Source organism: Vibrio sp. WZ-1 (assembly GCF_052037695.1).
GTDB lineage: Bacteria > Pseudomonadota > Gammaproteobacteria > Enterobacterales > Vibrionaceae > Vibrio.
Genome location: NZ_JBQEQR010000079.1, coordinates 1 through 57671 on the forward strand (window position 1 = coordinate 1; position 57671 = coordinate 57671).

Sequence of the window (57671 nt, forward strand, 5' to 3'; positions counted from 1 at the left end):
ATAGGTATAGACATCGTTATTTGTTTTCGCGACCAGTAAACCACCGATACCACCTAGCGCTGACTTGTCCCAAGCGTATTCTTGAACTACCTCCCCTTGAGCATTACGTTGTTGAAGCTCAACTAACCCATAACGAACAAACTGCTTCTCCTCGACCAGCGCTTTGTCTTTGTACAACTGGTATTGAGCCAACATATGGTCATGCGCGTAAGCAAATTGCTCACGATATTGAACGTTATCGCGCGTAAAGTTCAGCGTTGTTAATCGGTTTTCTGCATCGTACTTCGCTTCAAAAGGCACGCCATCAGCTAAAACACCTTTGGTAGGGTTACCGTCTTTGTCATAAACAAACGCGTTGGTCTCCCCATTCCACTCAGTAATCTGATTGAGCTCGTTATATCGAGCTGAGGCTGCCTGCTTAGGTAATATCCAAGCTGGCGTTCCCGTTTGCTCTGCCAATTGTCCCGCTTCATCAAATCGATATTGATAGTCAACCAGCGTGGTATCTTTACTCTTGTAAGTGATAGCACTCAAGTCACCCAACTCATCCAGCGTCATCTTTCTGGTAATGCCATTGGGTAAAATGACACTCGTAGAAAAGGCTAATGGTGAATGGTCATAGTGATAAGTAAATCGTTGCCCTAGCGCATTAATCTCAACCACTCGCCCTAATTCATCGTACTGATAAGCGGTATTTAATGTCTCACCAAGATACAGCTCAGATAACAGATCGAGACGGTTATACTGCAAGCGTATGGTGTCGCTGTCTCTTGGTCCATCAATTTCAGAAAGACGTCCATTTTTCTCATATTGGTAACGGGTAAATCCAATGGCATCTTTTACTTCGCTAAGCAGACCGAGCTCGTTGTAGCTGTATTCAACGCTTGGTGTTTCGTCACTGTAGTCAATCTTATAGAGTTGTTGTTTCTTATTGAAATGGAAGGTTTTCGTGATGCCCCTAGCATTCGTTACTTGCTTTATTCGCCCTTTATTGTATTTGTATTTTAAAACACTGCCATCGGGATAGATTTTCTTACTTAGCGCACCTGAGGTCGTGTATTCAAAAGATGTTTGGTTTTGATGTTGATCCGTCAATGAAGTGATCTGACCGCTTTTGGAGCGACCAATTTTGATACGTCCTTTTGCTGGGTTGATCACTTCCGTCAGTTGCTTTTGGGCATCATATCGATATTGGTAATCCCGACCGCCTGGTAATGTTTCTTTTTCGAGGACACGAGGACAACTGCCGAACTGTCGCTGGGTCGTTCGATTCGCAGCATCTCGGATCTGAATTAGGGTGTTGATCTTGTTGTATTGAAAATGCGTTTCGTAATCTGAAGCATCTTTGTTCGAGATCACTCGCCCTATCTCATCATATTCGTAACGACTGACGATCTCCGAACCAACGCGTATAGACGTAACTCGCCCTTTGTCATCGCGATCCAGTGCCGTTGTTACGCCATTCGCGTCTGTAGTCGAAATCAAGTTACCGTTTGAATCATAACCATACCCCGTACTTAACCCATCCACATCGGTGTACTGGATAACACGGTGCTTATCATCGTAGGTAAATCGTTCATCGCCAAATGGACTGGAGATCCGAACCATATCGAGCCCATTGTCCGCATAAGTCAATTGCGTTGAGTGCCCAAGTGAATCAACCTTTCGCGAGAGCTGACCAGTTTTAGTCCACGAGTACTCGACCTTTTGTCCAAAAGGGTCCGTTACCGATTTAAGCTTGTTGTTGCTGTAGTATTTATAAGCAACACTGGCACCATCTGGATAAGTAATTTTTGAAATTTCACCACTACGACCGTTTGGCACCACAAATTCATAAACTGTTTTCGGGGTTTTACTGTGCGAGTTGTTTTTTGAGCTGCCGTATTCTTGATAATGATCAGCATCTACATACCAAGACTTTTTGTGGTAACCATCGAAATAATATTCCTCTTTCCCTCCAGTCGGCAAGGTTACTGTAATTCGGTAGTTTTCCCACATCGCAGTACCCGGAGCATTGTAGGCATTAAAGTTGTTTTTTATACCGTCAGCAGGCTCTATATTGAACTGTGTTGTGCCTTTAGCGTCAGTCAACGACGTAACCAAGTGGTCTTCGCCATAGGTGAGGGCCGCGCGATAGCCTTCCATGTCAGTCAGAGCAACTAAATTACGTGCTTCATCATATTCAAATAACGCATAACGACCGAAAGGGTCATCGACTCTTTCAATCAAACCCAATGAGTTGTAATGCAAGTGAGTAACACGCCCCAATGCATCCGTTACATGCGTCATCTTGGCATTTTCATCGTAACCAAACGACACTTGATGACCAGCGTTATCTACTTCCGCAAGCAAAAAGTTTTGCAGCGCTTTCGTGCCTTCAGGTACACCATAGATTCGTTGTGAGCCATCCGCATAAGTGAGTGACCATTTCCCGTGTTCATCATGAGTTAACGATGTCGATGAATAGCGGTCTGATTGGTATTCTCCTTTGCTGTTTTGTACAAATACACTTTCACTACCATCCGTTTCAAAAATGGTAACGGCACCACCGGGGTCAACAACTAAATAAGACGAGTAATTGAACATCCATCGATGTCCAAAGGGCTCATTTTGTGCGAGCACACTTTGCGTATTGTAACTCAGCTTTATCTCAACCCCCGGACCGATAGTGTTGTCATACCATAATGGCGTGTCTGTCATATAGAGGTTGAGGTTAACCATGTTGACAGACCAAGTAGGCGCGCCTCTGCCACGACAGCTTTTGTCTGCGTTACTGCCTTCCTTATTAGGAGCGTTATCATCAGGCTCTGAACCAGGTTCCCCTCCCTCACTCGGAGGACGCTGGATACCACAGCATCCCCCATGGGTCGATTTTGCGTCTTCAAGAGACAGTAATGTCCCCACTTGTGGTGTCGATATTTGGGACAATAAGATAACGTTACCTTGCCACTCCTTCTCTAGCTGCTCTGCTGAGAATTGGAAGCGTCGATTCATCTGCGGATCTACAATATGAAACTGCCCGGCTTCAACTCTCTCAAGCACCCAGTAATGCCCTTTGCCACCAGTGCTAGCTCGGCTAATTTGCAAGATAGCTGGCTCTGATAGCTCAGCTAACTCAGCAACAGTGGCTTTAACCGCTAGCGCATGATATCCATATTGGACAGCCAACTGCGTCAACTCTTCTATATTGAAGCCTTCTGCCTCATTAGCTGGCACATAAGCAAGCACCTTTTCAGACTCATTAAAATGCCCGTCACGATTGAGTAAGTAGGCAAGAGCACGGGTTCCACAGTCCAACAGACCGCCGGCATCTTGCTCAAGCAAAGATAACTTTCGAAGCCAAATGGAGGCATAGGTTCTTAAACGCCAGTCAGGGGCTTGCGTCGCAACATCAGCAAACAAGTTTTTTGCTTCTTCTGGGTTATTTTCCATTAGCCGAAGTACAGCCAAGCGGCTCTTCGCTTTGGCAACCATTTGCTGAGCCCCGGAATAGTCAGAATCTTGATTTGCTTGAATGACCTCATTAAACAGCTGGCTTGCTGTTGAATATTGCCCCGTAAAGCGCGCATTACATGCCATATGTAACGTTGCTTCCGACGCCCAAGCACTATTGGGATATTGTTTCCTAAAAACATCAAACTCAGACGATGCCGACGCATACTGGTGTTTGTTCCAATTCTGTATAGCTTGCCCAAAAGCTAAACGCTCTTCCTCATCATCATTACTTATTAGATCCATGAGATGAAAGGAATTTGGGTCGACTTTATCCTCAACAGGGTAAGTGGGAGATAAGACGCCACCTAGCTGTCCAGCCTCACTCAATTGTTGATGCGTTGGAGGCGTGGATAAGTCCATTTCTGTTAACGCAGGAGAAACTAACCTTGTGTCTAATGTCTGAGTCTCACTCCCACAGCCAACTAGACCGACTGAAATTGCTAACCCCAGCGCACTGATGCGGTAACTGTTCATTCCTAATACCCTATTCATTCGTTTTTGTTTTAATAATGTTCAATTCAGACAGCTTCATATCAAACTCACCTGTCGCCACGTTCTCTACCCACAACCCGCGGTAACGACTGAAATCGTAATACGCCAACAGCTCCGCCTCACCCGCTTGAGGTGGTGTCAACATGTAACTCTGTACATCAGCGTTATTGCTTGTTTACCTGAAGGGATGAAAACCATGTAGGCAAAGGCTTTCTTAAACTTCTGCTACATCAAAACCTTGTAAGTTCCAGCCCTGTGCGTACTCATACGCATCATCAATACCATCGCCATCTGAATTACATGGGTCACTTAGATAACATCCCGATTTGCCCCCCAGTTCAACACCATCCGACAAACCGTCTCCGTCAGAGTCTGCATTATTAGGGTCACTACATATCGATAACTCAACGTGATCAGGAAATTGATCTTCATCGCTATCGAGAGGAACGAGCTTCTTTATATTCGAAGTGAATTTTTGACCGTATTTGTTGCAAGCCACAACTTGAATAAAAAGTGAGGATACATTTGAAGATAAATCTAAAGACACAGAACCTGAATGCTCAAAGCTATTGTATAATAAAGGGGACAGGTCTTTTGATATATATAGATCATAAATAAAATCTGATTTATAGTTTTCAACACCAAATGTTATGACTGTATCGCTATGATTTTGAACAGGTTCAAAAAACAAATATAAATCAATATTATTGTATTTATTTTCTGTGTTGTTTTTAGATACTGAAGTTACGTTTGATGAGTTATCATGCACATAGAATACTGTTTTATCATTTGCAGAGTTGTTAAACTGGCTACTGGCTAAGCGCCCCATATCATCATAGCTAAATTGAATTGCATGTACTGGATTCAGAATGTTTATTGTTAAAATTACCAAAGCGAATCCAATAAACATTATGCAATCCTTTAAAATCATTAATAGATGTAGAAATATTAAACTCTGCTTTGAGAAAAATAGTCATTTTGGTATAGCACCCCCGACTATATACAATAATATTCATTAGTGGAAATAACGTTAATTCATACCATCATAAACATAACTTATACCATTATAGAATCATGTATATTAAACGTTAGCTTTAATAAAAGGTAATTGGAGTTTATAGAAATGCTATTGTGACTATTATGGTCTTCTTGCTCGCTGACCATGTGTGACAATATAAGAGTAACTCTGTGGTAGCCCGATAAAATCAAAAGAGTTCCATATCAGTAATTCAGTTAAATAGGTAGAAAATTCAGGAAAAATTAATAATTTCGAAGATTTATGTAAAGCGGTTAAAAGAGGTAAGTAAGCAAAAGTATGGAAGGCGTTAGTTAAAAAGAGTTCATGAGGTGATAAATATTACTCTCTTACAAAAAACTCCGAAAAACACTGTAGTTTTTCGGAGTTTTTAATTGGTACCAGAGTGGCGGAGGTAAAATTCTCCTAAGAGAACCTAGGGACTATTTTACCAGCTTTGCTCTACTCCCAATCAAGAATAACCTTGCCTGACATGCCACTGCGCATTACGTCGAAACCTTCTTGGAAGTCATCAATCTTGTAGTGGTGCGTGATGATTGGTGATAGATCCAAACCAGATTGGATTAATGAAGCCATCTTGTACCAGGTTTCGAACATTTCGCGGCCATAGATACCTTTGATAACCAAGCCCTTGAAGATAACTTGGTTCCAGTCGATACCCATGTCTGATGGTGGAATACCTAGTAGTGCAATGCGACCACCGTGGTTCATTGTTGTTAGCATTGAATTGAATGCCGCTGGGTTACCAGACATTTCTAGACCTACGTCGAAGCCCTCTGTCATGCCTAGCTCAGACATTACGTCTTCTAGCTTCTCTTCAGCAACGTTGACTGCGCGAGTTACGCCCATCTTACGAGCAAGCTCTAGACGGTATTCGTTTACGTCTGTGATAACCACATGGCGAGCACCCACGTGTTTCGCTACTGCTGCTGCCATGATGCCGATTGGACCAGCACCAGTAATAAGCACGTCTTCACCTACTAGGTCGAAAGAAAGCGCAGTGTGCACTGCGTTACCAAAAGGGTCAAATATAGACGCTAGATCGTCAGAGATGCCTTCAGGGATCTTGAACGCGTTGAACGCTGGGATCACTAGATATTCTGCGAATGCACCTTCACGGTTTACACCAACACCGATCGTGTTGCGACATAGGTGAGTACGACCGCCGCGACAGTTACGACAGTGACCACACGTGATATGACCTTCGCCAGATACGCGGTCGCCGATTTCAAAGCCACGAACTTCTTGACCAATCGCAACGACTTCGCCCACGTATTCGTGACCGACAACCATAGGTACTGGAATTGTCTTTTGTGACCATTCGTCCCAGTTGTAGATGTGTACGTCTGTACCACAGATAGCGGTTTTCTTAATTTTGATCAGAATGTCGTTATGACCCACTTCTGGTTTCTCAACCTGAGTCATCCAGATGCCTTCTTCAGGCTTTAGCTTTGATAGTGCTTTAATTTTCATAGTATTCACCAAATATTGCCCCGCTCTATGCGTGACAAAAAATCTTCTATCAATCGTGTTTAAAAAAGAAATAAAGGCTTTGCCCATGAGCCGACTCCGAAGAGTTGGGAAAGCCTTTTGTTTTTAAACTCTAGCTCTTTCCCCTTCTCTTTTTAATTCCTCCCCTCTGCGTTAGGAGGGGGCTGGGAAGGGGAAACGAAACTTAGATGATGCCCATGTCCTTACCAACTTGGATGAACGCGTCGATTGCACGGTCTAATTGCTCACGAGAGTGCGCCGCAGACATTTGAGTACGGATACGCGCTTGACCTTTTGGTACAACAGGGAATGAGAAGCCGATTACGTAAATGCCTTTCTCTAGAGCGCGCTCTGCGAATTCTGCTGCTACTTTTGCGTCGCCAAGCATGATTGGAATGATTGCGTGGTCAGCACCACCCATAGTAAAGCCAGCACCTTCCATACGAGCGCGGAAGTGTGCCGCGTTTTCCCATAGACGATCACGTAGATCACCACTTTCTTCTAGTAGGTCTAGAACGCGGATAGATGCGTTTACGATAGCAGGAGCAACTGAGTTAGAGAATAGGTATGGGCGAGAACGCTGACGTAGCCAGTCAATCACTTCCGCTTTGCCAGATGTGTAACCGCCTGATGCGCCGCCCATCGCTTTACCTAGCGTACCAGTGATGATGTCGATACGGTCAACCACGTTGTGGTATTCGTGTGTACCTGCGCCTGTTTTACCCATAAAGCCTACAGCATGTGAGTCATCAACCATGGTCAATGCGCCGTACTTCTCTGCTAGGTCACAGATAGCAGGAAGATTTGCCACTACACCGTCCATTGAGAACACGCCGTCAGTTACGATAAGAATGTGGCGAGCACCCGCTTCTTTCGCTGCGATCAGTTGTTGCTCTAGCTCTTCCATGTTGTTGTTTGAGTAGCGGAAACGCATCGCTTTACATAGACGAACACCGTCGATGATTGACGCGTGGTTTAGTGCGTCAGAGATGATTGCGTCTTCTTTGCCTAAGATAGTTTCAAATAGGCCCGCGTTTGCGTCGAAACATGATGTGTAAAGAATCGTGTCTTCTTTACCTAGGAACTTAGAAAGCTTCTGCTCAAGCTCCTTGTGGATGTCTTGAGTACCACAGATGAAACGTACTGAAGCCATACCAAAACCATGCTCGTCCATGCCTGCTTTACCCGCTTCGATAAGCGCTGGGTGGTTAGCAAGACCAAGGTAGTTGTTCGCACAAAAGTTTAGTACTTCTTCACCAGTAGAGATTTTAACAGCCGCTTGCTGTTGAGACGTGATGATACGCTCTGCTTTGTAAAGACCTTCCGCCTTCACTTCTTCAATTTGCTGTTCAATCTGTTGGTAAAATGCAGAAGACATTCGCAATTCCTTCCTGTTTATAGTGTCGAGTTTTTACTCGATTAGAATAAGGTTGAGCCTTTATGTGACAGGAGTCACAGCCGATTACTCATCAATTAAGTGTAGTGTAATTCAAGGAAGGAAAAACGATTATCCCTCAAGATGGAAAAGCATTAATGAACTCAGGGCACGAATCCAATTAATACTTTTCTATGAGGTTGTAATGAAAGGAATTATAGCCAAGTTGGCTTAGCTAAAAGTGCTTCAAACTCCTTTGCTGGCAGTGGTCGGCTATAGTGGAAACCTTGCCCAAACTCACAGTTTAGGTTTTTCAAGTAATCTACGTGGCGCTGTTCTTCGATGCCTTCTGCGACGATCTTCAGATTCAGCGCTTTAGCCATTGCAATAATAACGTTAACGAGTTCACGGTCAGATTCATTCTCAAACATGTTCTGCAAAAAACTACGATCGATCTTGAGGCGATCAAACGGGAATTTCTGCAAGTAACTTAACGCAGAATAACCGGTACCAAAGTCATCCATGGTGAGCTTCGCACCTAGTACTCGTAAGTTGTCTAGCATCACCACAAGTTCATTACTGTGGTTGAATAAAAGACTTTCTGTGACTTCAACATCAAACAGCTCAGCTGGCAGCCCCGACTCTTCAAGGTGAAGTTTGATTTGTTCAAAGAGGCGATCACAGTATCTAAACTGCACACTAGAGAAGTTGACCGACACGAACAAAGGCGAGTCCGCCTGCCACTTCGCGGCTTGGTGACACGCTTGGCGAATCGCAAAGTCACCCAGCTGGTGAATCAAACCATTCTTTTCTGCGATTGAGATAAACTCTTCTGGATTTACAAAGCCAAACTTCTCATCATTCCAACGCATCAAAGCTTCTGCGCCAACGATGACACCACTATTTAAATCGATGATAGGTTGGTAATACAGATCTAGAAGATCATGAGAAATCGCATGACGAAGACGGCTTTCTAACTCCAGGAATCGCTGCAAATCTTGGTTCATGTTGTGGCCATAGAAGCAGAATGCATTTCGGCCATCTTGCTTAACGCGGTACATAGCCATGTCCGCACAAGCTAATAGTTGCTCTGCGTTGTCGCTGTCTTCAGGGAACACCGACATACCGACACTCGCCGATAGGAAAAATTCGTGGTTTTGCCAAACGAACGGTTCATTGAATACAGACAATATTGTCGTCGCAAAGCGTTTAGCACTGTCGGTATCTTGCAAATCGGGTATAACGAGTAGGAACTCATCTCCGCCAATACGCGCCAACAAATCTGTTTTTCGCACCGCGTTGTGCAATCGTTCTGCCGCTAGTTTTAATACTTCATCACCAACAAAATGCCCCATCGAATCATTAATTTGCTTGAAGTGGTCGAGATCGATAAACATCACTAACACATTGGAGTCTATTCGCTCCGCGCGCGACAATTCCAAATCCAAACGTTCAGAGCCATAAACACGATTTGGTAAGCCAGTCAGAGCATCATGCTTTGCTTGGTAAGCCAATTCCATCTCTGACGATTTACGACGTTCAATTTCATTGGTTAATCGCTGGTTTTGTTGGGACAAGAATTCTTTGCGTTTCTTCTCTTCTTCCAGTTTGATTTTCAGTTCGACGCGAGTGTTGTTCAAGGTGAACGCATACAGCAATCCAATCACAATTAGGACTGCGAGAATACTCAATCCAGTAATGAAAATTCGCGAAGTATAGATATCGCGTTCACTTAACGACTCAAACCATGCCATCAGTTCAAAGTGGTGACGCTCTATCGGCACTTCAAAGTAAATCTTCTGCTTTAGTGCCTGGGAAAGTGCATCAGGATCGCTGATATTTTCTTGCTCCAGTTTACGACTAATCGAATCCCAAACTTCCATTTCAACGTCATTGATTTTTAGAATCATTCGACTGTAACTGTCTTCGTGCTCCTGATCGGTCAATTGGGAAATCACCACTTCTTTGTTGATGTCTGCAATCAGATAGCCGACGGGTTTACCAGAAAGCATGACCTGCTTGACGATTTGAATCTGCACTTTGCCGTCTTCACGAACCGCCCTCACCTCTTCGGAGTGGCCGTGATCATTGAGTAAACTGGACGTATCGACACTACGACCAGAGTTTTTTCCTGTCGTGGCGATGGTTATCCCATCCAAGCCGATGAGCGTCAGCTGTTTATAGATAACTTGATTGTTGATGATTTTAGTGTCGGATTTTTCTCGCAGCTTTCGCTTTAGATTGATCAAACTTGCGCCTAAACCGTACTCCATCGACATACCTGATGCTAGGTTGGCAAAAAAGGTTTGTACTGTTTTATCTGTCGATAAATGGTCTATGTCTTCGCTGGCAATCGTAAATAAATTATCAAGAGTACCGGCATAACTTTTCACCTTTAGATCCAGCTCTCGGTGCTGAGAGTCCTTTAATTTGTGTTGACCTAAACTTGTTACCGTAATAATCATAGCCAAGTAGAGCGACACTAAGATCGCACTAATTGTGATGATCTTCTTGCTTGATATTTTTTTTACAGACTTTCTCATATATCTTTCTTACTATCTTCTAAGAAGTAGTCATTATAGAAATAGTAAATAGATGGGTAATATTTCTCTACCAAGGCTTGGTATGTCCCATCTTGCTTAATTGAATTCAAATATTGGTTAAACGCGGCTCTTAATTCAGGAGAATCCTTGCGGAAGGCAACCGCCATTTTTTGGTTTTCTGATATAGGGCCAATGACTTTGATTTCTCCCGGCCATTTTTCTAATGCAATCAGTGTATCTGCAACATCCAGCAATGTGCTTTCAGCATCATTTTTCATAATTGCTGGTACCATTTCATTCAATCGACGTTGACCATCAGGCAAAATAACCTTGGCCCCTGTATCGTAGAGATTATAGAGGTTTGGATCCAAACATGAATGCTCCATTGCTAGCACTTCACGTCCGTTGATGAGCGCTTTTACTTTCTTGATATCATTTTCGACTAACCCAGTTGGCGTAATCGGCGTTAAGTCGGAATCCGTTCGCGCCACGAGCCATACTGCGGAAGGGAAATAGTCATTTGAAAAATCAATCACCTCTTTACGCCAATCAAGAATGGTAACGCCATTAGCAATAAGGTCACCTTGGATCGGCATTTTGTCTCCGACTAGCAATTGTGCGTCTCTGTACTCAACTTGTTGACCTGTCAGCCTACCAACCATATTGCTCCATTGCGCAGGGACATATTGGTAGCGAACTCCAATAGACTTAGCAAAACCTTTAACTATATCTACATCAAGGCCTGTTAAAGTTTGCATTTCCCCTTGGTCAATATAAGAGACAAAATTTGCGTAAGGCACACCGATATGACGTAAAACACCACTGTCTTTAATATCTTGCAAGTCACCAGCAGAGGCTTGAGCCGATAGCAATGTCACGACACCAATGGCAAGAGTGGTCATAGTTTGCTTAATAGTTTTCACTGACATGGTTAGTCCCTCTCTTTCATAAAGCGCCCAATTAAGGACGCTTTGATGCACAACAACAGCGTTAGAACGAGTAGTACAACTCTGAAATTGCCTTAACCAAACCTTCTACGTCTCTCTCATCATGGAATAAATGAGTCGAGATACGCAATGCGTGTGTGTCGAACGAATCATCCTTGTACAATTTGAAGCTTGTCGTACGAATAATGTAGCCATAATCTTCACGGAGACGATCACGGAACAGAGTTAGTCGCTCCCCATCAGTGACATCATCAAATGGGTTAAAGGTCGTTAGGCCGCTCGTTAACCCTTCTACATTAGGCGAATATATTTGCGCCTCAGGCAGTGACTCACTAAGCATTATCTTGCATATCTCACTTAATTGTAGAATGCGTTCTTGAATAAGATCACGGCCGATTTCATCCCACATTTTACAACTGTCAGCAAGTGCTTGTTTTGCCGGGTAGTTATCGTTACCAATGTATTGCATTTGTAACTGCTTACCTAGGTAATCAGCATGAGAAAGAGACGAGTTAATCAACCACAATGGATTTTGACGATCACTCCAGTACTCGTTCAAACGGTTACCATTATCACGTACATACAAGATACCTGTAGCGCCTGGACCACACTGCCATTTATGACCAGATCCTGCATAGAAATCACAATCCATATCGTGAAAATCTAAATCGAGCATACCAACAGTGTGCGCACCATCGACTAAGGTCGGAATGCTGTATTGTTTTGCTAGAGAGCAAATGGCTTTTGCAGGAAGGGCAGTACCCGTTTTGTAAGTAATATGAGAGAAAACAATCAGACGAACGTTTTGATGTGCTTCAATCGCATCACGGAACGCTTGAATGTAGTCTTCTTCCGTCACGTTTTCTGTACCAGTGAAAACTGGAAGTTGAATTTCTACAACATCCACGCCGAAACGATGTTTTGCCACGTTCATCGGAGAAGTAGCCGCAACATGTTCATGGTGAGTGGTTAGGATGACATCACCTGGCTCGAAATGAAGACCGTTGATGATAGAACATAAACCATCAGTAGTATTACGACTCAGAATGATTTCGTCTGTATTTGCACCAAAGCCCGGCGCAACATCAGCTACCATTTCAGCAACATAAGGCCATGCGCCAAATTTGTTCTTCATGTCCCACGGGTATTTCGCAACAAGCTTGTTGTTATGCTCATATCCTTCTAGAACATGCCTTGGCATTGACCCCGTAGTACCGATATTCATGTAAGTCGTTCGCTTATCCAATACGAACTGCTTTTGAACTTTACGCCAAAAGCCTTTATTGTTCTTTTTACCTAGCCTATTCCAGTCGATATTCTGTCCTTTGGCTTGGACAGCACCCGAAAACGCGGAAGCACTGACACCAGCTACAACTGCACCAGTTGCGCCTTTTAAGAAATTGCGGCGGCTGCGATTAGTCTGAATAGATTCCTTGTCGCTCATCTTTTCGATCCTTGTCGTTAGTTTAGCCATGTTATTAATTTTAAATCCGTAACTATCTGTTACTAAACCATTATTACTCATCCTCAAATAGTTTAGATTTCTCAACTACTGTTAAGTGACTTTAGTTCCACTTTTCATGCCATCTGATGATATAAACAACAGTTCTTTGAGATGAACTTAAACAACAAAGGACAAATTTTAATACTCACTAAAACACTTAACTCTAATATAGATAGAAAATGAATTTATAATGAGGGAGTAATGAAAAAGATTAAGATGTAATATTTTCTTCATAATTTAGATAACAAAGTTAATATCAAGGTCTAATCCGTCAAATATGTAACAGAACAAACTGAATTCGGCAGTTCTATCATTCGTTTATTGAAAGAAAAGCAGCGAATGATTAAACGATGACTCTATATTAGGCTACAGTTGCTCCCTTGATTAATAAATAGAAAGCTAAGTGGGAAATAGAAGGATGAAAGCACTTAGGAAGCAAGTTAGGATCTATATAGCCAAGTAGCTTTCAAATGCTTGGGATATACCCAAGTAACCTTGAGATACTTGGGTATATGTAAAGACTAAACAGCTCGCAACGTGAATTTTTGTTGGTACCGAGATGGGGTAGCACTGGTTTCTAGGTAGCTATGATGGAGCATCAAAATAGACTGTACGATCTTAGTGCCAATACCTAACGAACCGCCCTCTGCTTCTTTCTCGATATAATTGACGAAGGTGAAGTGGATACGCGATTTATCTTCACTCAAATGGGCTTGGCAATACACTTCAGAATCTATTGGACTATGGCGCAGCGCATTTTCAAGCAAGTTAAGCACCAACCGCTCCAATAAACCTTTGTCACCCACGGTTTGGATCTCGTTATCGATATCCACTTTCAACACCACTTCTTTACGAGAAAACTGACTCTGCATCGTATCGGCGCACTCTGCCAACAAGGCTCCAAGATCCACTGGTCGATACTCGTAATTCGGCATAGGCGCTTCTTTTCGAGCGGTGCCCAACAAAGAATGCAATTGCGTTGACAGCTTCTCACAATTTCGGAAAGCAACATCAATCAAAGGATCAGAATCGGGATGCTGCAGACGCCACGTTTCCAAATAACCAAGTACGCTTGATAATGGCGTTTTCAAATCATGGCTAAGTTGCAATAAGCTTTGACGACGATGAGACGATTGATACTCCAACTGCAAAAACTGTTGCTGGATATGCTTCGCCATCAGCTGATAGGAATTTGCTATCGGTACTAATTCCGGAACTTGGCGGGTAAAATCGGGTTGCAGGCGGAAATCATGTTCTGCTTGTTGTTGAAGTTGATTGGTCACACGCTCAATCGGGTTCAATAAACTGCGTTTCACCAACACATAAGCCCCTAATGCAAAGCCTAAAATAGACACTAAAACTAACCCAGCGAGCGCGATATAAGGTGTGTCTACTTGGGCGTTGGCAATCGCATCATGTCTGGTACTTCCAATCACTACATAGAGGTAACCCACAGTTGAGCCGAGTTCTTCGATCGCTGCTACGGAAAACACTTTGTACTCGCCACGATTACGAGGATCTTCACCTAAGATGGGGAATGGTTCGTCATTCAAGAATCGTTTAATTGGGTTAAGATCCACCTTACCCATGATCTCTGCACCTTCTGGTGCTGCATGGGTAGTGATGTTGCCTTGGCTATCAAGAAAGTAGATTTCGAAATCCGGACCAATCAACATAAGGGTATGAAAGATGGATTTGAGCGCTTTCGGGTTGTAATCCGTGCCGATCATTAGTGGATTATCATCACGCATGTGACTAGCCAGGTCTTTATGTAGGCTCTGCTTAGTACGTAATTCAATGGTCTCTTTTTGCCAATTGTACGTTAGCGCAATAACGGCTGCAGCTAAACAAAACCACAGGCTCGTGAACATCACTAAGCGAGATTTGAAGCTCATCCTAGCGCCTCCTTAAACAGTCATTACTTGGGTAATAAAAGCTACTGTCGTGGTTGAAACTTGTACCCAACGCCCCATACCGTCTGGATAAAATGATGATCAGAATCAGATGGCGACAATTTGCTGCGTAAGCGGTTAATGGTGCTACACACCGTATGGTGATAACCAGAGTGATTGGTGCTCCACACATGATCGAGCAATTCATCTTTGCTGTAGACCCTACCGGGGCGACTCGCGAGAAACTGTAGCAAGGTAAACTCTGTCGCAGTAAGAGAGACATCCTTTTCATTTAGGGATACCTGATGCAACTCTGGAACAATTCTTAATGGACCAAAATCCATGCTGCCGTCGAACTCGTTTCTTTCAGCTTGCACTTCAACGGTTTGACTCACCCGTCGCAATACATTGCGTACTCGGGCTTGAAACTCTAATACGCTAAATGGTTTGGTAATATAATCATCCACTCCCGCTTCTAAACCGTCGACTTTATCCATCTCACCATCTCTGGCGGTCAGCATCAGCACAGGGCTCCAATCTTGTTGCTGACGTAAATAGTGGCAAATATCTAATCCATCACCGTCGGGCAAACCTCGGTCAAGAATGAGTAAATCAAAAAATTGTTGTTGGTATTGCGCTTTGGCTTCGGCGACATTCGTTACTCGCGACACTTGGTGTCCTTGAAACTTGAGATGCATTTGAACCAGTTCTGCCAAATCATCATCGTCTTCTACCAGCAAAATGTTCGCGACTAAATTGATTGCCTGCTGTTCCATGGTCCTTTCCCTGCGTCTGAGAATCCTCACTTTGCACATGACCGGAACAAATCAAAATTTCTTTCAAAAAGGTTCCGATGACGCCATGAGGGTTAAAGCGCTCGGCTACAAACGCTTTGGAAAGGAGACGTCATCGGTGCCTGTATTACTCGACTCGGGTGATAGTGAGTTTCGCTCCAGGATTCAGGAAGCGATGGTTCGCAGAAAGCGCAGAATTGGCTAAACCATCATCTTTACTTACCACTCCAGCGTGAAACGCCACTACGTCATTTGTGTCGTTACGAGCGGCATTAAAGCCTTCCCCACCGCCTGCAGGTCCCGGAATGGTGGCCGCAAGTTCATCATTCAATTCCGTGCCGGAATCCCAGACGTTCATGATCATTTCGTAGCTTTCACCCACCGCCAATGATTTAAGCGATAGGCCCGTTTCCCCAACAAACGCATCGTTGGTGTTCACAAACATGGAAGCGACTGAAACGTAGCCCGCTTTATGTGGTTCAACCGTAAAGCTTACGGAATCACTTCCACCCGGAAGCACTAAACCGTTACCTGACAACGCTTGGTAAACATAGTCATTGGAATCCTTTAGCGCTAACAGCTCGGCATTGCTGCCCCCTTCCGCAAGATGCTCAAGTTCAACAGAAGCGCTTTTGCCAATTTCAAACAGTTTGTATTTGTCATTGTGAGCCAAAATCGCAAGTGGCGACATTGGTTGATTCGCGGTCAAGTTTGCAACGTTAATCGTGTAACGGTATGACTTCACCACATCGTTATCATCATCGCTTGGACAACCGGCGAGTAAGCCGACTGAAGCTGCTACGAGTAAGATTCTGTATTTCATACATCCCCCTTACTTCACAACAATTGTGATGGTTGCAACTGGGTTCAACCAACGATGGCGGCTGCTGTCTAGGTCACTGATGCCGCCAGTTGGATCGCTATCACCAAGGTTACCCGGATGCACGTGAACTTTGTCATTAGTCACTGCAGCTTCAACGCCTGTGCCGCCAGTACCAAAGGTAATGAAAGGTGGGTTTGGCATGCTAGCTTTTAGTTCATCATTGGCTTCTGTACCTGCATCATAACTTCTTAGCGTTGCTCGGTATGTGCCAGCTTCCGTTGGGATTTTCCAGCTATCTAGCCCCACGAAACCATCATTGGTTGGCAGAAGCATCGCACTAAGAGACAAGTATCCATGATCACCACTGTTCATGGTAAAGGTGGTTGCGACACCCGGATTCAAAATACCACCAGCCGGGTTCTCAACCACAACACCACCAGCATTACCAATGACACTAGCAAGACCCGAGATGTCACCACCTTCCGCCATTGCTTCTAACTCTGGGGTAGCGGCTTCACCGGTTCTGAACATCTTAAGATCAGAGCCATGCGCTGCGACAATCAGTGGCGTAAAGTAAATGCCTTTTGTCGCGTTAGTCACGGTGATTTCCAGTTCTGCTGCATTCACTGATGCAGAGCCTAGTGCCATAGCGACTGAAGTCATGACGAGTCCGAGTTGGGTACGTTTTTTCATTGTGATTCCATCCTTTAATGAGGGTTGAACTACTCAAGCCCATGTTTACGGCTTTACTTCTTTGTTTGTAACTTGAGTAGGTTAAGCATTACGTTTCGAACGTTTTGCGTTCTTGCCTCTAAGAATGACGAGCAAATCTATCAGCAACTTCATCGAATTCTCATAAAATTCTCACAAGTTCTGTTCGATTTTTTTCAGCAGCAATTTTTACTCTTAATCAGCTATTTACACTTCGTACGCTCCCCTCCTACAATGCGGTATTTCCTGTTTAAATCACGATTCTCAGCATGATTCATAACGTACTGTCTGCTTACTATGGCGAAATCTACGGCATCGCTTTTTTCAATCACTACTTGAACCATTACGCCCATAGTGCACAGCAAACGCTGTGGCAAACCTTGATTGAAGTAGAAGAGCTCACCGCAGAAAAGCTCAAGCCTGTATTACTGGCAAGTGGCATGGATATCGAAAACCGACACCAAGAGATGCTTGATAAAGGCTTGGCAGACGCAGCCAAGTGGATTGAGTTGCCATGGCCGGAGTTGGTGGCGACTCTGCTGAAGTGGGTAGAGCCTTATGAGATGAAGTACCGAGCGTGGCATGAAGAAGTGAAAGCTTCACAGCATTATTCTCTTTCTGAGCGAGAAGCTATCGAGTTGATTGCAGACCATGAAACAGCCATTTATCACTGTTGGCAGCACTACCATATTGGTGAATCTGGCTTGCCTGCCCTGAATGCGTTTTTAGCAAAATATCGCTAAAGCGGGATGGTGACACTTGAACCTAACCAAACCGTGCCAGACAATATCGTTATTCCGCTGCGCAGAACTGAACAAATATGGTTAACCCAAAACTCATTGCCCTACTTCCTGATCTTGCTTCGTTTATCTTAGTGGTAAACGAAGGCAGTTTTACCGCTGCAGCCAAACAGCTTGGCGTGACACCGTCGGCATTAAGTAAACTGATCACACGGTTAGAACAAGCCCTCTCGGTGAAACTGTTCGAGCGGACGACTCGTAAATTGATCATCACTCAAGCTGGGCAAAAGGTTTACGACCAAAGCGTCGCAATGGTGAATGCAGCGCAGCAAGCGGTTGAATTGTCGGCGGAAGATCATGCCGAACCCACGGGGGCACTCACAGTGGCAGCACCCGAAGCGTTTCTTAACTCGGTGCTTCAGCCATTTGTGCTGCCATTCCTAGAGCGCTACCCAAATATACAGCTTAAGCTGCGTGCCGCTGATGGTGAGATTGATCTTTTTCGCCAAGGTATCGATGTCGCGTTTAAGCTCACCGACAAACCCGATGAGAACCTGGTACTCAAAGAGATCAGCAAGACCAATCTTGTTTTGTGCGCCTCTCCAGATTACCTTACCAAACACGGTATGCCAGAGCATCCGACTGAGCTTGAGCAGCACGATTGTATTTATCTTGCTGAGAACGACAAAGACAACATCTGGTCTTTCTTTAAAGAAGAAGCTTTCCACTCGATTGCCGTGAGTGGACGTTACGCCGTTAACCATTCTCAGATGCGCTTGAATGGCGTTAAGTCAGGCTTAGGAATTGGGATCTTCCACGACTTCGTGATTAAAGACGCGTTAGAACGAGGAGAAGTGGTGGAAGTTCTGCCTGATTGGATGATCAAAAGTAACTACCACGGCGCTATCGCGATGCAGTATGCGCAAACCAAATACATGCCTGCTCGCCTGCGCGTGTTTATTGACTTCGTTAAGGAGCACCTAGTCTCCGGAGAGGTTAACCATGTTTAATGCCATTCACCACGTCGCAATCATTTGCAGTGATTACCCAACATCAAAACACTTTTACACCCAAGTCTTGGGGCTAAAAGTCATTGCTGAAAATTATCGTGAAGCCAGAGACTCGTACAAGCTTGACCTTGCTCTGCCTGATGGAAGCCAAGTTGAGCTGTTTAGCTTTCCGGGCGCACCTAAAAGACCAAGCTTTCCCGAAGCACAAGGGTTGAGACACCTCGCGTTTTTGGTTGATGATGTTGAGCAAGCAAAAGCCTACCTCGAATCGAATGACGTTGAAGTTGAGCCAATTCGGATTGACGAGTTCACAGGCAAAGCATTTACCTTCTTCCAAGATCCAGATGGATTACCTTTAGAGGTTTATCAGAACTAACTTCGGTGGCGCACGTGGAACTGGCATTTCAAATCGCACACTTAGAGCCAAATAAGCGTAGCTGTCGGAAATAACCGAGCTCAGTCGTGAAAGTATCAGTGCAGTTGGAAGTGTATCGTGATGAAAAGTCGAGAAATGGCTAAAAGGACAAGGCTTGCCTTTGTGGCTGACAGAGTTGTCGCCCTTTTCTATCTGAACCAATTCAAAACCGTTAAGTGTACATAGCGTCGCCCACACGCCCATGCTGTTACCATGAGCATTGATAACAGGCATCAGCGTTACGAGTACCCAACTTAAGGCACTAGTAACTAGCATTGAGCGATAAAAAGGAATTAATCTATGCATAACGGTGACTTAACAAATTTCACACAGCGTAACCAATTCTGATTGTTAGCTCAAAAAGAGGATCAATAAGTGAACGCTACTTCACAGGTTTTCATGCAAGTAATTATGGAATAGAAACCAAAAAGCCTCAGTGGAAAACACCGAGGCTTTGTTAGTCTAAGATCAATTACTTAATTCGCAGGCATTGGTAGGATTTCAAACATCCCATCAAAGTCATCTAATGTGCTCACGAGTTGAGTAACAAGTTTGGCATTGCCTGTTAACTTCGCCTCACCAGACTTCAATAGGTCATCAAGCGTTGCTTGCCCGAGTACCATCGCCGTCATATCCGCTTTGCTGATTTGCAACGTGACATCTGTAGTTGGCAGTTCATCTACTTGGATGTTCGCCATATTAGAATTAGAAACTTCGCCAAAGTAAGACTCATTTAAGTCTGGGTGGTGAATACCAAAGCTAAAGTCTAATCCCGCCTGCTCTGCTTTTTCCGCATTTAATCGAACCGCAAGGAAGTCCAAGAACATGCCCGTTGGGGTATTTGCAATAACGTCTGGAGATGCGAGTTTAATCGATGGCTGAATGTCTCCAGTACGAAGCTCAACCGCCCCTTGCAGGTAAGAGTTACGCCAAGCCATGGTTTCAGACTGGTAGCCTTGCTGCTCGAAGCTATCCGCTAATGCAAAACGGTAGTCGATATTGCTTGGGTCACACTGAACCAGATCATTGAACAGTTGTGATGCCTCTTGGTACTCGCCCTTTTTAAAGTGCGTTTGCCCTGCTTTGAATAAGGTATCCGCACCCGCTGCTTCTACGTAAACACACGACTTCGCTTTGGTTTGCAGTGGGTTGGTGTTTACTGGGTTCATATCATGGTAACCAAGGTACAAATTCACTACTGCGCGAGCATTGTGGCTGTAGGAGCCGTGATAGCCGTTGGTGTGCCAAGTGTCTTTTTGAGATTGCGGGACGATTTTTTCAATCTCACGCCCAACATCATGAATGGTGACACCATGGTTTGCTAAACGCATCGCTTGGTTATGGATAAATCCATAGTTGTCACGTTGCAGCGTCATATAATCCGAAATTTCGTTGGTTTTTGTATTGGCATCATTCCATACTGGTGCAGAGTGAGCAGCATGAATGTTATCAACCAAGCCACTATCAACGTAGCGCAACTTAAGCTCTGTCAGATACTTAGTCCAAACCAACGCATCACGCACTTTTGCTCCACGGAAGGTATAGATATTGTGCATACCGTCATAGGTCAGTTCCGCGGTGTTCAGTGATCGATACTCTGGAATATAAAGGACGATTTCTGCAGGCGCTTCAGCCCCTGGCATATTGATCGCGTGGAACTCTAGTCCATCGATGGTGACGACTTTTTCACGCTCTTCAATTTCCTGTGTCGGAGCAACCAAGGTGACTTCACCTCGAGAAGTGCCGAGACCAAGTGCGTTATCGACGATGCCCTGAGTGTTGTTATCCAACGTGGTTCCGTATTGATAGTTTGCACGGCGCCCCATTGCAGCACCCGCAATCACGTTTTCATCCGCGAGTTCTTTGATAAAGTCATTGGGTGCATAGATTGGTGCACCTTCAACAAAGTCGCCCGACTCGAAAATACCGCGAGAGCCACCAAAATGATCTGCGTGCATGTGCGAGTAAATCATGCCGGTAATTTTATGTTCGCCGTTGATCTTTGGCAGATGCATTTTGGCAAATGCCCATGACGCGGCGGCGGCTTCTTTTGACAGCAAAGGATCGTGAATCACATAGCCATTGTCGGTACGATAGATGGTCATGTTAGACAAGTCTGCACCACGAATCTGATACACACCATCCGTAACTTGATACAAACCACCAGCGGCGTAGTTCAGCATGCCTTGACGCCAAATCGATGGATTCACCGATGCTGGTAATTGCTCTACACTCATCTCTGACATGTATTCAAAGCGATTTTTCAGCTCGCCTGCTTCGTGAGTGCCAAACTCGGCAATGAGCCCTTTCTTCGTACGTTCAAATGCACTGACGTCTTGCCAAGGTAGATCTTTTGCCAACGTCGCGTTTGCACGCTGAGTATGCTCCGTTGCAGGCTTACCTTGGTAAGTATCTAAGCTAGCGTAATCCGCTGTTGCAGAAAAAGAAACGAACAGTGCAAGTGAAATCGCTGAGGGTGCAAAACGGTTTGTCATAGTGAGCCTCGTGGTGTCTCGTTATTGGATATGCGTTCACTTTATTTCGTTGACACATCAAAATACATGCATGAAACTTTATTTAAAACATCACCATTTGTTATGTATTGAGAAAAGCTTGTGCAACCATCCAATATCGATCTAAATCTACTTCGAGTGTTTATCGCGGTTTATCAACACCGTTCAATCACGGTTGCGGCGGACACAATGGGCTTAACCCAGCCAGGAGTCAGTGGCGTGTTGAAACGACTGCAACAGCAGCTAGGCGTACAACTCTTCGTTCGCTCAGGGCGAGGCATAGAGCCTACGCATCAGGCTCATGAGTTGGCCCGTCAGGTTGAACCCGCACTCAATCAAATCCGAAATGCATTGGAAGGAATAGAAAGTTTCTCCACTGAGAACTCACGTCGTTTTGTGGTTTATACCTCTGAACCAGTGATGTTAATGCTACTTCCTAAGATTGAAGCAGATAACACGCTTGGTAACGTTGAGATCGAATTGCACCCGACGCTATCCAGTGAAACAAAACTGATCAACAGCCTCAATCAACAGAAGGCAGACTTGGCGATCGACTTCGCTCACTACTCTGCCCCTTCGTTTTTCTCTGAGTTCTTTTTAAATGATGAGATCTGTCTGATTGCCAGAAAAGGCCACCCAAGAATTCAGCACACGCTGTCACTCGAGCAGTTCTATCGCGAAAAGCACGTCACACTAAAACTTCGTCGCGAAGACGCCTATCTCGCGGACTTGTTTACCGAGGAGTCGATAGAAGAGCGTAAAGTCGCAGCAGAATGTGACTCTTTGGTGTCGCAGATGACGATGATCTCGAACAGTGATTGCTTAGCGGCAACCGTCAAAAGTATCGCCAATCAATTTGCCGAACGGCTGGATTTACAAGTGCTGGATGCGCCTTTCACCAGCCTCCCTATCAAATACCGACTGCTTGCGCATAACCGAATGAAACACAGCCCTGCAAATATTTGGCTAAGAGATAAGCTCAGGTCGTATTTCGCGGCAGAATCTTAGAGATAGTGAATCAAATAGCGATAAAGGGGCAAGCCCGCCGAAGTGGCAGGCTGATATCGTATTCCTTCAAGTAACTCAGTGAGCGATTAGCCGAACAGCTTGCTCCAAATGCTTGGGTTACGCTTGTCGTGATACTCTTCACGTAGGCTATCGATTTCACGCAGTTGATCTTGCGCTTCTTGTAGCTTGCCCGCATCAAGATCTGCTTCAATCTTATCTAGCGTGACCGTCAGCTTGTTAAACCCTTCTAGGTAGAGATCGAACTTCTCTGGCGGATAGTTCCCGCGCTTAGATTGCTCGACGATCGCTTGTAAGCTATCAATGGCAGATTTCATGGTTTCTACGTCAGACGCTTCTGCCGCCTGTTTGAAATCCATCTTCATCTGCTTCATGTTTTGTTTTAAATCGACGGCTTCTGCCATTGCGTATGTTGAGCCCAACGCAATAACACACCCTAATACTAAAGGACGTAACATCTTCACTTCTCCATTGAATGCCGAATTCTGAGTCGGCTTTTTAATGCGAGCAGTGTAAAGCAACCTCTTAACACTTGCATAACCAAAAATGTAATCAAGTTTATGCGTTGCGAATCTCGTCATACTCTGCAATTGGCTTGCGACCGCGCAGCTCTAAGAAAGCTAAGAATTGTTGTGCTGAGTGGGTGATAACCTTGCTACTGTCGATGCCGACTCTATCCATTAAATCACCCACTAAGCTCAGGTTACCCACGTCATGACAGAAGTGCGCGTCGCTGCCAGTGGTAAAAAACACACCTAGCTCTTTACCGATTTGCGCAATCTCGTGGCAACGGTCCACACTGCCAACACGGCTATTGCCTTTCAGTGTGGTGTTGTTGATTTCAATCGCAACGTTGTGTTCTTTTGCACACTTCAAGACCGCTTCGAAGTCGAAGTCAAAGTTTGGGTTTCCTAGATGACCGAGGGCATCAACGCGACCATTTTTGATGATATTCAACAGCGCTTCAGTGTGTGTGGCTTTGTTAGCAGGATGAAATACTGGCTCGTGAAAGCTTGCAATCACCCAATCTAAGTTTCTATCAACACTCGGTGGAATATCAATTTCACCTTCCGTGTTAAGAATATTAGATTCAACACCGCGGATGATAGCAACCCCTTCAAGAAAACGAGGTAAGATTTTCTGGTTAGAGAAAAACCAGTAGTGAGGCGCACCCGGCATTGATTCAGCATGATCGGTAGTACAGAACATATCGAGCCCGTTCTCTTTTGCCGACTTTGCGTTTTCAATCAACGTACTGTACGCATGGCCGCTGGCGTACGTATGCGTGTGGGTATCAACCTTAAATTCCATCATCAACTCTCTTGGTTCGCAAACTGGCGGTTATTGTATACCCACAAGCAACCTGCCGTCAGCCTATTATACCCAAGTGACTTGCAATCTAACCTTTACTCTTCACTGATGGCTTTAATCAAAGGTAATGCCTTTTCCCAACCGTGATTGAACATCGACACAAAATCAGTGTGAGTATGAATGGTGATACTTAACAGCAAGCGATCATCTAGCGTGTCGATCTGGTAGATCTCTCGAGATCCGATCCACTTAGATGCCAAGTCCCCATCCAGTTGCTGTCGATTATCCGGATTAAAAATGCCAACGTGGTGAAACTCGAGTTTTTGTAGTGGTAATACTGTGTCAATTACTGCCCGCGTCCCACCCATATCTGGATCAAAGAAAGTGATATCGCTCCCCTCTTCCCACGCACCATCAAACTGAGATTGAGGTGAAAAGGCTTGCGCCCATCGTTTGTAAAGTTCGACATCAGTCAGCACGCTCCATAAGCGCTGAGGCGTCGCGGCAATCTCGACGTGATAGTTTAAAGTCAGCATGTTATCTCTCCCTGCATCTTTCTTGACGCTAGCTCATTCTGATTAAAAATCAAACAGGCACTGACGTTTACACTTCATTTGTCACAGCTTGCTAGGCTAAACCTATCCTTAAGGTGTTTTAGGTCGCAGTAAACCTATACGGCGTGCCGACAACCTAATCCAGCAGGTATTCATTACCGTCGCTAGGACAATTAAGCTGATGCCCATAACCTGACTATCACTCATTTGGTCTTCAAAGAACGCCCATTGCCATATTGCTGTAAACAGTAAGTTAGTGAATATAAGTGGAGCGAGCTGTGAACCACTACTTGCAAGTTGGTAAGCTTTAGAACGAAATACTTGCGTATTAATAATAAGTAACGACATCAGAAATACGAGCACCGTATTGGGCGTTTCAAAAATGCTTATCGACATTGAGCTCATCAACATGCTGGCGTCGTTCACCACGACCAGTGGCAAGATAAACAGAGCTGCTGCGCCAAAGGTCCAAAAGTTGATTTCAAGTGGTGATAAGCCGCTCTTACTTGCTTTGTAGAGCGTCAGTTGAGAACCAGAGTTAAACAGCCCACCAGCTAATCCCAACAGCAAATCGATACGCCATGTAAACTCGCCATCCGAACCAGCCAATAAAATCACACCTGAAAACGCCATAACGAGCGCTACGATGGTCGACATTCGAATCTGACCACGCATAAACAGCTTCTCAACGATTGGCATAAACAGTGGCCCAGTCGCAAATAGCACGACACCTTCAACCAGAGTCAGCGTTTGCAGCGACGCGATAAAACACAACTGACACATTGCGATGAAAAGAGCACGAAGCAAAATCGGCTTAATGGTTCCTACAGTAGGCAAAGTAAGATTCTTAAAGCGCAATATGACCAACAAAATGAGAGCCGGAGTGAAGAAGCGGAGGAAACTGAACATGGTCACGGATAAATCGTTACTGAGCTGCTTTGCTAACAGTCCTGTAACAGATAAACTTAATGTCGACATTAACATGAAGGTGACAGGTTTATTTTCTTCTTTCATTAGATACTCCTTAATTCACGGAGTATTTTAAGAAAGTAAACAAATGAGAAATAGCGAGTAATTTTAAACGTACTTGTAAGAAAAACTTACAGATTTAAATTAACCAGATACGATCCACCCCATCAAAAGAGAGAGTAATAGCAGCATGCGCAAGTTAGTACCGCTAAAATCCATCTACGCATTTGTCGCCGTAGCGGAGACAGGTAGCATGACAGAAGCCGCCCATTTACTCTCGGTTAGCCATTCTGCGGTCAGCCAGGCCATCAAATCCTTAGAGAGTCAGGTCAACAAACCTCTGTTTGACCGCATCGGTCGCCAAGTCATACTCAACAATGACGGCAAGAAATACTATCGAAAAGTCTCACCAGCTCTTGAGCAAATCGTCGATGCGACAGAGGCTTTGATTCACGATCAAAATTCCAAGCGTATTACACTTAACATGGTTAACTCACTCGCTTTGCATTGGTGGATACCTCGTATGTCGAGCTTACAAGATTACGCGCCCCAACTAGATATTCGTTTGTCGAACTTAGTTGGACAGTTTAGCTTGGAGCAAGAAGGAATTGACGCAGCTGTCGTACATGGCAGCCCTCAGGAGTGGCAAGATTACTACTGTGAGATGCTCAGCGAAGATGAGTTAGTGCTAGTGTGCAGTCCTGAACTGTTAGAGCAATCAGAAAGTCGTGACATCCAATATCTTTTATCGGCTTACCCCATCATTGAAGTGACGAATGATCGTCGCAAGCGTGACTGGCAAGCTTGGCAAGAAGAAACTGGACTTCAGCGCCCAACTGACATCAAACCAATGACCTTTAATATGTCAATTCAAGCGGTTCAAGCCACCACAAGACGTTTAGGATTACTGGTGACACATCGATTGTTTGTTAAAGACGACATCAAGTATGGACAGTTGGTCGAGCTAGGTGAGCCTGTCGTGAACCCTTATCAAAAATTCTATTTTGTCTGTCCGCCCCATAAACTTAAGCTAGAGTCGATGCATCAACTAAGGGCATGGCTTAAAAAAGAGCTGAACACTCAGTGAGAACGGGTTAAAAACAAAAAATAGAAAGAACACAACTTAACATCACCGCGTATACTAGCTAATGAAGAAACAACAGGGGAACGTGCATGAAGTTATCACCAGTTATCGTTGCGAGTATCTCTTTACTGCTCGGACTGCAAGTCTCTGCATCGGAGGTAACAGTCAAAACAGCAAACAATCAGCCCGGACTTTCAACTGCCGTAATCAATGGAGAGAGAATCACTCCGAACCAAGCCCCTTTCTTCGCTCGACTTATACTCCACAGCCAAGGATCAAGTCTCTTTGCTGACATATGTGGAGGCACGATCATTAATGACAAATACATAATGACCGCTGCGCACTGTGTCGGAGCCGATGTGTTTACCAATGGCTGGACTGAAGACGAGCTACGCGTGTTGGTAAAGAATCCAAGTGGGAACGATGTGTATGTTCAAGAATTCAAAGATGTTAAAACCATTACCCGTCACCCTAATTATGATGCAGCCAACCTATGGATAAATGATATTGCGATTTTAGAACTCAGTTACCCTATTACTGATAATGTTCAATCAATTACCTTGCCACAAGACTTTGGCGATTACAGTGCGCAAAGTGTTTACCAAATCTTCGGGCTTGGGCAAACATCATCAAATGATACATCCGCCGCAGATTACTTACTTACCGCCGATGTACGCCCATTGACAGACAGCCAATGCGCAAGCCTTGTATCTGGCTACCATAGTCAAGAGACCCTATGTGCGAATGGCTTTCCAAACAAACCCTATACTGGCATTTGTCGTGGCGATTCTGGGGGACCTCTGACGTACCTAGATGCCAATGGAAGTTATCAGCAAATTGGTATTGTGAGTTATGGTTCTTCTGAATGTGAATCGCCATCCATTCCCAGTGTGTTTACCGAATTATTAAACTACACAACGTGGATTGAACAACTCACAAGCGATGGTACCAAAACGACATACAATGCTTTGCTTGCTGCGTCTGAAGATTACTACAGCGAAGGCGACTCAGGATTTGAACCGAAAGACACGGTAGTGACAGAAACAGATTCAGGAGGAGGCAGTGGTGGCGGGCTCTCCCCATTTTTGTTTGTTTTCCTTCTGCCTTTTAGCTACCTACGCCGACGTTACGCAGTCTAATTTGATATTGGTACTTTCCACAGGAAACGTGAAGTAACCCTGTTCTTCCTGTGGATTTTCCATTATTTGGTAGCCATAAAACTTGCTATGATGCGTAGTAAATCGTTTGCAGAGTAATGAGATGAGCACCAATACTTCAAAATACGGAGTATTTTCCTACGTTATATTGTCGCTTTCTATTATGTCGATGATATTTGTTAGCTATGGGCTATCTTCTCTTTTCGTTTTAGAACAAGACAATTTCCAACTTATTTCTATCGTTGGCGCCACAGCATTAGTTAGCTTTCTGCGCTATCGATCAAAAGCAATACCCAGCATCGTACTCGGGTTGTTCTTTTATTACTGGCTAACTGGGAGAGGGGTTCAATTCAGTGCTACATATAGCCTGCTTCTTCCCATTGTCCCATTCTTAACCGCATGGTTGTTCCACACCTATAATGACAGGGCACGACACAAACCTGCTTCCATAAGGCTTAGTGTGTTTTTCTTAACGGCTGGGTGTTTTTACCCACTGGCTAACACTCTGATGATGTTGATAGTAAGCGGTGTTATTGGCAGTAATTACTTTGACACTCACTTTCTAGTCTATGCAACATTAGGTGGATACTTAACTCAACTGCTCGTTACACCGACTCTCTACGTTGCAACGTGTTTGCTGACTGGCACAGACCATCAACGCTTTATTGCCCTAAATAAAAGTTTACGCCACTCCACCAATACGGATAAGCGCTATCTTTGTTGGCTATTGGGGAGTACTACATTACTGGTTTTGGCAGTGTATGCCCCAAGCTCTTTCTTACTAAATACAGTTAGCTTCGGCCTTCTTCTTGTTGTCATCTCTGGTTTATCTCGCCATGGCATTATTCAGCCATTAGTAATTGGCTCATTTGCAACATTACTCATCATCTACGATGCCATACATGCATTCAACGCCGCCCCGCACAACCAAGAAAAGTTGCTGGGATTAATGATCATTGTTTCCGTCCTCGTTACCCTAGCCTACCTGCTCGCTGGCTATTCCATCAAATACTATGAGATGTCTCAAAAGCAGATTCAAGCCGAGCGGATAGACCCCTATACTGAGTTATACAATATTGCTCAGCTAAAAGAAGACGTATTTACCCAGTCACAATCTGTCTTGATCTACTTAGATCTAACTTCAACTCTTTCAATGCTGACAGGGTTAGGGCATGAAGGAAAATCTCAACTTATTAAGCAACTTAGTGATTATTTAAGTTCAAGAAATGAAGGGATTAACCGCTGCTATCGCCCCCCTTTTTCAACGGGAGTCATTAGTTTTACTGAAATGTCGGAGGGCATACATGGTGAGCTCTATGAAGTTTCTCGGCATCTGGCAAAATTCCAGTTTTATTGGCAAGGGACATCAGTATCTTTAGTTAATCCTGTCTTGCACTGCGCTCGTATCTATCCAACGATGGACATAGAAAAAGTTGCCTCGGTACTTTGCGACCAAAGAGCGGGATACGATGAAACCATACATTGGGTCAAACTAAACTCTGCGCATTCAGATCGAGTAGACAAACTGAACTACATCCAACAAATATTCAAAAATGATCAGTTCGAACTCTACTGTCAGCCATATAAGACTCTGTCACCTACAGCCAATACACCAACTAGCTTTGAGGTTTTATTGAGAGTAATAAACTCGGATGGTTCAATACTTGCTCCTGCCGATTTTTTTCCTTTGATTAACCAATTTGGCTTGGAAACTCAACTCGATCGATGGGTAATTGACCATACGTTTCTAATGCTTGATGCTCACGTAGAAGATTGGACCCAAATCGATTACTGCTCAATCAACTTAACCGCTAAAACACTTGGTGTACCAAACTTAGCCGAGCAAATAATCTCCAAGGCAGCGCAGTTGAAGATTCCTTTAGAGAAAGTTTGTTTCGAAATCATCGAATCATCAGCATTAAGCAATGAGCAACAAGCAATAGAAACACTAACGACACTGCGAGAGGCGGGCTGCAAAGTTGCCATCGATGACTTCGGTACTGGATATGCAAGTTTTGAGTATTTAAGAAGACTGCCACTTGATGTACTAAAAATAGACGGAGCATTTGTTAAAAACCTACCTTACAATGAAACCGACCGATTGATCGTAAGCTCGATTTGCACTGTAGCGCGCGAGATGAAACTTCAGACAGTTGCAGAATTTGTCGAAAGTGAAGCCCACATTCAGATCTTATCTGAATTAGGAATCAACTATGCACAAGGTTATGGTGTTGCGAAGCCAATGCCATTGGTTGCGTGTTTAAAAGGTATGGCAAAAAAGGGAGTAAAGACCGTGGCGTAAAGACTCTTTCGTATGGCTCGCTCTCACTAAACTAAAGTACCTTTCTCTTCAAGCGTGAGTTAATAATATCCTCTATGAGCTTTTGTTCTTTCTTCGCTTTCTCATAGTTTTGTTTGGCTCGCCAGCGTTCCAGTACTTTCTCTAGCCCCTGAACGCGAGCGTGTTTGTGTTCCAATTGCTTTTGAACTGAAGTGCAACGGGCTTGCATTACTGCTTGCTCATGCTCGTGATGCTGCAACATTTTTTGCAGCATCTGATCAACTCGATTTAAGTTCATTAACGTCGCACTGTTCAATGTTGGCGCCATCAATGCCGATTGTCCCGCGTGATTTTTTAGCGCAGAAAGCTGCTGCAGTTGTGTTTGCAAATGAACATGCTGCTGACGCATCTGGTCAAGTTGCTGCCCAACGCGATCACGCTGCTTTTCTTCCATCAGTTGTAGTTTACCGACCGCTTTTAATTTTGCTTCCACAACTTAGCCCTCATTGTACCTGAAACAATTGAGCAAGCTCGGTCAAGCTCGTTGGGTAATCAACGGATTCAGTGGCTGACTGTTGTAAATAACTTCTCAATTGAGGATAAATCGCCACCGAGCGATCGAGCTCTGGATCTTGACCTGGCTGGTAACCACCTAAAGGCAGCAGTTCTTTGACTTGAAGGTAACTCGAGTAAAGTTGCCTAAACTGATTGGCAATTGTGCTATGAGCCTCTTGCGTACACGCAGTCATGCATCGACTAATTGATGCGTTGATATCAATCGCTGGATAATGTCCTTGCTCGGCTAATTGACGTGACAACACCACATGACCATCAAGGATGGCTCGAGCAGAGTCGACTACAGGATCCTGTTGATCATCGCCTTCGGCCAGTACCGTATAGATAGCCGTCAAACTGCCATATGGGTTTTCACTGTTGCCCGCCCTTTCAAGCAGTTGAGGAAGTACACTAAAAACAGAAGGTGGGTAACCACGTGAGGCTGGTGGCTCGCCCAAAGACAACGCAATCTCACGTTGCGCCATGGCGTAGCGAGTCAAAGAGTCCATTAACAATAGAACGTCTTTACCCTGATCACGGAAATACTCAGCCACACGATGACACAGTAAGGTCGCTCTTAATCTCATCAAAGGTGACTCATCGGCTGGCGCGGCAATAATGATGGCTTTCTGACGAGCTTCAGGCGTTAAGTTTCGTTCGACAAACTCTCTCACTTCTCGGCCACGCTCACCAATCAAGCCAACAACAATGACATCAGCTTCTGTATTTTGGGTAATCATTCCCATTAAAACACTTTTGCCGACGCCACTTCCCGCCATTAAGCCGATACGTTGCCCCTTACCAACAGTAAGCAAACCGTTGATCGCCCTCACACCAACATTTAATGGTGTATCAACAGGTCGACGTTTCAGTGGGTTAATCTGCTTTGGCTCGAGAGAAACTCGTTCTCCCCCCTTCAGCACAGGTCCATCATCCAGCGCTTCACCAAGACCGTTAACCACTCTGCCTAGCCAGTTACTGCCTAACTGTACGGTACTATCACCATCAAGTGGGATTACTTTTGCGCCTGCAAACAGGCCTCCTAAACGACGAATCGGCATTAAATACGCAACGGTATGATCAAACCCGACAACTTGGGCTTCAATCATGTCGCCTTCATCCGTCTCGACAAGACAGCGCTGTTCCAATTTAAAGCGGCAGCCAACGGCTTGTAGCATTAAGCCATTAACTTTAACCAGTCGCCCTGTCACTCTCGCAACAGGGATAGAATCGAGTGACGCAATCGCGTCACTCATTCGTTCGCTTAAAAGACCTCGTGGCATGGCACTACTCATCAATAGCTTCAACTTGTGGCAGTGCCACCTCTTCTAAAAGGTGTTGCTTTACGTTGTCCATGCAAGCTTCCAACCGAGAGTCACAACTTGCATCGGCCTCTGCATCATCAGTAACTAAATGGCATCCACCAGTCTGCAATTCTGGGTTCGCGACAAGTTTCCAGCTCGCGGGTAGGTCAGCATTTATTTGAGTAATTCGTTCAAGATCTTGCGGGTTAAGGTGAACCGTTACAGTCTCATGCTTACCCGGCATAGCTCCTAGGGTTTCGTCAACCAAGGCTAGAATTTGCTGTGGCATCAACGTCAACTCTGCACGAATGACTTGCTGGGCTACTTTTTGTACCAACTCACAAATCACATGACGCTGCTGCTGCTCTTTTTCGGCTTGCCAACGTGACAAAGCTTGGTATAGCTCATTGACTGGCTTAGCGGCTTCACTAAACATTTGCTTACCGGATTGCTCCCCTGATACAAACCCTTTCTGAAAGCCCTCTTTTTGCCCTTCAAGTACGCCTTGTTGCTGGCCCTGTTCTAGACCTTGGCGAAAACCTTCTTCATGCCCCTGCTGTAAGCCTTGTTGAAACCCAGCTTCTAAACGTTGTTGAAGATCGACCTGGGTGTCCTGCCACTCATTGTCTAAACCCAAGTTTTCATCAATAAGATTAGGTTGGGCCAATGGGGGAAAGCGATGAAGACGATACGCTGAAGATGGTAAACGCATTTTTTTAGAAACTAGCGCATTGTTAGAATCAGCCATAGCTTTACTCCACTGTTGGCTCTTCGTACAGAATCAAATCAATTTCACCGGCATCACTCAGTTCACGAACCAGCTCCATGATGTCTTGGCGAGCGCGCTCAACACTACTCAAGCCAACGGCACCACGCACCTGCATATCATCTTCTAACGCCTTAACCATACGCTGAGGCATAGAACGCTTGATAGCTTGCTGTAGGGTAATTTCTGCACCTTTCAATGCCACCGCCCATAATTCCATTGGCACCTGCTGTACCAAAAGATCCATGGTCTCTTCTTTCTGACGTCCCAGCACCATAAAGTCGAACATATTTTGCTCAATCTCACGAACGACTTCTTCATCATGAAGCTTCAGCATTTCCATCAATGAAGCGCGATCCCCTTCAAAACGGTTAATGATATCGGCCACTTGCTTCACACCAGACATTGGCGCGCTTTGACTGGTCGATACCTGCTCGATGCAGCGCTCGATGAGGTCATTAAGATCGGCCGCTACCTGATGGTCGATATCCTGTAATCGAGCAATGCGGAAAAGCAGTTCATCATGGTAATCTTCCGGCAAGTGTTTCAATACTGCCGAAGAACTGTCTGCAGGTAAGTAAGCAAGAAAAATAGCCTGCATCTGTGGATGCTCATTGGTAATAAAACGAGCGAGAACTTCAGCATCTACCCATTGTAAACGTTGCATGTTATTGCGAATCTCATCGCCATATAAGTTATTCAGCAACCCTTTCGCCAAGTCGTTACCAAGAGCTTTACGTAACGTATTTGACAGGTACTCCTTAGACGCCCCACGAATACCACTATGCTCACGAAAATCTTCAAAGAAATGCTGGATAATTCCGTGTGCCGAATCACTCTTGATGCCGCTTAACCGAGCCATTGCTCTGGTCACTCGTTGGGTTTCATCACGACTGAAGTGCTGCAAGACTTTAGCCGCAGCATCTTCACCCATACCTAACAAGACAAGAGCCGTCTGCTCTACATGACTAAGCGTCTGCTTTTGCTTCGACTGTGCTGTGTTCATTCACGTTTACCCATTGTTTTAGTACTTCTGCTACACGTTCTGGCTCTTCATTTGCGATGAGCTGTAGATGTTTCAATTGAATCTCAAGCGGTGAACCCGGAGGCGGCAACATATCGCTGTTCACGTCTAAGCCAGACGAAACCGCAATACCTTTCTCTGACAAGCGTCGGTTGAGTGTTTCTTCACGTTCACGCTCTTCACGAGTTTGAACATTGTCATAAATTGGCTCTTCTTGTGGCTCTGCAAAATCAAGCTCTTGTTCTCTTCTATCGACACCCGTTAGATGCATAATCAGAGGACGTAACACGAAGAAAATCATCGCCATTCCCAACATGCCACCAATCACATAACGGATCGGTTGCTGGACAGTTGGGTCTTGCCACCATGGCAGAGCCAACGGCGCGTCTATATCAATAGGGGTAAAGTTAAAGCTCATTAGGCTCAAACTATCCCCTCTATTTTCCGTAATACCGACAGCATCCATAACCATGGTCGTGATTTGTGTTTTTTCGGCGTCCGTCCAAGCAGTGCCATTTGGAGCGGCTTGAGAATTAAGAAGAACGGAGACACTGAGCTTCTCAATTTGTCCCTGTTGGTACTGAGTGCGACGAACGCTACTACCCACCGCGTACTGGCGGTTGATTTCGGAGCGAGCATTCGAGTTTTGGCTATCTTCAGTATTCGGTTTATTACCCGTCACTGGTGGCTGGTTACTTAAAGACCCTGGAATACCTAGTGCTATCTGATCAATGGAATTATTTTGAATCGTATGTTCATTGCGTACAACTGGCGTACTGTCCAATATTTCTTGAGTTTCCTCCACCTGGCTGAAGTTCATATCAGCGGCAACTTGAACTCGAAAGTTACTTGGCCCGACTATCGGTGTAAGCATGTCAGACGCACGCTGAATGATTTGCTTCTCAACGTTCTTTTGGTATTCCAAGTACTTTGCATTGACTTTACCCGCCTCTAGCGAAGCTACATCAGCACTTAGTAATCGTCCGTATTGGTCTATAACAGAAACAAACTCAGGCTTCATCGCCGTCACACTACCCACGAACAAGTTGATTATGGCTTCAACTTGTTCGGGTTTTAAATCCTCACCCGGCTTGAGTTCTAACATTACAGATGCCGACGGGTTCTCGGTATTCTGACGTACAAAAAGAGTCTGACGGGGAATCGCCAAGTGCACACGAGCATTTGATACTGCATTCAGTGACATGATAGTGCGTACTAACTCACCTTCCAATCCGTGTCGGTAACGTGCCGTTTCCATGAACTGGCTAGTGCCCAATGAACTATCTTCTTTAAGAGAATCTAGACCTGTCGGCAGTTTAGCTTTCACTCCCTTTGCCGCTAGTAACATTCGGATACGAGCTACATCACCTTCAGGCACAAGTACTTGCCCATTTTGCTCTTGCATGCGGTAGCTTATCCCTTCGGTTTCCAGTACCGAGATAATCTCACCAATATCAAAACGCTCTTGCTGACTATAGAGAGGCCTAAAACTTTGTGAAGAACTCCATAGAGCTACAACGATAATTGCAGCCACGATAGCGGCTAACACCGCAGACAGCACCAAATTGCGTTGGCTACTAGACCATAGTTTTTTAAGTTTAAAAGAAATGTCATCCATCCCTTTTATGGTGCTAGTTTGCGCAGTTGTGCTCGCTGAAGGTTGAATCGTGGCATTACCTGCCACTTGAGTCGATAGTTCAGACATTCTCTACACCGGCATCTTCATAATATCTTCAAATGACATAACGACTTTGTTACGCACTTGCATTAAAGCATTGAACGACAAACTGGCTTTTTGACTTGCGATCATAGCCCCCGTCAAGTCGTCACTTTGGCCTGTTTCGACCGCCGTCATTTTCTGACTTGCGACTGACTGGTGTTGATTGACCGTATCAAGAACACTCGTCATCGCTTGAGAAAAAGACATTGGTGCGTTCAGTTCTTTAACATCAAGTGGATTCGCGCTCACGACAAATTCAGGAGTCTGAACTTGAGTACGCATGACTTCCATCTTAGAGAGCATGAGTTGCTCCGCTGATACCGCATTGTTTAGTGGTTGACTAGCCATCATCTCTCTCCTTTAGGCTGCTGAGCCAAGTGCCGACTGTAAATCGATTCCATGCTCACGCATTGCCGCAAGCTTGTACCTTAATGCTCGAGTCGAAACTCCTAACGCATCTGCTGTTTTTGTTCGATTACCGCCGAACTGACGTAACTTATCGAGAATGAATTGAAACTCTGCTTGCTTCTTCGCCTCAACATGTCCAAAAGTAGAAGTTGGTTCAACTGACTGCACTGGGAGTGCTAGTTCAATCGGTAGCATCAGGTCCTGAGCGGTAATGTAATCGCCATGACGCATAACCAAACTGCGTTGGATAACATTTTCTAGTTCTCGAATGTTCCCCGGCCAATGATATTGGCTCAAAGCAGTTACGGCATCGTGGGACAAATAGCACTGGCTTTTACCTTGATACTTCTCAATGAAGAAGTGGCTGATGGGCAAAATATCTTCTTTGCGCTCTCGTAATGGTGGCCAATGAAGTGGGAGTACATCTAATCGGTAGTAAAGATCTTCGCGGAAAGTGCCTTTTTGCACTTCTTCTCGTAGATCTTTGTTCGTTGCAGCGATGACACGGATATCTAGTTGAATCGCTTTATGACTGCCGACTCTCTCAACCTCACGCTCTTGAAGCACACGTAATAACTTCGCTTGTACAGCAGGAGACATTTCTCCTATCTCATCAAGAAGGATAGTGCCGCCATTGGCCTCTTCAAACTTACCGCTTTGTGAAGCACTCGCTCCGGTAAACGCTCCCTTCACATGACCAAAGAGCACGGCTTCCAACATAGACTCAGGGATTGCTGCGCAATTCACTGCGATAAAAGGTCCATCAGCACATGAACTGTGCTCATGAACATAACGAGCAAGCACTTCTTTACCAGTTCCAGATTCGCCAGTAATCAATACACTTGCTGTTGTACACGCCGCACGATGAGCCAATTGAAGTACCTGCTTACTGCGCCAAGATTCCGCAACAATGTTAGCAAGTGGCTTTTCAAGAGCCTCAACACGAGTAAGCAGACTCAAGAGTTGGTTGCTTTCAAACGGGCGTAGCAAATAATCTGTCGCCCCAGACTTCATTGTCTCTGCAGCAAGAATGCCTTGTTCTTGATCGACAATCGCAATCACAACGCCAGAATTACGCTGCTTTTGATGACAAGCGACAAATTCACGAACACACATATCTGGAAGATTTGAGCTCACTAAGGTAATGCTTGCTCTTTCTTCCAATAATGCAATTCGTCCTGTACGAGCGTGACGGATTTGATAACCAGCCTTCTGCAAAACATGCAAAACTGGTTGAGCAATAACATCATCTGGCTCAACCAACAGAACTTCCATTTTCGCCATCATTGAACTATTACCTTATTCTTGTTGATCTCGGTGTTACGTGAATTACGTGGGACAATTTCTTCATTATCGCGAACCAGCCTCAAAGTGACACGGCGATTCCTATCTCGCCCTTGGGGAGTGCTGTTACTAGCAACTGGATATCGGGATCCATGTGCCCTCACCTCAATCAGGTCTTCATCAATACCTAACTGTGTGAGCATCTTTGCTACTTTTTCTGCTCTCTTTCTTGAAACGGATAAGTTGGCTGTCGACGAACCAACACTGTCGGTATAGCCATCGACTAAGATCCTTGTAATTCGAGTATCTTTAACGATGTAACTCTTCAAAGCCTTAAGTTTGTATACTTGAGCACTTGTTAACGACTGTTGACCAAAAGCAAACGGCAGAACGACATCCCGCGCCTGAGCGAAAGTCATTTTTGGCAACTCAGACTGACACGCATCAAGAGAGTCTAACGATGACTTCATTTTTATGGTCGGAATAGTGAGTTCTACGGAATTATGACTTCCACTTAGTGACAACGTAACCCAATGGCCTTGATGTATACTGTCTAGAAGCTTGGATACACCGTGTTGAAAAACAAAGCGCTTCTGATTCTTTTCAACTTTAATCGTATCAATGACAAAGGAGTCACCTTCCTTTTGCCATGGTGCACGAACACTTTGAAGTACCGCACTTTTCCAACCGTCATCACCACTAGTTAATTCGGCAACAAAAGAAACATTATCATTGGGCAATAGGCGGAAATAAAACTTCCCCTGTGGAACTTCCGAATGAATTAACTTGCATTCAAATTTTCTTCCTTTAAATAACCAACTGGATAAATCCATTGGAACATTAATATATTCAGAGGCATTAAGGTGAGGAAAGTAAAATAAGCCAAGAATCAAAAACATAGAAAAGTAGCGACGAAAACGTTTTACTTCACAATATTTTTGACATTTCCATGACCTAGCAAATTTAATTAGATATGCCGTACCATTAAAATAATTGGCATATGAAACCATATAAAAATCCTACTTTGAAACAACATCACTCGCTATATATAGTGCGTCATTTAAGCAAAAAAGCCTGTCGATGAATGATTTTAAACCAACAAAACAATAAGTTAGACATATAAGCCACATAACTTCCTGCGCAGCTCTTCCTAAGCAAAAGAGAGCATAAAAAAACGAGCTTAGCTCGCTTAGTTCTAATATTTATTATTATTAACTTATTTATAAATCAAATTACCTGTTTTCCAATTTTATTTGAAGATGACTTTGTCAACTCTATGTCAACATATGAACCGAAGTCACATTATTAAAATACCATGCTAATAAATAGTAAATAACCATGTGTAGACTGTCGCTGCAATTGGGGATTAAACACAATTGTTAACGCAAGGTAAAATATATAAAGAAGCAGAGTTTAAATGGCTAATTCAGACGTGCAGATTTTAAATGTAGAATTGTTAGGAAAACCTATTCATATCATACGTGAAAAGTTGTTTTCCCTAATTTCAGAGTCTTGTAATGGCTTAACCAATGAGCTGCAAAATTGGCTTAAAACCAACAAAGTCGAAGCGAACCTTCATTCTGTTGAATTACATTCTTTTTCAGCATCTGAAATGGAAGCGAATACGACATCGACGCTGAGACACCAGAGTGGCGGTCTTATCTACATACACACCGATTCAGTAACTCTGATTAAACTTGCTGATCGATTTTATGGTGCGACTGTTGAACGCTCTACGACACTTTTAACCAGTAGCGATATCCGAATTCAAGAAAAAATCAGTAAGTTGATGGGTAACTGGTTAGCGCCATTGGAAATGTGGCAGAGCGAGCGCTTTGAACCTACTAGTGGAGTCGGCCTTCACGTTCAGCTGACCATCAAGTTTAATGAGCATGTTGGCTCTATCCACATGAAATTGGACGGACAACTGATACAAACACTTATTGATCAGTTAGAACTTCAACCTAAGTTCGATCTTATTGAACCGTTTAAACAGGCGTTAACCTCTACCCCTGTCCGTTTGAATGCAGTATTAGCCAAAAAGACGATGTCGCTGAGTGATGTTGTACAACTTCAGCCTGAAGACATTCTTCCAATTGAGCTGTTTACTAATGTTCCTTTAAGCATCGGCAACCAAACACTTTTTTCAGGTCGCGTTGCGGAAAATGACGGCCAACTCGTATTGATTTTTAACCAAAATAAGGAATCGCACTAATGAGCGAATCTTTTGAAAACACTGCTTTCGACAGTGATGACATTAACTTTGACGACTTTCAACTTGAGGATTTGGACACTGAGGTACCCGCAGATACACCAGTTGTTGCAGAGCGAGATCTGAGTTTCTTCAAGAACATTCCCGTGACTGTGACTCTTGAGGTCGCAAGTAAAGAGATTGCCCTCGGAGATTTGATGAAAGCGGGAGAAGGTACGGTATTAGAGTTGGATAAACTCAATGGTGAACCTCTAGATGTGAAAGTCAATGGCGCGCTTATGGGTCATGCTGAAGTGGTTGTTATCAATGAAAAATACGGTTTAAAGCTTATCAATGTTCTCGATTCTGCCTTATCAGGTGTCGGTCGATAAGTGGTGGTAAATAAAAGCATGCGAATATTGAAAAAGCCTTCAGTCTTGGCCACATTTCTCGCACTGTGTACGTTGGGGATGATGTCATTCCCAACATTTGCGGCAGAGAATGGTCTCACGCTTTTATCAGTGACAGATGGCCAAACACAGCAGGAATACAGCGTTAAGCTACAAATTCTGTTGTTAATGACGGCACTAAGCTTTTTGCCTGCTTTTGTTTTAATGGCGACCAGTTTTACACGTATCATTGTTGTTTTGGCGATACTAAGACAAGCGCTAGGCTTACAACAAAGTCCTCCTAACCGCGTGCTCGTCGGCATCGCACTTTCACTTACTATTTTGATAATGAGACCCGTGTGGTCTGATATCTACGACAACGCTTTTCAGCCTTATGACAATGGTGAGATAACCCTTATTCAGGCATTTACTGTTGCAGAAAAGCCCGTTAGGAACTTCATGTTGGCTCAGACCCACCAAAGTGCTTTGGAGCAAATGCTACGAATCGCGAATGAGCCTATCGATCAAAATATCGAAGATATCTCCTTCGCAGTGGTGCTCCCTGCTTTTGTGATCAGTGAACTAAAAACGGCATTTCAAATTGGCTTCATGCTGTTTATTCCATTTCTCATTATAGATTTGGTCGTAGCAAGTGTCTTAATGGCAATGGGTATGATGATGCTCTCACCGCTGATTGTCTCTTTGCCGTTCAAGTTAATGGTCTTCGTTTTGGTCGATGGTTGGGCCATGACTGTAGGCACCTTGTCTGCCAGTTTTGGATAACAAGGAGGAATAGATAATGACTCCTGAAATGACGGTCACTCTGTTTTCTGACGCGGTATGGCTAATCATCTTAATGGTTGCAGTTTTGGTCGTGCCCGGACTTATTGTCGGCCTAGGAATTGCGGTATTTCAAGCAGCAACTCAGATCAATGAGCAAACCTTAAGCTTTCTTCCCAAACTATTAGTTACCCTACTCATGGTCATTTTCGCAGGCCATTGGATGTTACGTAAAATCATGGAATTGTTTGATTATCTGTTCCATAACATTCCAGGAATGATTGGCTGATGGCCGTTACGTTTACTGAGCTGTCCGTCATACTTGGTCAACTCTGGTGGCCATTTTTTCGTATTGGCGCCGTCTTCATTTCCATGCCATTTTTTGGGGATGCGCTAATCCCAGTTTGGGTCAGAAGCCTACTCGCACTCTCAATTGTCGTCATCACAGCGCCATTGATGCCAGCAATGCCTGAAGTTGAGCTATTTTCTCTCACCTCGCTGTTCCTTGCATTCGAACAAGCAATTTGGGGGGTAATGTTCGGCTTAATTCTGCACATGCTTTTCACGATTTTCACCATGCTAGGCCAGATCGTTTCATTGCAAATGGGGTTGGGCATGGCAATGATGAATGATCCCGTCAATGGCCTCTCAGTCGCTATTTTAGGTCGTGTTTTCTTACTGTTTTCAACCCTGCTGTTTCTCGCGTTAGAGGGACATTTGCTCGTTATTGATATTCTGATCCAGAGCTTTGTGATTTGGCCTGTGGGATCAGGAATCTCATTACTCTCAATACAGGGGGTCGTGAATGTATTTGGCTGGATGTTTACATCTGCTCTCGCGCTCGCCTTACCTGCGATCGTTTCAATGCTGCTTGCTAATATCAGCTTTGGTGTAATGAACCGCGCCGCACCTTCATTGAACGTCTATGCGCTAGGCTTTCCGATGACCATGATGCTTGGCCTGTTTAGCGTTCTGCTTTCAATTTCAGGCGTACCTAGCCGCTATACCGCTCTAGTGCACGATACTCTGCGCTATTTAAATAGCTTTATGATGGGGGGAGTATGAGCGATCAATCATCACAAGATAAAACCGAAAAAGCCTCTCCGCAGAAAGTTAAGAAAGCGAGACAAGAGGGACAGATCCCAAGAGCAAAAGAGTTTACAACCGCGGTTATTTTTTTGGCCGTCGCTCTCTATTTCTACTCTCAGCTATCCAATATTTGGCAAAGTATGACGGGGGTCTTCCGTTACAATATAGCATTGACCAAAGACGATCTCGCATCACCGAATCAAATGGTGGAACAAATCGGACAAAGCCTAGCGATGATCATCGAAATGCTAGTACCTATGTTTGCTGTCATCATCATCGTTACCATCGCCAGTACACTTGTACTAGGTGGTTGGATGTTTCGTCCTGCTAACGTGCTGCCCAAGTTGAGTAAGCTGAATCCTCTTTCAGGTATAAAGCGCATGTTTTCGACTCGCTCTCTGGTCGAGTTAATAAAGTCAACGCTCAAAGTCACTGTAATTTTTGCCGTCCTTTACGGCTACCTAGACAGCCACCTTCAGCCACTGCTAGGGATGCAAAGTCTACCTCTAAATCAAGGGGTAACGATGATCATATCTATTTTATTTGAAGGGTTACTCCTGATGGGCTTTGCACTTCTCATTTTTGGTGTGATCGATATTCCTTACCAACGATGGGAGCACTTAAAAGAACTCAAAATGACAAAGCAAGAGCTTAAAGAAGAATTCAAAAATAATGAGGGTCGGCCTGAAGTCAAACAACGTATTCGCCAGATTCAGCAGCAATTCGCTCGACGTAAAATTGATAAGATGGTGCCAACTGCGGACGTTGTGATCACCAACCCGACCCACTACGCCGTGGCGTTAAAATACGATATGAGCCTCTCTGAAGCTCCTTTTGTCGTCGCCAAAGGTGTCGATGAAACAGCCATGCACATTCAAAGAATCGCGAGAGAAAACCAAGTCGAAATTATTAACTCGCCACCTCTGACGCGTTCAATCTATTACACCACGGCTATTGAGCAAGCGATTCCAAGCCAGCTCTATATTGCAGTGGCGCATATTCTGACTTATGTATTGCAGCTGAAGGCTTTTCGTAAAGGCTCAGGCAAAAAGCCACATCCATTGCCTATTTTTTCTATTCCTAAACATTTGCAGCACTGATTAACCAGCGTTTACCCAAGGATACAAGAGCATGCTTAACCGGCTAAAACAGATCCAAACTTCAACAAAAGGCTACATCGGTATACCCATTGTATTGCTGATGGTGTTGGCTATGGTCATCTTGCCACTGCCCCCATTGTTGTTGGATGCCCTATTCACCTTCAATATCGTCCTTGCGATACTGGTTTTGTTAGTAAGCACTACGGCGAAGAGACCGCTCGACTTTTCTATCTTCCCGACCATTCTTCTGGTTGCAACCTTACTGCGCCTGACACTAAACGTTGCCTCGACTCGTATCGTATTACTTGAAGGTCACAATGGTGGTGACGCTGCCGGTAAAGTGATTCAAGCCTTTGGTGAAGTTGTTATCGGCGGTAACTATGTCGTCGGTATGGTGGTGTTTATCATCTTAATGATCATTAACTTTGTTGTGATCACCAAAGGTGGTGAGCGTATCTCTGAAGTGTCGGCGCGTTTTACCTTGGATGCCTTACCGGGTAAGCAAATGGCTATTGATGCCGACTTGAACGCAGGCTTGATCGATCAAGAAACTGCTAGACTAAGACGTAAAGAAGTTGCAAATGAAGCTGACTTCCACGGCTCAATGGATGGTGCATCTAAATTTGTTCGTGGTGACGCAGTCGCAGGCCTTTTGATTCTATTTATCAACATCATTGGCGGTATCAGCATTGGTGTGTTCGAGCACGGCCTACCCGCTTCAGAGGCATTTAAAACCTATGCATTGCTAACCATTGGTGATGGTCTAGTCGCGCAAATACCATCTCTACTGCTTGCCACCGCTGCTGCTATCATCGTTACGCGCATTAATGATACTGACAATGACATGTCAGAAACCATGCACAAGCAACTATTGGCGACCCCAGCTACCTTGTTCACTGTTGCTGGTATTATGGTCATCATTGGTATTGTTCCTGGTATGCCACACCTTGCTTTCTTTACATTTGCGGCTGTACTTGGCTTTGCTGGCTGGCGCCAATTAAAAAAACCAATCCAAGACCATCAACTCGATCAAGTAGAAGCAATTTCACAGGCGATGCAAGAAGAAGAGGCTCCGCTTACTTGGGATGATATTCCACATGTAAATACGCTTGCACTATCGCTTGGCTATCGGTTAGTACACCTCGTTAATAAAGAGCAAGGCGCTCCATTGGCACAACGTATTCGTGGGGTAAGGAGAAACCTTTCCGAGCAAGTCGGTTTTCTACTTCCTGAAGTACGTATACGCGACAACCTGGCACTTAAGCCAAATCAATATACTATTTCACTCAATGGTGAAGTGATAGAAGAAGGCTTTATCGAACCAGATAGACTGATGGCCATTGCGGTTGGTGAAACATACGGGGAAGTTGATGGTATTTTGGGCAGTGACCCAGCATACCAGTTGCCAGCCGTTTGGATCGAGCACAACGATAAAGCCAAAGCACTCAATATGGGCTACCAAGTCGTCGACGATTCAACGGTTATCGCGACTCACATCAGCAAAGTAATGAAAACCAATCTTGCCGATTTGTTCAACCATGATGACGTTGAAGCAATGAACCAACGATTAATGGCCCAAGCTCCAAAGCTCGCTGAAGCATTAGGCGCCGCCTTAACGCCAGCCCAACAACTCAAGGTGTATCGTCAACTGCTACTCGATCAGGTGCCACTTAAAGACATCCGCAGTATTGCAAACACCATGCTGGAATCTTCAGAAAATACTAAAGACCCTATTTTGTTGTCTTCCGATGTACGCTGCACTCTACGCAGAACTTTGGTCAACCTAATTGCAGGGAAAAAAGTAGAGATTAGTGTCTACGCGCTTTCTGATGAACTTGAACAAATGCTGCTTACGTCACTGCAGCAAGCACAAGCAAACGGGCCTGTCATGCTAGATAGCTTCCCTATTGAGCCCAATATACTGGGGCAGTTCCAGCAGAATTTGCCGTTGATCAGGCAGCAATTAAAGCAACAAGGGCTTGCACCGATCCTATTAGTAATGCCTCAATTGCGACCATTACTTGCACGATACGCGCGCACCTTCACGCAAGGCCTTGCGGTATTGTCATATAATGAAATCCCTGAAAATAAACAAATTAATGTGGTAGGAAACCTTGGCTAATCTCACTTCAGCACAAGCAATTTATTTGCACTTGTGTAAGTTAATGAAGCAAAGCGTCGTCACGGATGACGATCAAATTGTTTATGACGCTTTTACCAAACAAGACATCAAGCACGCTTGCCAAGCTATCAGGCATGTGCAGTCCGGCGATATCGAGTTTCAGCACCTCACGTTGCGTTTTGGCCACTCAGGTGAACAAAGCGTTTACCATTTTGACTTATCGGAAACGATGATTCTGTGTTTAGACCTTTACAGTATCTATCTAGCCATCCGTCAGACTCAGTTTCAAATGGAAACCTTCCACCCGGACTTGATCAGTAACGTCGTTGTTCCTATTCGAATGAGTGCGCTGCTATGGGCAAACGGGAATCGCTATCTTAACCGGGTTATTGAACATCACGGTAAAGCGTTCAAACACATTATTCCATCGATACAATTTGATGAACCATCTTGCTCCACCCAAGAAAGCTACGAGCTGGTCGAAAAACTTCGTGAGCATGCCTTTTCGCTGTGGTTTGAGGTATCAACCGCCGATCTTGACTTGGATATGGTGCATTCATTTAAACCAGATATGATCAAACTGGTGGTGAACCTAGAAGACAAAGAGCATAGAGAACTCTTCTTGCCAGTTGCACGTTTTTTAAGAAAGTACCGCTATAAATGGATAGCCAGCCGCGTGGCAAATCAAAATGAACTTAACCGCTACCGTTTACTTGGAGCAAGCTACTATTTTGGTTATTTCAGCGATTTGCCAACACCTATCTCTTTCAAAGCCCCGACTTTGGAATAAGCATCACTAAAACAGAGCAAAATGCACCCAATTAAAAAATTTATTAATTTTTTAATTAATCTTCATCAACAATCGTCCGCCTCTAGTTAGTGAGCAAGGGAATTTCCCGAAGCCTGAAAAAGATAATGAGAAACCAAGGAGACTTAAGATGGCTTTATCTATGCATACTAACTACGCTTCACTTGTTACGCAAAACACGCTAAACAATACAAGTGGTCTTTTAAACACTGCAATGGAGCGTTTGAGCACAGGCTTCCGAGTTAATTCTGCTGCTGATGACGCTGCTGGCCTGCAAATTGCTAACCGCCTAGAAGCACAGTCTCGTGGTATGAACGTAGCGATGCGTAACGCACAAGACGGCATCTCAATGATGCAAACAGCTGAAGGTGCGATGGACGAAATGACGAACATCGTTTACCGCATGAACGACCTAGCTACTCAATCATTGAACGGCTCTAACAGTGCCGCTGACCGTACAGCAATGGATACTGAGTTTAAGCAGCTAACCGCTGAGCTAAACAATATCATGGGTAACACATCTTTTGGTGGTCAAAAACTATTGGCTGCTGGCGGTGCCTTTGAAGCTGGTGCAGTTAACTACCAAATTGGTTCATCTTCTGCTGAAACTCTAGCTGTTGACGCATCAGTAAGCGTTAAAAAAGTAGCAGCAACTCTAGCTGACGCGGCTATCACTGATGGTATCGGTGATGCAACGAAAGCAAAAGCAGCTCTTGATAAAATCAGTGGTGCGGCTGGCCTTATTGAAGACATCGGCGCAAGCCGTGCACAGTTCGGTGCAAACATTAACCGTCTAGAGCACACTATGACTAACCTAGGTAACATGGTTGAGAATACCACTGCTGCTAAAGGCCGTATCATGGACGCTGATTTTGCTGTTGAATCTTCTAACATGACGAAGAACCAAATGTTGATGCAAGCTGGTACAACTGTACTGTCTCAAACGAATCAACTTCCAGGCATGGCAATGTCTCTACTTCGCTAATTCAGCGATAGTAACCTTCACCATTAAACCTCCCGCTGGGAGGTTTTTTTTTAGTCTGACTACCGAAAAGTGATTAATTTTGCCCGCCATTAGGTCGCCTATAAATAGGGAAGCACCATATCTTGGCGTGTAGGAAAAGCGGAATGCCAGCTGCGGAAACCCGACTTCCGCAAGAACACAAAAACAAAAGTAAATCACTGTTTTTATTAAATATTAACTATCGGCACGCATCTTGCGATAACCCTTTATATCATTAGTGAATATTCACTTTACTGTTATCTCTAGATGGTACGAAAACGATGAGAGAGGGAATGACCTCATGAGTTCAATAGACCCAATTTCTATGGCTACTCAATTGGCAACTTACGATGTACAACCATTTCAACAACGTTACAAACTGCAGTCCGACCGCTACCAAGCTCAACTTACTGCACTAGGAAAAGTTGAAAGTGCGTTGCGCGAATTCCGTACAGCAGTAAATGGGATGAACAGCAGTACAAGCGGCATAGTAAAAAACTCAACGACACTCTCTCAAGACGGTTTTTTCACCGCTGATGCAAACGCTAATGCGCTATCAGGTAACTATCAAGTTTTTGTTGAACAAGTTGCAACTGCACATCAACTGTCGACAGGTATGCCTGCTGACCTAGAGGCAACCACAGAGATCCCGACAACCGGAACACTGGATTTTACGGTTAACGGTAAAAATATGAGCATTGACCTTTCCACTGTCGATAACGACGGTGACGGAAAAGCAACGATGTCCGAGCTAGTAACCGCGATCAATAACCACGATGACAATCCTGGTGTCAATGCCACTCTAGTTCGTTCCAATGGCCAAACTCACTTTATGCTATCAAGTACCGAAACAGGCGTTGCCAATACGATCAATGTAAGCGCGGCTGGCACTGGGCAAGCATGGTTTGAAGATGCTTTCACCAATACAACAGAAATCACAGCTCCACAAGATGCGGTGATTTGGTTGGGCGCTCAGAATACGGGCCTCAAACTCACCAACTCAAGCAACAAATTCGAGGGTGTGATTGACGGTGTAGATCTAACGGTAAGCAAAGCACAGGCAGCCGGTGAGGCACCTATCAGCTTGGCTGTTGGCCCTGATAGTGAAGGAACAAAAGAACAAATCGATAAGTTTGTTGAAACATACAACAACCTGCTTTCAACCCTTGATGAATACACCCAAGTTGGTGGAGAAGATAAGCAGCGTGGAGCACTGGCGAATGATCCAACCCTTCGCTCAATTGAAAGCCAGTTAACGGCCATCACGCGCGGTGAATTCAACGGCATGCGATTAAGCGAGATCGGCATCACTCCAGACCGGAACGGGAAATTGTCAGTAGACAGTGAGAAGTTCCAAGAAGCACAAAAAACAAACAGCGCGGGTATTGAGGCCATGTTCAATGGTGATGGTGCTCTACTCGATACTCTAGATGAAATGGCTGAACCGTTTCTCAAATTCTCATCAGGTTTGTTTAACTCTCGTAAAGAAGCACTTCGTTCAAGTATCGACCGAATTGAAGACAAGCAAGCCACTCTAGAGCGTAAATACGATACCTCTTACAAACGGTATTTAAAACAATTTACGCAAATGAACACATTAATGACTCAAATGAACCAAACCATGTCGATGTTTGGTTAAAACGCTTTTAGGAGAAATATTTATGCTCATGGACTCAGGCTACGACTCATACCAGCAAGTCGATCTTGATGCACAAGCTGCTGCCGCGAACCCTCATCAATTGGTGGTGATGCTAATTGATGGTTTGCTTGATGAGCTGGAGCGTGTCAGAGGCCATATGACCGCTGGGCGTTTGGCCGAAAAAGGTGTTGGCATTAATAAATGCATGAACATCCTCATTGGCTTAACCAGTGCTCTAGACGAAGAAAATGGCGGCGAAGTGGCACAAAACCTACAACAGCTCTACGACTTCTGTCAGATGGAACTCTACACCGCAAGCGTAAAAAATGACACGGAGCGATTAGTCAATGTCGAGCGTGTAATGGGAAATATTCGAGAGGGTTGGGTTAACTTTGGCAAGCAAGCATAAAGTTCCGGCCGGCTATTTGAGCCAGTTTGCTCGAAAAATAGAAGCCTCCGGCAAAGCCTCTGATTGGGAGGCTTTAAAAGCTTACGACAATAAGCTGAGACAGCTTTTATCTGCAAATCCGACCTTAGTCCGTGACCCGAACTTTCAGGATGAGCTGCAGCATCTCAAATCCGCCTATAAAGAAGCATATACAACGCTCGGGAAAGCAACCGAACAATTAAAGCAAGAAATGGAAATGGCCGAAGCTCAGCAAGAACGAGCAATTGCTTATGAACTCGCGATGTCATTGGAGGTAATGCCATGATCAATGTCCAATCTCTAGTGGGGTCAACATCTCCTAAGCCGCTTGGCACGACCAAAATTGGGCAAAGTACTGTTGACCAACCGCCTTCAGATCCTAGTATCGCTTTTGGTCAGTACGTACAACTTTCTCATACTCCGCAAGCTGCTAATGAAACTATGCCAGAGAAAGTTGGCTATCAAGAAGATGAAGATCTATCAGAGAACTTAGGCGCTAGCATACAGCTACCATCTGTTCAAAATGCTCGCGACCCAGAAGCATCTGATATTTCTGAATTAGCTCTAACATCGGAGCAATCGCAAAAACTGCATTTTGAACTCAAAAACGACTCGAGCTCTTTGCCTTATACGAATGACTTAAGTGCTATTGCACTTAGTAAGCAGCTATTCACCTCTGAGCCTGTGACATTGTCACAAAGTGTAATAAAAACATCTATCAGCGAAGGGACTTTAGATAACAGTCAGCGCGCTCAATTAGGCTCTTTTCAAGCGATTGTGAACGGTGGAGTCAAGCCAGCACAAGATGAAAATCCAGCTCAACTTTCCACTAGCAGCATGCAAACAACGCTACTGACAACGCCATCCGTGGCTAACAACGTGCAGCCAGTTGAAGTGACTCACACATCAAATACCGGAACACTTAAAGCATCGGCGTCAGGGACAGAATGGGCATCAATGCAAATTGATACCAAAGCCGGAAAATGGGGCGAGCAAATGATGCAAGTCTTACATGACCGAGTGACATTGCAAGCCCAGCAGAATATGCAGGAAGCAAAGATTCGCCTCGACCCTCCCGAGCTAGGTAAGTTAGATCTTTTGGTTCGCGTAGAGGGTGACAGACTTAATGTTCAGATCAATGCAAACACAGCCGCAACACGAGAAGCATTAGTTCAAATATCTGAGCGCCTTAGAGCTGAGCTTCAACAGCAGAACTTTGTTCATGTGGACGTCAACGTTGGCTCAGATCAAGGCAAGGGCCAACCAAATCACCATGAACCTCAAGAGGAAGCCCATGTTCCTATTTTTTCTGCAAGAGAATCATCAAACGGCGAACATGCATTCACAACAATGAGCTCAGAGCACTGGCTCAATACCCAAGCCTAATTAGTTATCGAGGATAAGGTTATGACCAAACCACAAATGATCACCATAATTTTCGCAATGATCATCACCAGTGCTCTAGTATCTGCTGGTACGGTAGTCGGCGGTATATGGTACTTGAAACACTCTGGAGAAGAGAAAAACTTCGAAAACCTAATCGAAAGCTCTCCACTTTCATTCTTAACCAAAGAAGAGGAAGTGGTTAAAGGCCCAAGTTTTCACCCGCTAGATAAAGTCGTATTGACAGTCAAAGGCAAAAAACAAACACACTTTGTCATGCTAGAACTGGCTGTCGAAACCCGTAGCCCTGAGCGAATCAAAGATATTGATAATTACATGCCGATGATTCAAAACTCGCTGCTTAAACTATTCAGTGATAAGACTTTTGATGAACTTCAGCAGTCAGGCGCAATAGAAGCACTACAAAAGGAGGTCAAAGAAACATTGTTACTTTCTTTTGCTGAAACAAGCATTGTTCGCGATATCGATGACGTACTGCTGACAAAATACGTCGTGCAATAACGGAGTTCACTTATGCTAGATATGAACTTCCAGGATGATTATGCGGCGGCCGAACAGATACAAACGCCAACTCATAAGATTGATGAAAACAAGTTACTCCAGAAGCATCAAATCATGGTTAAGCGTGTCGTCAATCAACTTCGAGTACATGCAACCACACATTGCAGCATAGAGGACATGCAGCAGATTGGTCTCATTGCTTTAATTGAGGCTGGTAGACGATATGGTGATATTGAAGACCCTAACTTTCCGGCCTTCGCTGTATGTCGAATACGTGGATCAATCTTGGACGAACTCCGCCGTTTAGATTGGCGTTCAAGAAAAACCCGTCAGGAAGCTCATGAGCTAAACGATGTAACCAGAGACTTAACCAAGTCATTGGGAAGACCGCCTAGTGATGCTGAAATCATCAAAGCTCTCGGGACTAACGAGCAAGATTATTATGCTCGTCAAAATGCCGCACTGGCTGGTGAAATGCAAAGCCTCGATCAACTACTCGAAGCAAACAGTCATGCTCAGTTTGGTGGGAATTACGATGGTACCGAACATGAACACACACGCCGAAGTCTTGAGTCCGCAGTTCAAAAGCTATCCAAGCGAGACCAGTTGCTACTCACCCTTTTCTATCAGCATGAGCTCAACTTACATGAAATAGCCTTGGTACTGGATCTGACTCCCCCAAGGATATGTCAATTGCATAAACAAGCTCTCAAACAACTTAATCATTACCTGGCTTCTTAGGAGTTAATAATGCAAAAATTTCTCGGTGCACTCATTATCATCATGAGTGTTTTTGGCGGTTACATGTGGGCAGGTGGCAGTATGCTTGCTATCTGGCAGCCTGCTGAAATACTGATTATCGGCGGTGCTGCTATTGGCGCGACCATTGTCGGCAACCCTCCTCAAGTATTAAAAGAAATGCGCCTTCAGTTTCGCATGGTACTGTCAGCACCTAAAGATGAACGTGAATACTACATGGAACTGATGGCACTGCTGCAAGTGCTACTAGAGACGATTCGAAGTACCGGTTTTAAATCTCTGGATTCCCATATTGAGAACCCAGATCAAAGCCCAATTTTCGCTAAATACCCATTAGTGGCTCGTGATTTTAGACTGGTTTCTTTCATTACAGACAATTTGCGTTTAATGGCAATGGGACAAATGTCGCCTCATGAATTAGAGGGGCTGCTAGAACAGGAAATCGAAGCGATTCAAACCGACCTTCTTCTGCCTTCCCGTTCATTGCAAAGAACAGCAGAAGCACTGCCTGGGTTCGGTATTTTGGCGGCAGTAGGTGGCATCATTATCACGATGCAAGCAATTGATGGATCTATTGCCTTGATCGGCTATCACGTCGCAGCAGCCCTCGTTGGTACATTTATTGGTATTTTCGGTTGTTACTGTTTTTTAGATCCAACCAGTAATGCCATGGCACAGCGTGTAAAACGTGATATGTCTGCTTTTGAATGCGTTAGAGCGACGTTAGTTGCTTATATCGCGAAAAAGCCGACACTTCTTGCGATTGACGCTGGGCGTAAACATATTCAGCTCGATATAAAACCAACTTTCAATCAAATGGAAAAATGGTTGGCTGAACAGGAGGGTTAATGCAAAAACAAGAACACATCGTCTTTAAACGTTCTAAAAATCACGCCCATGATGAACACCATGGTGGTGCATGGAAAGTTGCGTTTGCTGATTTTATGATCGCGTTAATGGCTCTGTTTCTCGTTTTATGGGTAATGCAGGTTGTTGATAAAGAAGAGCGCAAAGCGATTGTAGCTCATCTACACAGCTCAAGTGTGTTTGATCAAAGTTATGGTAATCCGTTTGATACATCACAAAGTATTTCACCTATCGACTTGGCACAGGATTCATCTGTGCCAAGCCGACATAACTCAAACCATGTTGTAAGTTCGTACTTTCAAGGTGATGGTGATGGACCAGAGATCGACTCACTGATACCAGGAAACTTTGATACGCAAGAGCAACTGGCCCTATTGGCAAAAGTCATTGAAGAAATGATGGCTCAGATAAGCGCCCAAGGAAATGTAAATGTTACGGTTACACCACAAGGCCTTCGAGTGGTTTTGCAAGATGACTACAAACAACACATGTTTAGTCGTGGTGGCGCTGAGCTGACACCGTTTTTTGAAGACTTGCTGCTAGCACTAGCCCCGGTATTTGAACGTGTTGGGAATCCTCTCATCATCAGTGGCCACACTGATGCAACGCCATTCAAACAACGTGCAGGCAAGCAGTCTAACTGGGCTTTATCGGCCACCCGAGCAGATATGGCAAGAAAAACCTTGGTCTCTGGCGGCATGCCAGATGCTCGAGTCATGCAAGTAACCGGTATGTCAGATCGTGCCTTGCTGAACCCAGAAGAGCCAGACTCAAGTGAGAACCGTCGAATAGAACTCTTTGTATTAACAACACCTGCAGCTCAGGTTTTAGAAACTTTTTTCGGTAATCAAGACGATTCAGAGCTACAGAAAGCTAAGCAAAAGGCTGAGTTTAACCAGCCTGTCATTCGTCAAGAGGTCATCTCTTACTCGACCGATGGAACTAAGCCTGACAACTCCTTGCAAAAACTATAAGACATAGGTCACTGGTAACAGTGACCTATCGTTCACCCACTTTTTGAGCTCCAATATGCATCGACAATCGAATCAGCTTTCAACAAAGGATGGCTTAAAAAAAGCCTTTCTATGGTTGATCGTATTTGACTATATTTTGCTGGGGTTCTTTCTCACACAATTGTGGAGCTTGTCGCTCAATAGCGGCACAATGATCAGCATGCTGTTGGTCATATATAATGTCTTACTGACGTTTCTTTGCTTCCAAAGAACCAACAAGCAAGACGCTTATATCATCTACCCCATTATCTCGGCTACGCTACTCGCATTTGTCTGCTTTCTATATTTCTTCTTCTTGGTTTGATAGAACACTAGGGTATGTTGAGCTTTCGAATCGGTTTTGCAGCAGTTTGTGGAGAGATTTAGACAAAGCAGAGGCTTTGAAATGTCACTAGCCTATCTGATAAGCCAGAATAAAAAGGAAGCATCAAATGCTCCCTTTTAAAGGTGATGATTGGGTAACGGGCTATCGGATCACCAGGTAAAAGAGAACGCCTGCCATAAAGCCCAATAGGGATAAGGAAGTTGAGCCACGTTTACTCTGTGTCTCGTTTAATTCATTCTGCTTCGCCATATTGACTCCTTGTCTTTGACTTTCCATTTTGGCTGAGCTTGTATCTACACCAGTACGTACTCGCTGATCATTTTGTTGAAGGAGACTAGATCAAAAGAGCCTCTTATCTCAAAACGTACTCGCCCTACTTCACTCAGGAACAGCTCAATCTCACAATCCAAATCAAACGTGCCCGATGTTTCAATAGAGAAAGCGTTTATCTTACTGTAAGGCAGCGACGTGTAGTCGACTTTCGAACCCGTAATACCTTGCACATTCGCAGCGATGACGCGCTTATTGGTAAACACCACTTGGTCACGAACCGTTTTGAAGCCAGCGAAAATACTCTCGCCATCAATCAAAAACTTGTGAAAATCTTCACGTACATTTGAAACTTCAATCGGCTTAAGTTTGAAAACCGATGAGTTATCGAAATCGATCATGGAACTACCTCAGAACATGAATAAATAAAATCACTTATCAATTAATAGCAAAGTCTCTACGATGAGCCTATTGATTTTGATGACTTTTCTAACTTCATCTCGCTTTTGGTTATCAATCGAGAATTATTTCCATCCTTGGCGCCACTTTCTTGGATCTTTCAAGTCATGCCAATCCAGTTCGCGCTCTCGTTTGGTCATGACCGCTTCAATCACACACCTCACGACATTGCCCTCTTCATCAAACTCAATTTCAGAGATGATGAAGTGCTTTTCTTTATTTATAGGGGCAGTTGCAGTCCACTTACTGCAAAGTAACTTTTTAGGGTGGATTCGATTCATAATGACGCACCATTCATACAAAAACATAAGTATTTCATACGCATGAACAAGCAAATACGATCTTATTTTGCAGGTATTAAAAAAGGGGATTTCATAATCCCCTTTTTATATCTATGTAGGCGTAGTAAACCTACATGATGCACTCTTTCGCCGCTTGTGCTTTCTCTATGCCTTCTTCAATTAGAGATTTGGTTTCTTCACTACCGATGGATGACATCACTTTATCCATCACCTTATCTACCGTTGATTCTGAAGATGCTTCTACCAAACAAGCGTACGCATTTGCAATGTGTTCTTTAGCTTCGATGAGCGCTTCCGGGTCGCTGAAATCTACACTCATAGCTTCTTCTACTGATATCGCCAATTTCTCTGCAGACTCAGCTGCATCGCCAAACTGATCTAAGTTGAATGCCTCTTCGACCGATTCTATCTGCTCTTGAACCGTATCAATCGCTTTGTTTGCAGCTTCTTGTGCCTGGTCAATGGCTTTGCTTGCGTCATCACAGCCAGTCAGAGCCATTGCCAAAACCATGATTGAGATTGTCTTTTTCATATTTGTTCTTCTAACAAGTGAGTGGCTAATCATCACCATACGTGATTAGCCTAACGATTTTAACTCAAGAGTTGTAAGGATAGGAAACAGAAACGCTGTAAAACAACGCTGCTCTAGAGAACAACCTCACCGTTTAATAAAGCGTTATAAGTATCAGGCAATTCTACCGTGACTGATTGCCATCATATCATCGTAGGTGCGTTGTAGCGCTTCAAAGGTCCATTCAAAGTAAACACGACGCTCCATCAGTGGTGCAATTTGATCCGCACCAAACGATTCGATAGTTAGATCGGAATATTCCACTTGAAGGCTATTACCATCAGTCCCCCAACCTTCATATTCGCGATTGCCAATGAGATCATAAAGGTTGTTGCTTAAGAAGCTATGGACCACTAGGAATGATTGTACAGTGTCTTCGGAAAAGTTAAGCATGCTAGCAACCTGTGCCACATCATACGACTGCTCCTTATTGCCTTGGTCAATATCAAGCCTTACTAACCGTATTTCCCACGTTGCCACTTTACCCAAGGAATCAAAGACATGTTGATTTAAAGCTTCAAAGACCTGAAAAAACTCCTGGATCATTGAGATGTATTTTTCAGACATAATGTTCCTTATTCTATTTAGTTAACGGACGATCTTCGCCGCCGTGTTATTACTCACCTAGCCAGTGATGGTTAAAGTTAGACTAAAAATTGCAACTCTACATACTGTATATATGATTTTTGAGTGATTAGTTAACTAATAGCGTTGGTTCGTCGATCCCCATATAGTCGCAAAGTTCTCGCTTAATTCGATGAAACTCTTGAACTGAGACAAAGTAGTCGGCACAATCTGCCTTACCTTTCATACCGATATTAATTGACGTAAACGATTGAATAATCGAGGTAATCTCAATAACTTCATTCGCTAATGAAAACGTCACAACATGATCCATATTTAAGTAACGACCTGATTCGATTTTTAATGCTTTAGCCATCGTTGGGTCCTAATGTATCGAGATAATTGATGCAGGGAGCAGCACTTTGAAATGAAGTGATATAAAGGAGCTTCATAGCGATGAGTATGCTACTCAATTACCGTGAGCCTATCATAAGCCCTCGCCTTCAAAATTAGAGATAAGACGCACTTTCACTCGGATTTACTTACAGATAAAACAGTTATCAAAATTCTGACTGCAAATTTACCAACAGGGAGACGAATGTTGTTGGCCTCAAAAAAGAAAAAAAGATAAGTAAGTCAGGTTTGCAAAAATGGAACGACAAATTGGGAGTCAAGAAACTGATACAAAAAAACCGAGCACAATGCTCGGCTTCTTATCTCATTCCATCAATTTAGAACACGCAATGCTTAGCGAAGTCTGTCGCTTCATTTGCAGTCCATTCACCTTTTGGTTTCTCTTTAAGGTCTTCACACCACTGCTCGCTGCCAATGCCATCTTGTAGGACGCAGTGCTTAGCAAAATCAACCGCGTTATCTGCCGTCCATTCTGTTTTTGGCTTCTCTCGCATGTCTTTACACCACGATTCTGTGCCCACTTCATCAGAACATGCTGTTAGCGTTGTCGCTGCTAACAGTAGCATTACCAATTTTTTCATAAATTCAGGTTCCACTTTCAATTGATGAATGGACTATACCCAAAATATCGATACAAGTGTTAAGACTTAGAAAATTTATCGACTCTCGCTCTGTAAAATCGTCGATTTCCACTGAATTCAATCTAACTGCATCGATAAATACAGGAATACCTGTAATTTGGTTCAAAGGCGGTGAGCTTGCGTTAACGCTTGAAGGTTTGTAGAGCCAGTACCAAAGCACGCTAAACGTAGCTCTAATTCCATTTGTTCAAAGTGGTCAACGACAGATTCCGTGCTAATGGTGGCCGCTTTTAGCACCGCACCCGCTTGCCCAACAAGATTTGCGCCAAGATGTATCGCCTTCGCGCCTTCTAAGCCGTTATGCACGCCGCCAGACGCAATTAAAGGTAAGTCAGGGTATTGGGCGCGAATTTGCTCCAAACATTTCGCTGTTGGAATGCCCCAATCCCGGAACAGCTCAGCCGCGCGCTGCATCTTGTTGTCTGTCTGGCAGTAACCTTCAACCGCAGACCAACTTGTGCCACCAGCGCCCGCAACATCAATCGCATCCACGCCCACTTCAACAAGTTGTTTGGCAACCGCACCGCTGATGCCAAATCCCACCTCTTTGATGATCATCGGTACATCGATGCGCTGTTTAAGCTGCTCAATCGATGTAAGCACGCCAATCCAATCATGGTCACCATTCTGCTGAAAGGCCTCTTGCATGGGGTTGAGATGCACGAATAAAGCGTCCGCTTGGATAAAGTCGACCGCACGTTGGGCGTTGTCGAGACGTTGTTTGTCTCTCAGTTGAGCTGCACCCAAGTTGGAATACAAAGGCACGCCTTTGGCAAGTTCACGAATTGTTTTGCCCAAACCTGAATGAA

General features: G+C 44.3%; 58 protein-coding genes (1 of these 58 running past the window's edge). 25 read left to right on the plus strand and 33 right to left on the minus strand.

All coding sequences use genetic code 11. The annotated features are described in order from the left end of the window. The 12 genes from ACTS60_RS14785 to ACTS60_RS14840 form a co-directional block, all read right to left on the minus strand. The coding region (locus tag ACTS60_RS14785) for a cysteine peptidase family C39 domain-containing protein (RefSeq protein ID WP_440888856.1) at window positions 1-3969 on the minus strand (3969 nt) is incomplete at its 3' end. Window positions 3970-3979: 10 nt separating this feature from the next. Next, a complete protein-coding gene (locus tag ACTS60_RS14790; RefSeq protein WP_440888857.1) occupies window positions 3980-4132 on the minus strand; it encodes a hypothetical protein in 153 nt (50 codons plus the stop codon). 69 nt (window positions 4133-4201) lie between these two features. Beyond that, window positions 4202-4897, minus strand: a complete 696-nt coding sequence (locus ACTS60_RS14795) for a hypothetical protein (protein WP_440888858.1) — start codon at window positions 4895-4897, stop codon at window positions 4202-4204. A gap of 567 nt (window positions 4898-5464) precedes the next feature. Further along, complete coding sequence (gene tdh / locus ACTS60_RS14800; RefSeq protein WP_440888859.1) at window positions 5465-6496, minus strand: L-threonine 3-dehydrogenase; 1032 nt, start codon at window positions 6494-6496, stop codon at window positions 5465-5467. A 202-nt stretch (window positions 6497-6698) separates the two neighbouring features. After that, window positions 6699-7892: a glycine C-acetyltransferase gene (locus ACTS60_RS14805; protein ID WP_440888860.1), complete on the minus strand. Its 1194-nt coding sequence runs from the start codon at window positions 7890-7892 to the stop codon at window positions 6699-6701. A 212-nt stretch (window positions 7893-8104) separates the two neighbouring features. Further along, on the minus strand, window positions 8105-10432 hold the full coding sequence (locus ACTS60_RS14810; protein ID WP_440888861.1) for a putative bifunctional diguanylate cyclase/phosphodiesterase: 2328 nt from the start codon (window positions 10430-10432) through the stop codon (window positions 8105-8107). Beyond that, window positions 10429-11361 (minus strand): transporter substrate-binding domain-containing protein, encoded by a 933-nt coding sequence (locus ACTS60_RS14815; protein ID WP_440888862.1) that lies wholly within the window; start codon window positions 11359-11361, stop codon window positions 10429-10431. Before ACTS60_RS14815 ends, ACTS60_RS14810 begins: the two co-directional genes overlap by 4 nt. A 61-nt stretch (window positions 11362-11422) precedes the next feature. Next, a complete protein-coding gene (locus ACTS60_RS14820) occupies window positions 11423-12823 on the minus strand; it encodes an aminotransferase class V-fold PLP-dependent enzyme (protein ID WP_440888863.1) in 1401 nt (466 codons plus the stop codon). Window positions 12824-13404: 581 nt separating this feature from the next. Then, window positions 13405-14778, minus strand: a complete 1374-nt coding sequence (locus tag ACTS60_RS14825; protein ID WP_440888864.1) for a histidine kinase dimerization/phospho-acceptor domain-containing protein — start codon at window positions 14776-14778, stop codon at window positions 13405-13407. A 41-nt stretch (window positions 14779-14819) separates the two neighbouring features. Then, window positions 14820-15551, minus strand: a complete 732-nt coding sequence (locus ACTS60_RS14830; protein ID WP_440888865.1) for a response regulator transcription factor — start codon at window positions 15549-15551, stop codon at window positions 14820-14822. 145 nt (window positions 15552-15696) lie between these two features. Further along, complete coding sequence (locus ACTS60_RS14835) at window positions 15697-16392, minus strand: spondin domain-containing protein (RefSeq protein WP_440888866.1); 696 nt, start codon at window positions 16390-16392, stop codon at window positions 15697-15699. 9 nt (window positions 16393-16401) lie between these two features. After that, on the minus strand, window positions 16402-17085 hold the full coding sequence (locus ACTS60_RS14840; protein ID WP_440888867.1) for a spondin domain-containing protein: 684 nt from the start codon (window positions 17083-17085) through the stop codon (window positions 16402-16404). A 287-nt stretch (window positions 17086-17372) separates the two neighbouring features. On the opposite strand from ACTS60_RS14840, the gene ACTS60_RS14845 reads away from it, so the two are divergent. From ACTS60_RS14845 to gloA2, 3 genes are all read left to right on the plus strand, one after another. Continuing rightward, on the plus strand, window positions 17373-17846 hold the full coding sequence (locus tag ACTS60_RS14845; protein ID WP_010450948.1) for a hypothetical protein: 474 nt from the start codon (window positions 17373-17375) through the stop codon (window positions 17844-17846). Between the two features lie 77 nt (window positions 17847-17923). Continuing rightward, entirely contained in the window at window positions 17924-18853 is a 930-nt protein-coding gene (locus ACTS60_RS14850; protein ID WP_409384718.1) for a LysR family transcriptional regulator, read from the plus strand. Further along, a complete protein-coding gene (gene gloA2 / locus ACTS60_RS14855; protein WP_010450942.1) occupies window positions 18846-19229 on the plus strand; it encodes an SMU1112c/YaeR family gloxylase I-like metalloprotein in 384 nt (127 codons plus the stop codon). The genes ACTS60_RS14850 and gloA2 overlap by 8 nt, the downstream gene beginning before the upstream one ends. Here the strand turns inward: gloA2 and ACTS60_RS14860 are convergent. Beyond that, the gene (locus tag ACTS60_RS14860) at window positions 19209-19574 is read right to left on the minus strand and encodes a hypothetical protein (protein WP_440888868.1); all 366 of its coding nucleotides are present in this window, start codon (window positions 19572-19574) and stop codon (window positions 19209-19211) included. The two genes, gloA2 and ACTS60_RS14860, sit on opposite strands and share 21 nt — an antisense overlap. A 170-nt stretch (window positions 19575-19744) precedes the next feature. After that, window positions 19745-21763, minus strand: coding sequence for an alkyl/aryl-sulfatase (locus ACTS60_RS14865; RefSeq protein ID WP_440888869.1), 2019 nt, complete (start codon window positions 21761-21763; stop codon window positions 19745-19747). Between the two features lie 120 nt (window positions 21764-21883). Between ACTS60_RS14865 and ACTS60_RS14870 the strand changes: the two genes are divergently transcribed. Beyond that, complete coding sequence (locus ACTS60_RS14870) at window positions 21884-22789, plus strand: LysR family transcriptional regulator (protein WP_440888870.1); 906 nt, start codon at window positions 21884-21886, stop codon at window positions 22787-22789. Between the two features lie 86 nt (window positions 22790-22875). Here the strand turns inward: ACTS60_RS14870 and ACTS60_RS14875 are convergent, their stop codons facing one another. The 4 genes from ACTS60_RS14875 to ACTS60_RS14890 form a co-directional block, all read right to left on the minus strand. Next, window positions 22876-23265 carry a cytochrome b562 gene (locus ACTS60_RS14875; protein ID WP_010450937.1) on the minus strand — a complete coding sequence of 130 codons (390 nt, stop codon included), beginning with the start codon at window positions 23263-23265 and terminating at the stop codon, window positions 22876-22878. 100 nt (window positions 23266-23365) lie between these two features. After that, complete coding sequence (locus tag ACTS60_RS14880; protein ID WP_440889153.1) at window positions 23366-24118, minus strand: phosphatase; 753 nt, start codon at window positions 24116-24118, stop codon at window positions 23366-23368. Between the two features lie 95 nt (window positions 24119-24213). After that, entirely contained in the window at window positions 24214-24654 is a 441-nt protein-coding gene (locus ACTS60_RS14885; RefSeq protein ID WP_440888871.1) for an SRPBCC family protein, read from the minus strand. Between the two features lie 108 nt (window positions 24655-24762). Next, on the minus strand, window positions 24763-25686 hold the full coding sequence (locus ACTS60_RS14890; protein ID WP_440888872.1) for a DMT family transporter: 924 nt from the start codon (window positions 25684-25686) through the stop codon (window positions 24763-24765). 145 nt (window positions 25687-25831) lie between these two features. Between ACTS60_RS14890 and ACTS60_RS14895 the strand changes: the two genes are divergently transcribed. The 3 genes from ACTS60_RS14895 (at window position 25832) to ACTS60_RS14905 (ending at window position 30184) form a co-directional block, all read left to right on the plus strand. After that, the gene (locus ACTS60_RS14895) at window positions 25832-26728 is read left to right on the plus strand and encodes a LysR substrate-binding domain-containing protein (RefSeq protein WP_440888873.1); all 897 of its coding nucleotides are present in this window, start codon (window positions 25832-25834) and stop codon (window positions 26726-26728) included. 86 nt (window positions 26729-26814) lie between these two features. Next, window positions 26815-27864: a S1 family peptidase gene (locus ACTS60_RS14900; RefSeq protein ID WP_440888874.1), complete on the plus strand. Its 1050-nt coding sequence runs from the start codon at window positions 26815-26817 to the stop codon at window positions 27862-27864. A 121-nt stretch (window positions 27865-27985) separates the two neighbouring features. Continuing rightward, entirely contained in the window at window positions 27986-30184 is a 2199-nt protein-coding gene (locus ACTS60_RS14905) for an EAL domain-containing protein (protein WP_440888875.1), read from the plus strand. 31 nt (window positions 30185-30215) lie between these two features. Here the strand turns inward: ACTS60_RS14905 and fliJ are convergent, their stop codons facing one another. Genes fliJ through ACTS60_RS14945 form a run of 8 tightly spaced genes read right to left on the minus strand, consistent with a single transcriptional unit; the run spans window position 30216 to window position 38234 of the window. Further along, window positions 30216-30656: a flagellar export protein FliJ gene (fliJ, locus tag ACTS60_RS14910; protein ID WP_010450924.1), complete on the minus strand. Its 441-nt coding sequence runs from the start codon at window positions 30654-30656 to the stop codon at window positions 30216-30218. Between the two features lie 10 nt (window positions 30657-30666). Then, window positions 30667-32001 carry a flagellar protein export ATPase FliI gene (gene fliI, locus ACTS60_RS14915; RefSeq protein ID WP_440888876.1) on the minus strand — a complete coding sequence of 445 codons (1335 nt, stop codon included), beginning with the start codon at window positions 31999-32001 and terminating at the stop codon, window positions 30667-30669. A 4-nt stretch (window positions 32002-32005) separates the two neighbouring features. After that, window positions 32006-32734 (minus strand): flagellar assembly protein FliH, encoded by a 729-nt coding sequence (fliH, locus tag ACTS60_RS14920; RefSeq protein ID WP_440889154.1) that lies wholly within the window; start codon window positions 32732-32734, stop codon window positions 32006-32008. Window positions 32735-32774: 40 nt separating this feature from the next. Then, window positions 32775-33794 (minus strand): flagellar motor switch protein FliG, encoded by a 1020-nt coding sequence (locus ACTS60_RS14925; protein WP_440888877.1) that lies wholly within the window; start codon window positions 33792-33794, stop codon window positions 32775-32777. After that, window positions 33757-35517 (minus strand): flagellar basal-body MS-ring/collar protein FliF, encoded by a 1761-nt coding sequence (gene fliF / locus ACTS60_RS14930; RefSeq protein WP_440888878.1) that lies wholly within the window; start codon window positions 35515-35517, stop codon window positions 33757-33759. The genes ACTS60_RS14925 and fliF overlap by 38 nt, the downstream gene beginning before the upstream one ends. Window positions 35518-35520: 3 nt before the next feature. Further along, window positions 35521-35880 (minus strand): flagellar hook-basal body complex protein FliE, encoded by a 360-nt coding sequence (fliE, locus tag ACTS60_RS14935; protein WP_440888879.1) that lies wholly within the window; start codon window positions 35878-35880, stop codon window positions 35521-35523. Window positions 35881-35892: 12 nt separating this feature from the next. Further along, window positions 35893-37224 (minus strand): sigma 54-interacting transcriptional regulator, encoded by a 1332-nt coding sequence (locus tag ACTS60_RS14940; protein WP_440889155.1) that lies wholly within the window; start codon window positions 37222-37224, stop codon window positions 35893-35895. Next, window positions 37224-38234, minus strand: a complete 1011-nt coding sequence (locus tag ACTS60_RS14945; RefSeq protein WP_440888880.1) for an OmpA family protein — start codon at window positions 38232-38234, stop codon at window positions 37224-37226. The genes ACTS60_RS14940 and ACTS60_RS14945 overlap by 1 nt, the downstream gene beginning before the upstream one ends. A gap of 407 nt (window positions 38235-38641) precedes the next feature. Here ACTS60_RS14945 and ACTS60_RS14950 point away from each other — a divergent pair, with 407 nt between their 5' ends. From ACTS60_RS14950 to ACTS60_RS15035, 18 genes are all read left to right on the plus strand, one after another. Continuing rightward, the gene (locus ACTS60_RS14950) at window positions 38642-39439 is read left to right on the plus strand and encodes a FliM/FliN family flagellar motor switch protein (RefSeq protein ID WP_440888881.1); all 798 of its coding nucleotides are present in this window, start codon (window positions 38642-38644) and stop codon (window positions 39437-39439) included. Then, complete coding sequence (gene fliN / locus ACTS60_RS14955) at window positions 39439-39807, plus strand: flagellar motor switch protein FliN (protein WP_440888882.1); 369 nt, start codon at window positions 39439-39441, stop codon at window positions 39805-39807. The genes ACTS60_RS14950 and fliN overlap by 1 nt, the downstream gene beginning before the upstream one ends. Before the next feature lie 78 nt (window positions 39808-39885). Next, window positions 39886-40587, plus strand: coding sequence for a flagellar type III secretion system pore protein FliP (gene fliP, locus ACTS60_RS14960; protein WP_440889156.1), 702 nt, complete (start codon window positions 39886-39888; stop codon window positions 40585-40587). Window positions 40588-40603: 16 nt separating this feature from the next. Then, entirely contained in the window at window positions 40604-40873 is a 270-nt protein-coding gene (fliQ, locus tag ACTS60_RS14965; RefSeq protein WP_440888883.1) for a flagellar biosynthesis protein FliQ, read from the plus strand. Beyond that, a complete protein-coding gene (gene fliR, locus ACTS60_RS14970; protein WP_440888884.1) occupies window positions 40873-41649 on the plus strand; it encodes a flagellar biosynthetic protein FliR in 777 nt (258 codons plus the stop codon). Before fliQ ends, fliR begins: the two co-directional genes overlap by 1 nt. Continuing rightward, window positions 41646-42773, plus strand: coding sequence for a flagellar biosynthesis protein FlhB (flhB, locus tag ACTS60_RS14975; RefSeq protein WP_440888885.1), 1128 nt, complete (start codon window positions 41646-41648; stop codon window positions 42771-42773). Before fliR ends, flhB begins: the two co-directional genes overlap by 4 nt. Window positions 42774-42804: 31 nt before the next feature. After that, entirely contained in the window at window positions 42805-44895 is a 2091-nt protein-coding gene (gene flhA / locus ACTS60_RS14980; RefSeq protein WP_440888886.1) for a flagellar biosynthesis protein FlhA, read from the plus strand. Next, window positions 44888-45685: an EAL domain-containing protein gene (locus tag ACTS60_RS14985; protein WP_440888887.1), complete on the plus strand. Its 798-nt coding sequence runs from the start codon at window positions 44888-44890 to the stop codon at window positions 45683-45685. Before flhA ends, ACTS60_RS14985 begins: the two co-directional genes overlap by 8 nt. 148 nt (window positions 45686-45833) lie before the next feature. Further along, on the plus strand, window positions 45834-46688 hold the full coding sequence (lafA, locus tag ACTS60_RS14990; protein WP_440888888.1) for a lateral flagellin LafA: 855 nt from the start codon (window positions 45834-45836) through the stop codon (window positions 46686-46688). 319 nt (window positions 46689-47007) lie between these two features. Then, window positions 47008-48345, plus strand: coding sequence for a flagellar filament capping protein FliD (gene fliD / locus ACTS60_RS14995; protein ID WP_440888889.1), 1338 nt, complete (start codon window positions 47008-47010; stop codon window positions 48343-48345). Between the two features lie 22 nt (window positions 48346-48367). Next, window positions 48368-48754: a flagellar export chaperone FliS gene (gene fliS, locus ACTS60_RS15000; RefSeq protein WP_440888890.1), complete on the plus strand. Its 387-nt coding sequence runs from the start codon at window positions 48368-48370 to the stop codon at window positions 48752-48754. Next, on the plus strand, window positions 48738-49058 hold the full coding sequence (locus ACTS60_RS15005) for a LafD (protein WP_440888891.1): 321 nt from the start codon (window positions 48738-48740) through the stop codon (window positions 49056-49058). The genes fliS and ACTS60_RS15005 overlap by 17 nt, the downstream gene beginning before the upstream one ends. Further along, the gene (locus ACTS60_RS15010; protein ID WP_440888892.1) at window positions 49055-50158 is read left to right on the plus strand and encodes a flagellar hook-length control protein FliK; all 1104 of its coding nucleotides are present in this window, start codon (window positions 49055-49057) and stop codon (window positions 50156-50158) included. Before ACTS60_RS15005 ends, ACTS60_RS15010 begins: the two co-directional genes overlap by 4 nt. A 21-nt stretch (window positions 50159-50179) precedes the next feature. Next, window positions 50180-50677 carry a flagellar basal body-associated FliL family protein gene (locus ACTS60_RS15015; protein WP_440888893.1) on the plus strand — a complete coding sequence of 166 codons (498 nt, stop codon included), beginning with the start codon at window positions 50180-50182 and terminating at the stop codon, window positions 50675-50677. A gap of 12 nt (window positions 50678-50689) precedes the next feature. Beyond that, complete coding sequence (locus tag ACTS60_RS15020; protein WP_440888894.1) at window positions 50690-51418, plus strand: FliA/WhiG family RNA polymerase sigma factor; 729 nt, start codon at window positions 50690-50692, stop codon at window positions 51416-51418. Window positions 51419-51427: 9 nt separating this feature from the next. Then, window positions 51428-52285, plus strand: coding sequence for a flagellar motor stator protein MotA (motA, locus tag ACTS60_RS15025; protein ID WP_440888895.1), 858 nt, complete (start codon window positions 51428-51430; stop codon window positions 52283-52285). Then, window positions 52285-53277, plus strand: a complete 993-nt coding sequence (locus ACTS60_RS15030) for a flagellar motor protein MotB (RefSeq protein WP_440888896.1) — start codon at window positions 52285-52287, stop codon at window positions 53275-53277. Before motA ends, ACTS60_RS15030 begins: the two co-directional genes overlap by 1 nt. 55 nt (window positions 53278-53332) lie before the next feature. Next, entirely contained in the window at window positions 53333-53620 is a 288-nt protein-coding gene (locus ACTS60_RS15035; protein ID WP_440888897.1) for a hypothetical protein, read from the plus strand. Window positions 53621-53934: 314 nt separating this feature from the next. Here the strand turns inward: ACTS60_RS15035 and ACTS60_RS15040 are convergent, their stop codons facing one another. The 7 genes from ACTS60_RS15040 to fni form a co-directional block, all read right to left on the minus strand. Continuing rightward, a complete protein-coding gene (locus tag ACTS60_RS15040) occupies window positions 53935-54312 on the minus strand; it encodes a PH domain-containing protein (RefSeq protein ID WP_440888898.1) in 378 nt (125 codons plus the stop codon). Window positions 54313-54435: 123 nt separating this feature from the next. Then, the gene (locus ACTS60_RS15045) at window positions 54436-54651 is read right to left on the minus strand and encodes a TIGR02450 family Trp-rich protein (protein WP_440888899.1); all 216 of its coding nucleotides are present in this window, start codon (window positions 54649-54651) and stop codon (window positions 54436-54438) included. 130 nt (window positions 54652-54781) lie between these two features. Continuing rightward, the gene (locus tag ACTS60_RS15050) at window positions 54782-55204 is read right to left on the minus strand and encodes a hypothetical protein (protein WP_440888900.1); all 423 of its coding nucleotides are present in this window, start codon (window positions 55202-55204) and stop codon (window positions 54782-54784) included. 153 nt (window positions 55205-55357) lie between these two features. Further along, window positions 55358-55810 (minus strand): hypothetical protein, encoded by a 453-nt coding sequence (locus ACTS60_RS15055; protein WP_440888901.1) that lies wholly within the window; start codon window positions 55808-55810, stop codon window positions 55358-55360. Window positions 55811-55937: 127 nt separating this feature from the next. Beyond that, window positions 55938-56183, minus strand: a complete 246-nt coding sequence (locus tag ACTS60_RS15060) for a hypothetical protein (RefSeq protein ID WP_440888902.1) — start codon at window positions 56181-56183, stop codon at window positions 55938-55940. Between the two features lie 355 nt (window positions 56184-56538). Next, window positions 56539-56802, minus strand: a complete 264-nt coding sequence (locus ACTS60_RS15065; protein WP_440888903.1) for a DUF3012 domain-containing protein — start codon at window positions 56800-56802, stop codon at window positions 56539-56541. 162 nt (window positions 56803-56964) lie between these two features. Then, window positions 56965-57671, minus strand: the 3' portion of a protein-coding gene (gene fni / locus ACTS60_RS15070) for a type 2 isopentenyl-diphosphate Delta-isomerase (RefSeq protein WP_440888904.1). 313 nt of this gene lie beyond the right edge of the window; 707 of the gene's 1020 nt are visible here — the last part of the coding sequence; its start codon lies off the right edge, out of view — the gene reads right to left on this strand; it ends in the stop codon at window positions 56965-56967.

What these genes read in the sequence shown, in the direction of transcription:
- ACTS60_RS14790 (WP_440888857.1), bottom strand. Translation starts at nt 4,132, where the DNA reads ATGTTGACACCACCTCAAGCGGGTGAGGCGGAGCTGTTGGCGTATTAC.
- ACTS60_RS14795 (WP_440888858.1), bottom strand. Translation starts at nt 4,897, where the DNA reads ATGTTTATTGGATTCGCTTTGGTAATTTTAACAATAAACATTCTGAAT.
- tdh (WP_440888859.1), bottom strand. Translation starts at nt 6,496, where the DNA reads ATGAAAATTAAAGCACTATCAAAGCTAAAGCCTGAAGAAGGCATCTGG.
- ACTS60_RS14805 (WP_440888860.1), bottom strand. Translation starts at nt 7,892, where the DNA reads ATGTCTTCTGCATTTTACCAACAGATTGAACAGCAAATTGAAGAAGTG.
- ACTS60_RS14810 (WP_440888861.1), bottom strand. Translation starts at nt 10,432, where the DNA reads ATGAGAAAGTCTGTAAAAAAAATATCAAGCAAGAAGATCATCACAATT.
- ACTS60_RS14815 (WP_440888862.1), bottom strand. Translation starts at nt 11,361, where the DNA reads ATGTCAGTGAAAACTATTAAGCAAACTATGACCACTCTTGCCATTGGT.
- ACTS60_RS14820 (WP_440888863.1), bottom strand. Translation starts at nt 12,823, where the DNA reads ATGAGCGACAAGGAATCTATTCAGACTAATCGCAGCCGCCGCAATTTC.
- ACTS60_RS14825 (WP_440888864.1), bottom strand. Translation starts at nt 14,778, where the DNA reads ATGAGCTTCAAATCTCGCTTAGTGATGTTCACGAGCCTGTGGTTTTGT.
- ACTS60_RS14830 (WP_440888865.1), bottom strand. Translation starts at nt 15,551, where the DNA reads ATGGAACAGCAGGCAATCAATTTAGTCGCGAACATTTTGCTGGTAGAA.
- ACTS60_RS14835 (WP_440888866.1), bottom strand. Translation starts at nt 16,392, where the DNA reads ATGAAATACAGAATCTTACTCGTAGCAGCTTCAGTCGGCTTACTCGCC.
- ACTS60_RS14840 (WP_440888867.1), bottom strand. Translation starts at nt 17,085, where the DNA reads ATGAAAAAACGTACCCAACTCGGACTCGTCATGACTTCAGTCGCTATG.
- ACTS60_RS14845 (WP_010450948.1), top strand. Translation starts at nt 17,373, where the DNA reads ATGATTCATAACGTACTGTCTGCTTACTATGGCGAAATCTACGGCATC.
- ACTS60_RS14850 (WP_409384718.1), top strand. Translation starts at nt 17,924, where the DNA reads ATGGTTAACCCAAAACTCATTGCCCTACTTCCTGATCTTGCTTCGTTT.
- gloA2 (WP_010450942.1), top strand. Translation starts at nt 18,846, where the DNA reads ATGTTTAATGCCATTCACCACGTCGCAATCATTTGCAGTGATTACCCA.
- ACTS60_RS14860 (WP_440888868.1), bottom strand. Translation starts at nt 19,574, where the DNA reads ATGCATAGATTAATTCCTTTTTATCGCTCAATGCTAGTTACTAGTGCC.
- ACTS60_RS14865 (WP_440888869.1), bottom strand. Translation starts at nt 21,763, where the DNA reads ATGACAAACCGTTTTGCACCCTCAGCGATTTCACTTGCACTGTTCGTT.
- ACTS60_RS14875 (WP_010450937.1), bottom strand. Translation starts at nt 23,265, where the DNA reads ATGTTACGTCCTTTAGTATTAGGGTGTGTTATTGCGTTGGGCTCAACA.
- ACTS60_RS14880 (WP_440889153.1), bottom strand. Translation starts at nt 24,118, where the DNA reads ATGGAATTTAAGGTTGATACCCACACGCATACGTACGCCAGCGGCCAT.
- ACTS60_RS14885 (WP_440888871.1), bottom strand. Translation starts at nt 24,654, where the DNA reads ATGCTGACTTTAAACTATCACGTCGAGATTGCCGCGACGCCTCAGCGC.
- ACTS60_RS14890 (WP_440888872.1), bottom strand. Translation starts at nt 25,686, where the DNA reads ATGAAAGAAGAAAATAAACCTGTCACCTTCATGTTAATGTCGACATTA.
- ACTS60_RS14895 (WP_440888873.1), top strand. Translation starts at nt 25,832, where the DNA reads ATGCGCAAGTTAGTACCGCTAAAATCCATCTACGCATTTGTCGCCGTA.
- ACTS60_RS14900 (WP_440888874.1), top strand. Translation starts at nt 26,815, where the DNA reads ATGAAGTTATCACCAGTTATCGTTGCGAGTATCTCTTTACTGCTCGGA.
- ACTS60_RS14905 (WP_440888875.1), top strand. Translation starts at nt 27,986, where the DNA reads ATGAGCACCAATACTTCAAAATACGGAGTATTTTCCTACGTTATATTG.
- fliI (WP_440888876.1), bottom strand. Translation starts at nt 32,001, where the DNA reads ATGCCACGAGGTCTTTTAAGCGAACGAATGAGTGACGCGATTGCGTCA.
- fliH (WP_440889154.1), bottom strand. Translation starts at nt 32,734, where the DNA reads ATGCGTTTACCATCTTCAGCGTATCGTCTTCATCGCTTTCCCCCATTG.
- ACTS60_RS14925 (WP_440888877.1), bottom strand. Translation starts at nt 33,794, where the DNA reads ATGAACACAGCACAGTCGAAGCAAAAGCAGACGCTTAGTCATGTAGAG.
- fliF (WP_440888878.1), bottom strand. Translation starts at nt 35,517, where the DNA reads ATGTCTGAACTATCGACTCAAGTGGCAGGTAATGCCACGATTCAACCT.
- fliE (WP_440888879.1), bottom strand. Translation starts at nt 35,880, where the DNA reads ATGGCTAGTCAACCACTAAACAATGCGGTATCAGCGGAGCAACTCATG.
- ACTS60_RS14940 (WP_440889155.1), bottom strand. Translation starts at nt 37,224, where the DNA reads ATGGCGAAAATGGAAGTTCTGTTGGTTGAGCCAGATGATGTTATTGCT.
- ACTS60_RS14945 (WP_440888880.1), bottom strand. Translation starts at nt 38,234, where the DNA reads ATGGTTTCATATGCCAATTATTTTAATGGTACGGCATATCTAATTAAA.
- ACTS60_RS14950 (WP_440888881.1), top strand. Translation starts at nt 38,642, where the DNA reads ATGGCTAATTCAGACGTGCAGATTTTAAATGTAGAATTGTTAGGAAAA.
- fliN (WP_440888882.1), top strand. Translation starts at nt 39,439, where the DNA reads ATGAGCGAATCTTTTGAAAACACTGCTTTCGACAGTGATGACATTAAC.
- fliP (WP_440889156.1), top strand. Translation starts at nt 39,886, where the DNA reads ATGATGTCATTCCCAACATTTGCGGCAGAGAATGGTCTCACGCTTTTA.
- fliQ (WP_440888883.1), top strand. Translation starts at nt 40,604, where the DNA reads ATGACTCCTGAAATGACGGTCACTCTGTTTTCTGACGCGGTATGGCTA.
- fliR (WP_440888884.1), top strand. Translation starts at nt 40,873, where the DNA reads ATGGCCGTTACGTTTACTGAGCTGTCCGTCATACTTGGTCAACTCTGG.
- flhB (WP_440888885.1), top strand. Translation starts at nt 41,646, where the DNA reads ATGAGCGATCAATCATCACAAGATAAAACCGAAAAAGCCTCTCCGCAG.
- flhA (WP_440888886.1), top strand. Translation starts at nt 42,805, where the DNA reads ATGCTTAACCGGCTAAAACAGATCCAAACTTCAACAAAAGGCTACATC.
- lafA (WP_440888888.1), top strand. Translation starts at nt 45,834, where the DNA reads ATGGCTTTATCTATGCATACTAACTACGCTTCACTTGTTACGCAAAAC.
- fliD (WP_440888889.1), top strand. Translation starts at nt 47,008, where the DNA reads ATGAGTTCAATAGACCCAATTTCTATGGCTACTCAATTGGCAACTTAC.
- fliS (WP_440888890.1), top strand. Translation starts at nt 48,368, where the DNA reads ATGCTCATGGACTCAGGCTACGACTCATACCAGCAAGTCGATCTTGAT.
- ACTS60_RS15010 (WP_440888892.1), top strand. Translation starts at nt 49,055, where the DNA reads ATGATCAATGTCCAATCTCTAGTGGGGTCAACATCTCCTAAGCCGCTT.
- ACTS60_RS15015 (WP_440888893.1), top strand. Translation starts at nt 50,180, where the DNA reads ATGACCAAACCACAAATGATCACCATAATTTTCGCAATGATCATCACC.
- ACTS60_RS15020 (WP_440888894.1), top strand. Translation starts at nt 50,690, where the DNA reads ATGCTAGATATGAACTTCCAGGATGATTATGCGGCGGCCGAACAGATA.
- motA (WP_440888895.1), top strand. Translation starts at nt 51,428, where the DNA reads ATGCAAAAATTTCTCGGTGCACTCATTATCATCATGAGTGTTTTTGGC.
- ACTS60_RS15030 (WP_440888896.1), top strand. Translation starts at nt 52,285, where the DNA reads ATGCAAAAACAAGAACACATCGTCTTTAAACGTTCTAAAAATCACGCC.
- ACTS60_RS15035 (WP_440888897.1), top strand. Translation starts at nt 53,333, where the DNA reads ATGCATCGACAATCGAATCAGCTTTCAACAAAGGATGGCTTAAAAAAA.
- ACTS60_RS15040 (WP_440888898.1), bottom strand. Translation starts at nt 54,312, where the DNA reads ATGATCGATTTCGATAACTCATCGGTTTTCAAACTTAAGCCGATTGAA.
- ACTS60_RS15045 (WP_440888899.1), bottom strand. Translation starts at nt 54,651, where the DNA reads ATGAATCGAATCCACCCTAAAAAGTTACTTTGCAGTAAGTGGACTGCA.
- ACTS60_RS15050 (WP_440888900.1), bottom strand. Translation starts at nt 55,204, where the DNA reads ATGAAAAAGACAATCTCAATCATGGTTTTGGCAATGGCTCTGACTGGC.
- ACTS60_RS15055 (WP_440888901.1), bottom strand. Translation starts at nt 55,810, where the DNA reads ATGTCTGAAAAATACATCTCAATGATCCAGGAGTTTTTTCAGGTCTTT.
- ACTS60_RS15060 (WP_440888902.1), bottom strand. Translation starts at nt 56,183, where the DNA reads ATGGCTAAAGCATTAAAAATCGAATCAGGTCGTTACTTAAATATGGAT.
- ACTS60_RS15065 (WP_440888903.1), bottom strand. Translation starts at nt 56,802, where the DNA reads ATGAAAAAATTGGTAATGCTACTGTTAGCAGCGACAACGCTAACAGCA.